General features: G+C 69.5%; 47 protein-coding genes. 27 read left to right on the top strand and 20 right to left on the bottom strand.

The features are described 5' to 3' along the window. Nucleotides 1–3 precede the first annotated feature (3 nt). Nucleotides 4–882 (bottom strand): GNAT family N-acetyltransferase, encoded by an 879-nt coding sequence (locus VGP60_RS05055; protein WP_327546668.1) that lies wholly within the window; start codon nt 880–882, stop codon nt 4–6. A gap of 240 nt (nt 883–1,122) precedes the next feature. Here VGP60_RS05055 and VGP60_RS05060 point away from each other — a divergent pair, with 240 nt between their 5' ends. Then, a complete protein-coding gene (locus VGP60_RS05060) occupies nt 1,123–3,777 on the top strand; it encodes an exo 1,3/1,4-beta-D-glucan glucohydrolase (RefSeq protein WP_327546669.1) in 2,655 nt (884 codons plus the stop codon). Between the two features lie 71 nt (nt 3,778–3,848). On the opposite strand, the gene VGP60_RS05065 is transcribed toward VGP60_RS05060, so the two are convergent. The 3 genes from VGP60_RS05065 to VGP60_RS05075 all read right to left on the bottom strand — a co-directional run bounded on the left by VGP60_RS05065 (nt 3,849) and on the right by VGP60_RS05075 (nt 8,472). Continuing rightward, nucleotides 3,849–4,913 (bottom strand): iron-siderophore ABC transporter substrate-binding protein, encoded by a 1,065-nt coding sequence (locus VGP60_RS05065; protein WP_327546670.1) that lies wholly within the window; start codon nt 4,911–4,913, stop codon nt 3,849–3,851. A 107-nt stretch (nt 4,914–5,020) separates the two neighbouring features. Beyond that, on the bottom strand, nt 5,021–6,790 hold the full coding sequence (locus VGP60_RS05070; protein WP_327546671.1) for an ABC transporter ATP-binding protein: 1,770 nt from the start codon (nt 6,788–6,790) through the stop codon (nt 5,021–5,023). Further along, a complete protein-coding gene (locus VGP60_RS05075; RefSeq protein WP_327546672.1) occupies nt 6,787–8,472 on the bottom strand; it encodes an ABC transporter ATP-binding protein in 1,686 nt (561 codons plus the stop codon). Before VGP60_RS05075 ends, VGP60_RS05070 begins: the two co-directional genes overlap by 4 nt. Nucleotides 8,473–8,575: 103 nt before the next feature. Here VGP60_RS05075 and VGP60_RS05080 point away from each other — a divergent pair, with 103 nt between their 5' ends. Beyond that, the gene (locus VGP60_RS05080; protein ID WP_414640291.1) at nt 8,576–9,619 is read left to right on the top strand and encodes a FecCD family ABC transporter permease; all 1,044 of its coding nucleotides are present in this window, start codon (nt 8,576–8,578) and stop codon (nt 9,617–9,619) included. Next, a complete protein-coding gene (locus VGP60_RS05085) occupies nt 9,616–10,662 on the top strand; it encodes a FecCD family ABC transporter permease (protein ID WP_327546674.1) in 1,047 nt (348 codons plus the stop codon). Before VGP60_RS05080 ends, VGP60_RS05085 begins: the two co-directional genes overlap by 4 nt. 13 nt (nt 10,663–10,675) lie before the next feature. Here the strand turns inward: VGP60_RS05085 and VGP60_RS05090 are convergent, their stop codons facing one another. Next, nucleotides 10,676–11,521: a DMT family transporter gene (locus VGP60_RS05090; protein ID WP_327546675.1), complete on the bottom strand. Its 846-nt coding sequence runs from the start codon at nt 11,519–11,521 to the stop codon at nt 10,676–10,678. Nucleotides 11,522–11,574: 53 nt separating this feature from the next. Between VGP60_RS05090 and VGP60_RS05095 the strand changes: the two genes are divergently transcribed. Both VGP60_RS05095 and VGP60_RS05100 read left to right on the top strand, forming a co-directional pair. Further along, entirely contained in the window at nt 11,575–12,099 is a 525-nt protein-coding gene (locus tag VGP60_RS05095; RefSeq protein WP_327546676.1) for a DinB family protein, read from the top strand. A gap of 90 nt (nt 12,100–12,189) precedes the next feature. After that, entirely contained in the window at nt 12,190–12,426 is a 237-nt protein-coding gene (locus tag VGP60_RS05100) for a CsbD family protein (RefSeq protein ID WP_327546677.1), read from the top strand. Nucleotides 12,427–12,556: 130 nt separating this feature from the next. Here the strand turns inward: VGP60_RS05100 and VGP60_RS05105 are convergent, their stop codons facing one another. Then, nucleotides 12,557–14,623: a hypothetical protein gene (locus VGP60_RS05105; protein WP_327546678.1), complete on the bottom strand. Its 2,067-nt coding sequence runs from the start codon at nt 14,621–14,623 to the stop codon at nt 12,557–12,559. Between the two features lie 80 nt (nt 14,624–14,703). Between VGP60_RS05105 and VGP60_RS05110 the strand changes: the two genes are divergently transcribed. Further along, the gene (locus tag VGP60_RS05110) at nt 14,704–15,414 is read left to right on the top strand and encodes an MBL fold metallo-hydrolase (RefSeq protein ID WP_327546679.1); all 711 of its coding nucleotides are present in this window, start codon (nt 14,704–14,706) and stop codon (nt 15,412–15,414) included. Between the two features lie 132 nt (nt 15,415–15,546). Here the strand turns inward: VGP60_RS05110 and VGP60_RS05115 are convergent, their stop codons facing one another. Then, the gene (locus VGP60_RS05115; RefSeq protein ID WP_327546680.1) at nt 15,547–16,110 is read right to left on the bottom strand and encodes a dihydrofolate reductase family protein; all 564 of its coding nucleotides are present in this window, start codon (nt 16,108–16,110) and stop codon (nt 15,547–15,549) included. Nucleotides 16,111–16,220: 110 nt separating this feature from the next. Next, nucleotides 16,221–17,141: an NADP-dependent oxidoreductase gene (locus VGP60_RS05120; RefSeq protein ID WP_327546681.1), complete on the bottom strand. Its 921-nt coding sequence runs from the start codon at nt 17,139–17,141 to the stop codon at nt 16,221–16,223. A 171-nt stretch (nt 17,142–17,312) separates the two neighbouring features. Here VGP60_RS05120 and VGP60_RS05125 point away from each other — a divergent pair, with 171 nt between their 5' ends. From VGP60_RS05125 to VGP60_RS05135, 3 genes are read left to right on the top strand one after another with little or no spacing between them, the layout of a single operon-like run. Beyond that, the gene (locus tag VGP60_RS05125; RefSeq protein WP_327546682.1) at nt 17,313–18,374 is read left to right on the top strand and encodes a hypothetical protein; all 1,062 of its coding nucleotides are present in this window, start codon (nt 17,313–17,315) and stop codon (nt 18,372–18,374) included. 2 nt (nt 18,375–18,376) lie between these two features. Then, a complete protein-coding gene (locus VGP60_RS05130; RefSeq protein WP_327546713.1) occupies nt 18,377–19,285 on the top strand; it encodes an ABC transporter ATP-binding protein in 909 nt (302 codons plus the stop codon). Next, nucleotides 19,282–20,109: an ABC transporter permease gene (locus tag VGP60_RS05135; protein WP_327546683.1), complete on the top strand. Its 828-nt coding sequence runs from the start codon at nt 19,282–19,284 to the stop codon at nt 20,107–20,109. The genes VGP60_RS05130 and VGP60_RS05135 overlap by 4 nt, the downstream gene beginning before the upstream one ends. Here the strand turns inward: VGP60_RS05135 and VGP60_RS05140 are convergent. Beyond that, nucleotides 20,106–20,900 (bottom strand): lipase, encoded by a 795-nt coding sequence (locus VGP60_RS05140; protein WP_327546684.1) that lies wholly within the window; start codon nt 20,898–20,900, stop codon nt 20,106–20,108. The two genes, VGP60_RS05135 and VGP60_RS05140, sit on opposite strands and share 4 nt — an antisense overlap. Before the next feature lie 30 nt (nt 20,901–20,930). Next, nucleotides 20,931–21,803, bottom strand: a complete 873-nt coding sequence (locus tag VGP60_RS05145) for a TetR/AcrR family transcriptional regulator (RefSeq protein WP_327546685.1) — start codon at nt 21,801–21,803, stop codon at nt 20,931–20,933. Between the two features lie 460 nt (nt 21,804–22,263). On the opposite strand from VGP60_RS05145, the gene VGP60_RS05150 reads away from it, so the two are divergent. The 4 genes from VGP60_RS05150 to VGP60_RS05165 are packed head-to-tail and all read left to right on the top strand — an operon-like array spanning nt 22,264 to nt 25,880. Beyond that, nucleotides 22,264–23,091 carry an ABC transporter permease gene (locus VGP60_RS05150; protein WP_414640290.1) on the top strand — a complete coding sequence of 276 codons (828 nt, stop codon included), beginning with the start codon at nt 22,264–22,266 and terminating at the stop codon, nt 23,089–23,091. Beyond that, complete coding sequence (locus VGP60_RS05155; RefSeq protein ID WP_327546686.1) at nt 23,076–23,780, top strand: ABC transporter ATP-binding protein; 705 nt, start codon at nt 23,076–23,078, stop codon at nt 23,778–23,780. The genes VGP60_RS05150 and VGP60_RS05155 overlap by 16 nt, the downstream gene beginning before the upstream one ends. After that, complete coding sequence (locus tag VGP60_RS05160; protein ID WP_327546687.1) at nt 23,767–24,780, top strand: ABC transporter substrate-binding protein; 1,014 nt, start codon at nt 23,767–23,769, stop codon at nt 24,778–24,780. The genes VGP60_RS05155 and VGP60_RS05160 overlap by 14 nt, the downstream gene beginning before the upstream one ends. Continuing rightward, on the top strand, nt 24,780–25,880 hold the full coding sequence (locus tag VGP60_RS05165; protein ID WP_327546688.1) for an LLM class flavin-dependent oxidoreductase: 1,101 nt from the start codon (nt 24,780–24,782) through the stop codon (nt 25,878–25,880). Before VGP60_RS05160 ends, VGP60_RS05165 begins: the two co-directional genes overlap by 1 nt. A gap of 11 nt (nt 25,881–25,891) precedes the next feature. Here the strand turns inward: VGP60_RS05165 and VGP60_RS05170 are convergent, their stop codons facing one another. From VGP60_RS05170 to VGP60_RS05180, 3 genes are all read right to left on the bottom strand, one after another. Beyond that, on the bottom strand, nt 25,892–27,625 hold the full coding sequence (locus VGP60_RS05170) for a glycosyl transferase (protein WP_327546689.1): 1,734 nt from the start codon (nt 27,623–27,625) through the stop codon (nt 25,892–25,894). 93 nt (nt 27,626–27,718) lie between these two features. Further along, on the bottom strand, nt 27,719–28,468 hold the full coding sequence (locus VGP60_RS05175; RefSeq protein ID WP_327546690.1) for an IclR family transcriptional regulator: 750 nt from the start codon (nt 28,466–28,468) through the stop codon (nt 27,719–27,721). Nucleotide 28,469: 1 nt separating this feature from the next. Further along, on the bottom strand, nt 28,470–29,063 hold the full coding sequence (locus VGP60_RS05180) for a TetR/AcrR family transcriptional regulator (RefSeq protein WP_327546691.1): 594 nt from the start codon (nt 29,061–29,063) through the stop codon (nt 28,470–28,472). A gap of 159 nt (nt 29,064–29,222) precedes the next feature. Here VGP60_RS05180 and VGP60_RS05185 point away from each other — a divergent pair, with 159 nt between their 5' ends. The 6 genes from VGP60_RS05185 (at nt 29,223) to VGP60_RS05210 (ending at nt 38,715) form a co-directional block, all read left to right on the top strand. After that, the gene (locus tag VGP60_RS05185; RefSeq protein WP_327546692.1) at nt 29,223–30,155 is read left to right on the top strand and encodes an oxygenase MpaB family protein; all 933 of its coding nucleotides are present in this window, start codon (nt 29,223–29,225) and stop codon (nt 30,153–30,155) included. Beyond that, nucleotides 30,152–31,177, top strand: coding sequence for an LLM class F420-dependent oxidoreductase (locus VGP60_RS05190; protein ID WP_327546693.1), 1,026 nt, complete (start codon nt 30,152–30,154; stop codon nt 31,175–31,177). Before VGP60_RS05185 ends, VGP60_RS05190 begins: the two co-directional genes overlap by 4 nt. 44 nt (nt 31,178–31,221) lie before the next feature. Then, nucleotides 31,222–34,311, top strand: a complete 3,090-nt coding sequence (locus VGP60_RS05195) for an ATP-binding protein (protein WP_327546694.1) — start codon at nt 31,222–31,224, stop codon at nt 34,309–34,311. A gap of 136 nt (nt 34,312–34,447) precedes the next feature. Further along, on the top strand, nt 34,448–35,875 hold the full coding sequence (locus VGP60_RS05200; RefSeq protein ID WP_327546695.1) for an FAD-binding oxidoreductase: 1,428 nt from the start codon (nt 34,448–34,450) through the stop codon (nt 35,873–35,875). A 117-nt stretch (nt 35,876–35,992) separates the two neighbouring features. Further along, the gene (locus tag VGP60_RS05205; protein ID WP_327546696.1) at nt 35,993–37,303 is read left to right on the top strand and encodes an MFS transporter; all 1,311 of its coding nucleotides are present in this window, start codon (nt 35,993–35,995) and stop codon (nt 37,301–37,303) included. Further along, complete coding sequence (locus VGP60_RS05210; RefSeq protein ID WP_327546697.1) at nt 37,300–38,715, top strand: pyridoxal phosphate-dependent decarboxylase family protein; 1,416 nt, start codon at nt 37,300–37,302, stop codon at nt 38,713–38,715. Before VGP60_RS05205 ends, VGP60_RS05210 begins: the two co-directional genes overlap by 4 nt. On the opposite strand, the gene VGP60_RS05215 is transcribed toward VGP60_RS05210, so the two are convergent. Continuing rightward, complete coding sequence (locus VGP60_RS05215; protein WP_327546698.1) at nt 38,703–39,398, bottom strand: lysophospholipid acyltransferase family protein; 696 nt, start codon at nt 39,396–39,398, stop codon at nt 38,703–38,705. The two genes, VGP60_RS05210 and VGP60_RS05215, sit on opposite strands and share 13 nt — an antisense overlap. 224 nt (nt 39,399–39,622) lie before the next feature. Here VGP60_RS05215 and VGP60_RS05220 point away from each other — a divergent pair, with 224 nt between their 5' ends. Beyond that, nucleotides 39,623–40,744: a PucR family transcriptional regulator gene (locus VGP60_RS05220; protein ID WP_327546699.1), complete on the top strand. Its 1,122-nt coding sequence runs from the start codon at nt 39,623–39,625 to the stop codon at nt 40,742–40,744. 26 nt (nt 40,745–40,770) lie between these two features. On the opposite strand, the gene VGP60_RS05225 is transcribed toward VGP60_RS05220, so the two are convergent. From VGP60_RS05225 to mrf, 5 genes are all read right to left on the bottom strand, one after another. Further along, the gene (locus VGP60_RS05225; protein ID WP_327546700.1) at nt 40,771–41,721 is read right to left on the bottom strand and encodes an alpha/beta hydrolase; all 951 of its coding nucleotides are present in this window, start codon (nt 41,719–41,721) and stop codon (nt 40,771–40,773) included. A 120-nt stretch (nt 41,722–41,841) separates the two neighbouring features. Beyond that, nucleotides 41,842–42,939 carry a GTP-binding protein gene (locus VGP60_RS05230; RefSeq protein ID WP_327546701.1) on the bottom strand — a complete coding sequence of 366 codons (1,098 nt, stop codon included), beginning with the start codon at nt 42,937–42,939 and terminating at the stop codon, nt 41,842–41,844. Continuing rightward, complete coding sequence (rpmF, locus tag VGP60_RS05235; protein WP_327546702.1) at nt 42,936–43,109, bottom strand: 50S ribosomal protein L32; 174 nt, start codon at nt 43,107–43,109, stop codon at nt 42,936–42,938. The genes VGP60_RS05230 and rpmF overlap by 4 nt, the downstream gene beginning before the upstream one ends. Further along, nucleotides 43,109–43,372 (bottom strand): type B 50S ribosomal protein L31, encoded by a 264-nt coding sequence (locus VGP60_RS05240; protein WP_327546703.1) that lies wholly within the window; start codon nt 43,370–43,372, stop codon nt 43,109–43,111. Before VGP60_RS05240 ends, rpmF begins: the two co-directional genes overlap by 1 nt. Next, on the bottom strand, nt 43,369–44,622 hold the full coding sequence (gene mrf, locus VGP60_RS05245; RefSeq protein WP_414640292.1) for a ribosome hibernation factor-recruiting GTPase MRF: 1,254 nt from the start codon (nt 44,620–44,622) through the stop codon (nt 43,369–43,371). The genes VGP60_RS05240 and mrf overlap by 4 nt, the downstream gene beginning before the upstream one ends. A gap of 88 nt (nt 44,623–44,710) precedes the next feature. On the opposite strand from mrf, the gene rpmB reads away from it, so the two are divergent. The 6 genes from rpmB (at nt 44,711) to cobA (ending at nt 47,378) form a co-directional block, all read left to right on the top strand. Beyond that, entirely contained in the window at nt 44,711–44,947 is a 237-nt protein-coding gene (rpmB, locus tag VGP60_RS05250; protein ID WP_327546705.1) for a 50S ribosomal protein L28, read from the top strand. Beyond that, entirely contained in the window at nt 44,947–45,114 is a 168-nt protein-coding gene (rpmG, locus tag VGP60_RS05255) for a 50S ribosomal protein L33 (protein WP_327546706.1), read from the top strand. The genes rpmB and rpmG overlap by 1 nt, the downstream gene beginning before the upstream one ends. Continuing rightward, nucleotides 45,114–45,419 carry a 30S ribosomal protein S14 gene (gene rpsN, locus VGP60_RS05260; protein WP_327546707.1) on the top strand — a complete coding sequence of 102 codons (306 nt, stop codon included), beginning with the start codon at nt 45,114–45,116 and terminating at the stop codon, nt 45,417–45,419. Before rpmG ends, rpsN begins: the two co-directional genes overlap by 1 nt. Before the next feature lie 5 nt (nt 45,420–45,424). Continuing rightward, the gene (gene rpsR, locus VGP60_RS05265) at nt 45,425–45,664 is read left to right on the top strand and encodes a 30S ribosomal protein S18 (protein WP_327546708.1); all 240 of its coding nucleotides are present in this window, start codon (nt 45,425–45,427) and stop codon (nt 45,662–45,664) included. A 76-nt stretch (nt 45,665–45,740) separates the two neighbouring features. Next, nucleotides 45,741–46,136 (top strand): ankyrin repeat domain-containing protein, encoded by a 396-nt coding sequence (locus tag VGP60_RS05270; RefSeq protein ID WP_327546709.1) that lies wholly within the window; start codon nt 45,741–45,743, stop codon nt 46,134–46,136. Nucleotides 46,137–46,163: 27 nt separating this feature from the next. Next, complete coding sequence (gene cobA / locus VGP60_RS05275) at nt 46,164–47,378, top strand: uroporphyrinogen-III C-methyltransferase (RefSeq protein WP_327546710.1); 1,215 nt, start codon at nt 46,164–46,166, stop codon at nt 47,376–47,378. On the opposite strand, the gene VGP60_RS05280 is transcribed toward cobA, so the two are convergent. Next, nucleotides 47,375–48,265, bottom strand: a complete 891-nt coding sequence (locus VGP60_RS05280; RefSeq protein ID WP_327546711.1) for an alpha/beta fold hydrolase — start codon at nt 48,263–48,265, stop codon at nt 47,375–47,377. The genes cobA and VGP60_RS05280 overlap by 4 nt on opposite strands. Nucleotides 48,266–48,406: 141 nt before the next feature. Between VGP60_RS05280 and VGP60_RS05285 the strand changes: the two genes are divergently transcribed. Then, the coding region (locus VGP60_RS05285) for a recombinase family protein (RefSeq protein ID WP_327546712.1) at nt 48,407–48,957 on the top strand (551 nt) is incomplete at its 3' end.

Below are 48,957 nucleotides of genomic sequence, written 5' to 3' on the forward strand. Positions count from 1 at the left end.
GATCTACATCACGATCCGCGCGTCCCGGTAAAGGTCGCGGACCTCAGGGAGTTGCCGGAAGCCGGCTGAGTTGTAGGTGGCGACCGCGCCGACATTGGCGCTCGGGGTGCAGACGATCGCACACGACGAGCCCAGCTCCCGGAGCGCGGCCGCCGCGGCGAGGGTGATCGCCTTGCCGTGGCCGTCACGCCGATGGTCCCGGTGCACGCCCATCGGCTCGAGCAGCCCGGGCCTTCCCGGACCGGCCGACCACACCGTCACCGCCGCCACCGCGGTGCCCCGGTCGTCATACGCGACGAGGCACCGGGCGTCGGCGTAGGGCACTCCGGCCGCCATGGCGTGCCAGCGCTCGCCGGTGAACGTCGACCTGTCGAACGATGCCCGCAGTACCGCGCTCTGCACGTGCGCCTGCTCCGGCCCAATCACCTCGATCCGCGAGCCCGGGTCCTTCACCGGCTCCGTGAGATCGCGGCGCAACGGCGTCCACGGCTCGTCGTTGTGCCAGCCGTCCTCGGCCAGCAGATCGTGGATCAGCGCGTCCTGCGGTGCCTCGACGTACACCTTTCCGGCTGGCAGTACGCCGCGCTCCGGCTCGGTCACGTCTTCGACCAGTCGCCGCGTGAGCTCCTCGTCCCGCCGCACGCCCGGCGCGATCGTCAGCCGCAGCAGCTCGGGTTCGTCCAGCAGCCCGACGGCGAGAATCCGCCCGTCCCGGCTCCACGTCCGGACGGCCGCGGCCGTCGCCTCCGCCCCGAACCGCCAGAACCAGCCCAGGTCTCCCGGATGCAGCTGCATCGGCGCCTCGTCGTACTGCCACTCCCGCAGCGCGCCCACGGCCTCGCCCAGTCCATCGACACCCGGCTTGCCCACCACGACCGTCATGCCCCGATCACACACCACCGCACGGGCGGCCCGCACCCGGTTTTCGGTGGTGCCATTTGACGACTGGGTGATCAGTTGTCCAGACCACCCTTATTTCACGGTGAGAATTAACTAACAAGATTTCCAGAGAGCGCTCCCCCGAAACTCTTGACGCGGTCCCCTTTGCCCGGTCAGGATCGGCTGGCACGGCCTGAAAAAAGGTACGCGCCATCGCCGCCGCCCCTGGAGATCGGACTGTTCATGGCCAGAAGATCGTTAGCTTGGTCCCGCGCTCGACGAAGTACGGTCGTCGCTTTGACGAGCCTGACCCTGCTGGCGGGGGCCGCGCAGGCGGCGCCGAGCACGGCCGGGCAGCACGGCCCGCGTCCGCCTGAGGTCGGCAAGCCGTCGATGGACCACGGCTGTGCGCGGATCGAGAAGAGCCTGCCGACGCTGTCGGACTTCCCCAAGGTCAAGAGCAACATGGAGCAGAACCCGCGTGACGAGCGCCGGGTCGCCGAGCTCCTGTCGAAGATGACGCTGGCCGAGAAGGTCGGGCAGATGACGCAGCCCGAAATCGCCGCGATCACCCCTGACGAGGTCAAGCAGTACTCCATCGGCTCGGTGCTCAACGGTGGCGGCTCGTGGCCGGGCAAGGACAAGCACGCGACCCCGCAGGCGTGGCTCGCCGCCGCGGACTCGTACTGGCAGGCGTCGGTCGAGACCCGCACGAAGATCCCGGTCATCTGGGGCATCGACGCGGTCCACGGCAACAACAACGTCTACGGCGCGACGGTCTTCCCGCACAACATCGGTCTCGGTGCCGCGCAGGACCCCTGCCTGATCCGCGACATCGGTGAGGCCACCGCCGAGCAGATCCGCGCCACCGGCCAGGACTGGGCGTTCGCGCCGACGCTGGCCGTGGTGCAGGACGACCGCTGGGGCCGCACCTACGAAGGCTTCTCCGAGGACCCGCGCATCACCCGCGCCTACGGCTACGAAGCCGTCCGCGGCCTGCAGGGCAACAGTTCCCGCCGCATCGACGAGGACGGCGTGATCGCCACCGCCAAGCACTTCATCGGAGACGGCGGCACGATCAAGGGTCAGGACCAGGGTGTCAACCCGTCGTCCAAGGCCGACATGATCAACATCCACGGCCAGGGCTACTACGGCGCGCTCGCGGCCGGCGCCCAGACGGTGATGGCGTCGTTCAACAGCTGGACGAACACAGACCTCGGTATCAACGAGGGCAAGATGCACGGCAGCAAGGAAGCCCTCGACACCATCCTGAAGAACAAGATGGGCTTCGACGGCGTCGTCGTCTCCGACTGGAACGGCATCGGCCAGGTCCCCGGCTGCACCAACGCCAGCTGCGCGCAGGCGATCAACGCCGGGCTCGACGTCATCATGGTGCCAAACGACTGGAAGGCGTTCATCACCAACACGGTCGCGCAGGTCGAAGGCGGCCAGATCGCGATGTCCCGGATCGACGACGCGGTGACCCGCATCCTGCGCGTCAAGGTGCGCGCCGGGATCTTCGAGGCGCCCAAGCCGTCGCTGCGCGAGCACGCCGGTTCGACCAAGGCACTGGAGGCCCGCAAGCTCGCCCGTGAGGCCGTGCGCGAGTCGCAGGTGCTGCTGAAGAACAACAACAAGCTGCTGCCGCTTTCATCGCGGGCCAAGGTCCTCGTGGTCGGCAAGAGCGCGGACAGCCTGGAGAACCAGACCGGCGGCTGGACCCTGTCGTGGCAGGGCACCGGGAACACCAACGCCGACTTCCCGAACGGCACGTCGATCCTGGGCGGCCTCAAGGAACAGCTCGGCGACGCCAACGTCACCTTCAGCGCGACCGGTGACGTCGACCCGAAGGGCTTCGACGCCGTCATCGCCGTGATCGGGGAGACCCCGTACGCCGAGGGCGTCGGCGACCTCACCCGCCGCACGCTCGAAGCGGCCAAGCTGTACCCGCAGGACCTCGCCGTGCTCGACAAGGTCAGCGGCAAGGGCACCCCGGTCGCCACCGTCTACGTCGGCGGCCGTCCGCTCTACGCCAACAAGGAGCTCAACCGCTCCGACGCGTTCGTCGCCGCGTGGCTGCCCGGCACCGAGGGCGGCGGCGTCGCCGACCTCCTCGTCCGCGGCCGCGACAACAACGGCGGCTACACCGGCAAGCTGCCGTACTCGTGGCCCAAGAGCGCCTGCCAGACCCCGCTGAACCCGGGTACCGAAGGCTACGACCCGCTGTTCAAGCTCGGTTACGGCCTGCGCAACGGCCAGACCGGTTCCGTCGGCGTGCTCGACGAGACCTCACCCGAGTTCGGCTGCTCGCCGTCCGGCGGCGGCGGCAACGCGACCGAGGACCTGGAGATCTTCAACCGCACGGATGTCGCGCCGTACAAGAGCTACATCGGTTCGCCCGAGAACTGGGGCGGCACCGAGATCGGGCCCGACGGCACGGCGTCGCACGCCGAGCTGAACGTGGTCCAGGCCGACGTCAACGTCCAGCAGGACGGGCTGAAGGCGACCTGGACCGGTACCGGCCCAGGGCAGCTGTACATGCAGAACTCGACTGGTCCGAGCGACCTGCGCGGGTACCTGAACGCCGAGGGCGCGCTCGTCTTCGACGTGATCGTGAACGCGGCCCCGGTCAACAGGACGGTGCTGAGCGTCCACTGCGTCTACCCGTGCTTCTCCGAGGTCAACGCCACCAAGTTGTTCACCGACCTGCCGATCGGGGTGAAGTCCACGGTCAAGATCCCGATCTCGTGCTTCGCGACCGGGATGGACTTCGAGAACGTCAACACGCCGTTCCTGGTCTACACCGACGCGGCCTTCTCGGCCTCTTTCGCGAACGTGAAGTGGTCGCCGCAAGCGGGTAAGGACCCCGATGCGAAGGCCTGTTCGGACCTGACGTAAGGTGGTCCACAACAAGCCGGGCCCGGGAGCATCACGCTCCCGGGCCCGGCTTCTTTTGTCGTGGGTACTGCTTACTCGGCGGGCTTGACCTCGGTGGCCGGGTTGCCGTCGACGGCGGCCGCGAGCTGCGGCACGAGACGGTCCAGCACGTACGGCAGGCTCAGGACCGAAACGAAGGTCAGCGCGCGGCCGTAGGTGGTCGGGTCCTCGATCTCGACCTCACGCTTTTCCTTCGACACGGCGAGGTTCGTGTACAGCTTGTCCTTCGACAGCGTGTCGCGGCCGGAGGCGAGGGTGTCGAAGATCCAGACGAGCGCGTTGACGTTCAGCACGTCGGTCCGCTCCGCGCTGATGTTCGCGCCGAACTTGTCGCCGATGATCGTGTCGAGGTCGGCCGGCATCTTGAAACCGAGCGAGGTGAGGATCCGGTTACGCGGGTCCTCGCTGCCGAAGACGAAGTAGCCCTCGGACAGCGTCGTCATCAGTGCGGTCTTGCCGGCGAACTCGGGGTGTTCCTGGGCCGCCTTGGAGAACCTGTCGTCGACGTCCTTGACGAGCTTCTCGGCTTCGGCCTTCTTGCCCAGCGCGATGCCGATCTTCTTCGTGGACTCCTGCCACGGGATGCCGTAGTCGCTGTACTCCTTGGGCTGCGCGAGCGTCGGCGCGATCTTCGACAGCGTCGTGTACTGCTCTTCGGTGAGCGCAGAGTAGAGCGCGATGATCAGATCCGGCTTCAGCGCGGCGATCTTCTCGAACTGCGGGCCGTCGGTGCCGGTGAGCACCTCCGGCAGCTTCGCGGAGCCGACCTTGGACGAGGCCCACGGCCCGATCGCGCCGGGGTATTCCCCGTTCCACTCGGTGGTGGCGACCGGGACGACACCCAGTGCCAGCACGGCGTCCTGCTCGGTGAGCCCGGCGGTGACCACGCGCTGCGGGGCGGCGTTGATCGTGGTGGCGCCGTACTTGTGGTCGATCGTGGAGGGGAAGGCGCCGGGCTCGGTCGCGGCGGCGGGTCCGGCCGGGGCGTTCGACGCGGGCGTCTCACTGCCGCAGGCGACGAGCCCACCGGTGAGGAGCAGAGCCGCGGCGGCGACGCCGGCGACTCGTGCTGTGCGGAACAGGGAACGGGCCATCATGGGTCCTCTTACTGTCGAAACGTCGGCGGGGACCACCGAGCGGGGTAGGTTTGCCTAACCTAATTCGGGCACTCGGGTGAACGCAACATCTTCGGCTGCGTCGGAGATCACTTTGCGTGAGATCTGGTGTCCGACCAGGCGGCCCAAAGCTCCGCATAACGCCCGCCCACCGCGATGAGCTCGTCATGTGTGCCGGTTTCGAGGACCCTGCCGCCGTCCATAACGATTACGCGATCGGCGGCCGCGGCCTGGGTCAGCCGGTGCGCGACGACCAGTCCCGTCCGTCCCGAGAGCGCCGCGGCGGCGGACGCTTCGAGTACCCGGGCGCCCGCGCTGCCCGCTTCGGCGGTGGCCTCGTCGAGGATGGCGATCGGCGGGTCGGAGAGAACCAGCCGGACGAGCGCGAGCTGCTGGGACTGCGTCACCGTCAGCCGGTGGCCGCCCTCGCCGACCACGGTGTCCAGTCCGTCGGGAAGGGCCTCGGCCCAAGCCAGCGCGCCGATGGCCGACAGCGCCGCACACAGCTCTTCCGTAGTGGCGTCAGGCTTCGCGAGCCGGAGGTCGTCGGCCAGCGGACCGGCGAAGACGTGGACCTCCTGGCTGATCAACGCCACCGCGCGCCGGGTGGCGGACGGTCCGAGCTCACCGAGTTCGACCCCACCGACGGTGATCGAGCCACCTGACGGCGTGTGGATCCCGGCGATCAGCTTGGCCAGCGTGGTTTTCCCGGCACCGCTGGCACCGACCAGCGCGACCCGTTCGCCGGGCGCTAGTTCGAGATCGACGTCGCTCAGTACCGGATGTCCCGCCACATAAGCGTGTTGGATCCCGGACGCCTTGACAGAGGAGTCCACCAGCGACACCGGGCGCTGTGGTTCGGCGGCTTCGGGAAGGTCGGAGACGCCGATGATCCGGGCGAGACTCGCGGTGGCCGTCTGCGCGTCGTCGACGAGCGCCAGCGCGGTGTTGATCGGCCCGAACAGGCCGTGGAAGTACAGCGCGGCCGTGGCGGCGACACCGATGGTCACCGATCCGTTGCCCACCAGGAAGTACCCGGCGACCAGGATCGCCGACAGGCCAACGAACTCCGCGCCGTTGAGCCGCGCGAAGAACCGGGTCATCAGCCGGACCCCGCGCAGGGCGAGGGTCACCGCGGCACCCGAGCGTTCGGTGACGCGCTCGACGTGGGCGCCGGCGAGGCGGAACGCGCGCACTGTCCGCGCGCCGCCGATGGTGTCGAGAAGCTGTTGCTGCTGCGCGCCGACAGCGACGCGTTGCGCGGCGTACAGCGGGACGGCGTGGCGGATGTACCACCGGACGGTGTGGATCTGGATCGGCGCGGCGAGCAGCGCGGCCAGCATGAACCGCCAGTCGAGCACGGCCAGCGCGCCCACGGTCAGCACGATCGTCAGCACCGAGCGGCCGAGTTCGGGGAGCGCTTCCCGCACAGAGGTCCCGATGACCGTGACGTCGTTGGTCACGCGCGAGGTCAGGTCGCCGGAACCGGCGCGCTCCACCTGGTCCAGTGGCAGGTGCAGCGCTCGCCGGACGAACCGCTCACGCAGGGTCGCCAGCATGCTCTCACCGAGCCGGGCGACCAGCGACACGCCGATCGACGCCGAAACCCCTTGCACGACGGCGACAAGCGCGAGCGCGACGACCGGCGTGGTGATCGAGGCGGGAGGTTCGCCGCCGGCGACGAGATCCACGATGTGGCCGAGCAGGGGAGCGGTCAGCAGTCCGGTCGCGGTGGCGCCGACCAGCACGGTGAACGCGCCGATGGCGTGGAACTTGTTGCGCCGCAGCAGTTCGCCGATGACCGCGCGGACCCGCTTGCCGGTCGCGGTGGGGAGCAGTTCGCGCTGGGAGTCGGTCATGACAGCACCGCCGCCCGGTAGTTTTCGTCCCCGTGGACGAGGTCTTCGTGTCGTCCGGCCGCGGTGAGGGTGCCGCCGTCGAGCACGAGCACGCGGTCGGTGACGGCGAGCAGCGCGGGGCTGGTGGTGACCAGGATGGTCGTCCGCCCGCGCCGGAACTCGGCGATCGCGGCGGCGATCCGGGCTTCGGTGACGGTGTCGACCGCCGTCGTCGGGTCGTGCACGACGAGCACGGGCGCCTGAAGGGCGAGCGCCCTCGCGAGCGCGACCCGTTGCCGCTGCCCGCCGGACAGCGACTTCCCGCGTTCGGCGAGCACGGTGTGGGCACCGTCGGGCAACGCGCTCGCGACCTCGTCGGCCGCGGCGACGGCCATCGCCCGGTCCACAGTGGACGTTCCAGCCGCTCCGACGTTCTCCAGCAGCGTTCCCTCGAACAGATCGGCGTCGTGCGCGGCGACGAGGATCGCGCGCCGAACCCCGTCGAGATCCACAGTGGACAGTTCGACGTCGTCCAGGTGCACCGAACCCGAAGCGGGATCGACGTCCCGGCCCAGGCACGCGAGCAGGTCGTTCGCGACCGCCGGATCGACGGCCACCACCCCGAGCAACTCCCCGGCGCCGACGTCGAGATCGAGGTCACGCAGGCTGTTGTGGGTGACACCGGTGAGCCGGAGGCGGCCCTCGACGGCGTCGGGCAGCCTGCCGGAGCCGGATTCGACACCCGGGGGAGAGGCCAGCACCGACGCCACGCGCGCGGCGGAAGCGCGGCCCTGGGCCAGTTCGCCGTTGACCCAGGCGAAGATCTCGAACGGCGTCAGCAGGAACTGCGCCAGCCCGACCGCCGCGACGAGGTCACCGACGCTGATGTCGCCCGACGCGGCGAGCCTGCCGCCCACCAGCGCGACGATCGCGATGAAGATGCCGGTCAGGGCGAGGAGTGTGCCGTTGTGCCAGGCCTGCGCGCGGGCCGCCTTGAGCGTGGCGCGCAACGAGTCCTGGCTGGTCCGCCGGTAGCGGTCGACCGCGGCCGACTCGGCGCCGATGCCCTTGAGCACCCGAAGTCCGGCGACGAGGTCGGTGGCGATCCCGGACGCGTGCGCGGCGCGTTCCTGTTCCTCTTCACTGCGGCGCTCCAGCGGCTTGCCGATCAGATGCGCGAGGTAGAGCAGCGGCGGCGTGCCCAGCAGGACGAGCAGGCCGAGCGGGATCGACATGGCCAGCAGCGCGATCGCGGCGACCAGCAACCCGGCGATCCCCGCGATCCCGAACGGCAGCACGGCGTTGACCACCCCGACGCGCTTCGCGTCCGCGGTCCCGATGTTCGTCAACGCCCCGGCGAGCCTGCCGGACTCGGCGCCGCCCCGGGCGTCGAGGACCCGTTCGCTTAACTGGATGCGAAGGTTGTGTGCGGCGCGTTCGGCCGCGCCTTCCGCGAGCCGGGCGCCGAACCGGTAGCTGTAGGAGAGCCCCGCGAAGACGGCGGCGAGCACCACGAGCCACTTGAGGAGCTCGGGGGCGGAGTTCCCGGCGACGGCCTTGTCAATCACCAGGCCGATCACCACCGGTACCAACGCCTCGCCGACCTGGTGTCCCGCGGCGAGCACCGACGCGCCCGTGATCGGCCGCCACTGGCTCGCGATCGATCGCTTCAGGACGTCGGGTCCCGTTGGTACAGCCGTCACCGGCGCCTCCCGTCAGTCCCTCGCCGGCGACCGGCGATGGTAGGTAAGGCTACTCTAAGAAAAATCTCGCGTCGGCAGTCAGGAGGACTCTGTGACGGTGACCATGGAGCCGGTGTCCAGACCCGAGGTGGACCGTCCGCCCCGGGCCAGGGCACAGACGCTCCGGTTCGCGGGCGTCTTGGTCGCGCTCGCCCTTCTCGCGTTCGTCTGCCTGCTCAGCCTGTGGGTCGGCTCGAAGAGCATCCCGTTCTCGTCGACGTGGTCGGTGCTGTGGCACGACGACGGCTCGACCGAAGCGGTGATCATCCACGACCTCCGCGTCCCGCGCACGATCCTTGGCGTCCTCGTCGGCGCGGCGCTCGGCCTGTCGGGCGCGGTCATGCAGGCGCTGACCCGCAACCCACTCGCCGACCCCGGCATCCTCGGGGTGAACATGGGCGCGGCGGCCGCGGTGGTCGTCGGCATCGCGTTCGCCGGCGTCACCGGTGTCCTCGGGTACGTGTGGTTCGCGTTCTTCGGCGCCGCGGCGGCCGCGGTCATCGTCTACGGGCTCGGCTCCACCGGCCGCGGCGGCGCGACCCCGGACAGGCTGATCATGGCCGGGGCCGCGATCACCGCGGTGCTCCAGGCGTTCATCTCCGCGATCCTGTTGCTCAAGCCGCATGTCTTCGACCAGTTCCGCTTCTGGAACGTCGGTTCGCTCGCCGGGCGGCGGATGGACATCGTGGTCATCCTGGCGCCCTTCATCATGGTCGGCATCCTGCTGTCGCTGTCGCTGGCGCGTTCGCTGAACGTGCTGGCGCTGGGGGAGCAGACCGGGCGCGCGCTCGGTGCCCACGTCGGCCGGACCCGTGTCCTCGGCGCGCTCGCGGTGACGCTCCTGTGCGGCGCGGCCACCGCCGCGGCCGGGCCGATCGCCTTCGTCGGGCTCGCCGTGCCGCGGATCGCCCGGATCATCGTCGGACCGGACCAGCGCTGGGTGCTGCCGTATTCGATGATCCTCGCCCCGGTGCTGCTAGTCGCTTCCGACATCCTCGGCCGCGTGCTCAACCAGCCCGCCGAACTGCAGGTCGGGATCGTGACCGCGTTCCTCGGTGCCCCGGTGTTCATCGCGTTCTGCCGCCGACGGAAGCTGGCCCGGCTGTGACTGTGAAAACCGTGAAAGCGCTGCGCAGCCCTGGCGGCTCTGTCTCGCTGCGCTACGAATCCCGGCCGCTGATCGTCGGCATCGTCATGGCCGTGATCGTCTTCGCACTCAGTGTCGTGAGCATGACCACCGGCGACTTCCCGCTGTCCTTCGGCGACGTCGTCAAGACGCTGTTCGGTTTCGGCGACACCGGGACCGAATTCATCGTCACCACGCTGCGGCTGCCGCGGCTGCTGACGGCGTTGCTCGTCGGCGCGGCGCTCGCCGTGAGCGGTGCCGTACTGCAGAGCCTGTCCGGGAACCCGTTGGGCAGCCCGGACTTCATCGGATTCACCGAGGGCTCGGCGACCGGCGCGCTGCTGGTGATCATCGTCGGCAACGGCAGCATGACGCAGATCGCCGGCGGTGCGCTGGCGGGCGGGCTCATCACCGCCGTGGTCGTCTACCTGCTCGCGTTCCAGCGCGGGGTGCAGGGGTTCCGGCTGATCCTGATCGGCATCGGGGTGAGCGCGATGCTCATCGCGGTGAACTCGTACCTGGTCACGCGGGCGTCGCTGCAGGACGCGATCGCCTCGCAGGCCTGGCTCGTCGGCGGGCTCAACGGACGCGGCTGGGAACACGTCGTCCCGGTCGCGATCGCGGTCGGAGTCCTTGTGCCGCTGGGGTTCTACTACAGTCGCAGGCTTTCGATGCTGCAGATGGGCGACGACTCGGCCAAGGGCCTCGGGGTGCCCGTCGAGCGCAGCCGGCTCGTGCTGATCACGGTGAGCGTCGGGCTTTCCGCGTTCGCGACCGCGGCCGCCGGGCCGATCGCGTTCATCGCGCTCGCCGCGCCGCACCTTGCCCGGCGGCTCAGCCACTCGGGCGGCGCGGGCCTGGCGAACGCGGCGCTCATGGGTGCGCTGCTACTCGTCGCCAGCGACCTCGCGACACAGCGGCTCTTCTCGTCCACGGCGCTCCCGGTGGGCGTGATGACCGGCGCGGTCGGCGGGCTCTACCTGATGTGGCTGCTGGCGCACGAATGGCGCCGCGGCCGGGTTTGAGCCACGGCAGCGTTCACGCAGCCGGTTCGGGTTCGGCGGGCGCAGGCTCGCCGAACCTGGCCAGCGCCAGCGCCGCGGCGACGGCCAGGGCGAACCCGGCGATCGCGACGAGCGCGAAACCGGGTTTCGTCCGGTCGCCGAGCGCGATCACGCCGACCAGCGACGGCAGCACGGTCTCGCCGATGACCATCATCGCGGTGGCCGTGGTGACGCTGCCGCGTTGCAAAGCCGAGGCGTAGAATAACATCGCCAGCGCTCCGGCCGCCGCGACAGAGTAGAACGCCGGATCGGTGAGCAACGCCAGCGGCGCGAAGTCGGAGATGACGCGGCCGGCCACGGCGACCACCCCGAAGCTCAGCCCGGCGACCAGTCCGAGCGCCGGGGTCCGGACGCGCGCGGAAGCCTTGCCCGCCATCATCCCGGCCACGCCGAGCAGTACCATCACCCCGACGAGGGCGAACTTGAAGCCCAGCGACACGGGATCGGACCCCTCGCCCTCCGCCGACGCACCCAGCAGCGCGAGGCCGACGCAAACCACCGCGATGGCCGTCCATTCGCGACGGCCGAGCTTCACGCCCAGGGCCATCGCGGCGATCGCGGTCACGGCCAGGCTCGCCGCCAGCGCCGACTGCACCACGAACAGCGGCAGCACTCGCAGGGCCGCCAATTGGGCCACGAACCCCAGCGTGTCGAGCCCGAGCCCGACGAGGAATTTCCACTGCTTGAGCACGCGGACCAGCAGTCGCGGATCGATCCCGTCGGAGTCGACGGCGGTCGCCTGCGCGGCCATCGCCTGCATGACCGACGCGACGCCGTACGCGCACGCCGCGGCTAGTGCGCAAAGCAGTCCCCACCACATGCGCTCAACAGTAGGTCTCCCTCGATCTTCGCGCTCTGGGTAAGGTCTGTGACATGTCGAACACGCGTTCGGAAACCGTCGGGCGAGCGTGGCCGGAAACGGCCGCCGAGGACGAACTGCGGCTGCAGTGGGAGTTCCTCGGCTTCCTGAGGGCAACGGCGGTGAACAAGGTCGCCGGGCTGTCCCGCGAGCTCGCCGTCGCCGCGCCGATGCCCGCCTCGCCCGGGATGAGCATGCTCGGGGTCCTCAAGCATCTGACCGCGGCCGAGCGGTGGTGGATTTCCATCGAAGGTGGCGGCAAGGACCTGCCGTCGCTGTGGGCGGGCAGTCCGGACCCGAGCTGGACTGTGTCCGATGAGGACAGTCCGGCGTCGGTGGTCGACGCGTACCGCGCGGAGTGGTCGCGCTCGGAGGAGGCGCTGGCCGGGATGAGCCCGTCGGACCGGTCGCGGCGCGCTTCGGGGGAGCAGGTCTTCACCGTCCGCTGGATCTTGATCCACTTGATCCAGGAAACCGCCCGGCACGTCGGGCATCTCGACTTCCTGCGTGAGCTGGCGGACGGCGAAGTCGGCGAGTGAGCCAGGTTTGCGCCGGATACCTTGGGGTAGTCGGAGGGTGCGGGCGTCAGTGAAGTCCCGCACCGCATTCGATGGGTGGAGGTACGTCTCATGACGGACAGCAGCAGCGGACCGGCCGAAGGTGCCAAGGGCGTCGCGGAAGGCGTCAAGGGCAAGGTCAAGGAAGCCGCCGGAACCGTCGCGGGCGACGATTCCCTGCAGCGGGAAGGCAAGGCACAGCAGGACAAGGGCGAGTCCCAGCGCGAGGTCGCCGAGAAGGAGGCCGCCGCCGAAAAGGCGCGTGCCGAGGCCAAGGCGAACGAGGCCAGGGAACGCGCCGAGCAGTAGGCCTTATTTCCCTTCGGGTTCGGACTCCGGAGGCGGCGCCTGGGGGCGCGGCCCGAACACGTCGGGCAACGGGACGGCGTGCTGGACCGGCATCGACCATCGCGGGGATTCTGTTTTCTCAGAAGGGGAATCAGACATCGGTGGCGAGCCTGCCGATCTGGTCGAAGTCCTCGAGGCGGCGGAGCCGGGCGCTCCGCCGACGCCACAGCGAACGATCCAGTTTGGACAGTACCGCGACGTCGGTGCTGTCCAAACTGCGTGAAGCGGGGAATTCGTCGGGGTGCAGTTCGCGGCAGAGCACGGCCTTGCGTTCGTCGTCGAACACGGCCAGTACCTTGAGCCTGGTCCGCGCGGCGAACACGACCTCTTGCGGGAGACCGTTTTCGGCCAGCCCGTCGGTGGCGCGGCCCGAGCGTGACCAGATCAGCAGGTCCATCGTCGCCGGCGGCACCGTCAGGTTCTCGGCCGCGGTGGCGCTGAGGAAACCGGGTTCGGTCACGATGTCCCCTTCGGTGTACCGGGCGCTGAGATCGGTGAGGGTGCCTTGGCGGAAAACGACTCCGCGGTGCACGGGCAGCTGCCGCAGTCCGGAAGTCAAGCAGGCGAGATAGGCCACGGGGACCGGCGTGGCGGCCCGCAGCGCCGAATTCACCGCCAGGGCCCCGAATTCGCCTCCGCCCAGATACAGCGAGACAGCGATCAGGTCGGCTTTGACGACCGCATACCCGCGCAGATCGGCGGACGTCGTGAACGCCTCGCCCGCCAATCGCTGGAATTGGATCTGCTCGACGCGGGTGCTGCGGTGCCGGGCGGGCGGCACCGGATACCCGGATTCGGGCACCGGCGTAAGCACTGGTTCGGTTTCCCGTTCGGCCGGATCTTCTTCGGTGTCGGCGAATTCGACCCCGGCGATCACGTCGAAGAGCGCCTGCTTCTCGTCCGCGGTGATCTGCCCGACGGCGAGCACCCGCAGCCGGGCACGCGCGTCGGGGCCGAGCCCGGCGAGCAGCTTGGCCAGGGTGCCCGCCGCCCAAGGCGGCAGTGTGGCGCCGGGGAACCCCACGGTGACGGTCAGCTTGCTCGGATCGTTCGGGCGGGCGGCCGCCGAATGCGGCCCGCCGACCGAGGCGGCCGGGACCAAAGCGAAACCGGACGGGACGACCTCGGCGACCGGGTCGGCCGGGGTCGGCAGCGCCGCGCTCGGGAGCCGGTGGACCGTGATGCCGGCGTTGATCCAGCCCGCGGGCGGCGCCTGGCTTTCGAGCACCGTCGTGGTCCCGTCGGGGGCGTAGCGCAGGGTCGTCGCCGGATGGCGCAGCAGCTGCCGGCCCCGGGCGTCGTGCGCGATGACGTGGACGCGACCGTCGTGGCCGTAGAGCGGCAAGCCGGTCGACACCCGCACCTCGCGGTTCAGCTGCCGGGCCAGTTCGGCCGACCATTCCGCCGTCGCGACCTCGGTCGTGTGCGGCACGAGCTCGAGCGCGGTGGCGAACATCGGCGGGAACATCGCGATGAGCGCGGCCACCTCAGCCGGGCTGACCGCGCCTTCGCCGGGCCTGCCCAGCACCAGCCGAGGCCGCTCGGGATGCACGGCGACGGCGTACGCGACGTCGAGCGGCGAAGTCGGCGCGGCATCCTCAGCCAGGATGATCAGCCCGGCCGGGATCGGCTCCACGGTGAGTTTGTGGACGGTCGTGACCGGTTCGGGCGGCAGCTGGGCCTCCCAGTCCGGCTGGGGATGCCGGGCGCCCCAAGGCCTGCTGGTGTCACCCCGCCGGAAACGGCGCCACAGGTCGCCGGTCGCCCCGCCCGCGAACAGCACCCCGCCGGGCACCAGCGACAGCGCACCCTGCGGGGCCAGCACCTCGACGCCGAATTCCTCCGCGAGCCGTTGCGGCAGCGGCCGGATCGTGGCGTCCAGGCGCCCGAGCCCCGACATCGCCAGCCACAGCCGGTGATCGGGCCGCGGCGGCCCGGCCATGGCACCGAACGCCTGATGCGCGGCCTGGTTGACCGCCTGGGACAGATCCCGGCTCGTCAGCGCGCCGACCGAGGTCAGCACCACGGTGTGCCCCGGCAGCGACGGGATCGCCGAGAACATGCTGTATTCCTGCGTGTCGTGATCACCGTGCAGCCGGATCATCAGGTTGGCGCCGCGGCGTTCGATGAACAGTGCCGGCGGGTCAGCTGCTGGCATCAGCCCACTTTCTTCCGGCATGCGTGCTGACGCACAGAGTAGAGGCGGGTGGGTCCGGGGGTGTTCCGTAGGGTGGGCGCATGTCTGATCGGTTGTACTTCCGGCAGTTGCTCTCCGGCCGCGACTTCGCGGTGGGTGATCCCGTCGCCACGCAGATGGTCAACTTCGCCTATCTGATCGGGGACCGCGAGACCCGCGAAGCCGTCATCGTCGACCCCGCGTACGCCGTGGGTGACCTGCTCGACGTGCTGGCCGAGGACGACATGCGGCTCTCGGGCGTCCTGGTGACCCACCACCACCCGGACCACGTCGGCGGCGAGATGATGGGTTTCGCGCTGCCCGGCCTCGCCGACCTGCTCGCGCGCGAATCGGTTCCGGTGCACGTCAACAACTCCGAGTCCGAATGGGTCAGCCGCACGACCGGCGTCGCGGCGACCGATCTTCGCGGTCACGACCACGACGACGTCGTCGAGGTCGGCTCGATCCCGATCCGCCTGCTGCACACGCCCGGGCACACCCCGGGCAGCCAGTGCTTCCTCGTCGACGGCAGGCTCGTCTCCGGGGACACGCTGTTCCTCGAAGGCTGTGGCCGCACCGATTTCCCCGGTGGTGACGCCGAAGCGATCTACCAGAGCCTGCAGTGGCTCGCGGACCTGCCGGGCAACCCCGTGGTCTACCCGGGTCACCAGTACTCCGCGGAGTCGTCGGCGCCGCTCGACGACGTCCGCCAGGGCAACTTCGTGTTCCGGCCCAAGTCCTTGGCCGAGTGGCACCGGATGTTCAGCGGCTAAGGCGTGTCTCCTAAATGCGTGTCCAGGTGATACACGCTGACAGGACGACGGCGGCTCGGTAGGTGATGGCGAGTTTGTCGTATCATGGCGTGATTTCGCGGATGAGTTCTGACCCGCGCAGCGGAATCGCGCTCAATGCCTCTCGTACCTGGTCAGGACCATCCCACCGGGAAACACCCGCGTCTCCACCAGGTTCAGGTTCACCCAGCTGTCAAGCGTGGTGAAGAACGGCGTGCCGCCGCCCACCAGGACCGGATGGGTGATGATCTCGTACTCATCGACCAGCCCAGCCCGCATGGCCGCCCCGGCCAGCGTTGCACCACCGACCCTCATCGGCCCGCCGTCCTCGGCCTTGAGCCGGGTGATCTCGGCGATCGCGTCGCCAGTCACTATGCGGGTGTTCCAGTCGACCTTGTCGATCGTCGTGGAGGAGAACAGCACCTTCGGCGTGTCCCGCCAGTTCCGCGCGAACTCGATCTCCGCCGGAGTGGCGCCCGGCTGCTGATCACCTGTCGGCCAGTGGGAACTCATCGTCTCCCACAGCCTGTGCCCGTACAGGAACAGGTCGATCGCCTGCTCCTGCTCGAGCCACCACTGGAACAGTTCGTCACTCGACCCGCCCCAGGCAAGGTCGCCGCCGGCCGCGGCGATGTAGCCGTCCAGGCTCAGGTTCATACCGTAGATCAGTTTCCGCATGGCGCCATCCTTCCGTCAGTCGGTCTGAGGCGTATAGACAGGCGCGACGCAGAGTCCTGCTGGGGCCAGAACTTCCCAGAACAAATTTTAGGAGACACGCCTTAGAGGTTTCAGGGCTTGAGGACGATCTTCCCGCGGGTGTGGCGCTTCTCCAGCTCGCGGTAGGCGTCCCGCACGTCGTCCAGGGGATAGGTCCGCGCGATCGGCACTTCGAGGACGCCCTTGGCGATCAGCGCGGCGAGTTCGGAGAGCACTTCCGCGCTCGCCGCGTCCGCGTTGGCCTCCGCCTTGACGCCGTACTTCGTCGCCGCGTCGAAGTCGATGACGGTGTTGATCCGGTCCGCGTGCACGCCAAGGTGGAGCGCCAGCTCGACGTACCCGCCGCCGAAGGTGTCGATGAACGCGTCGATCCGGCCGTCGGAGGCCACCTGGATGCGGTCGAGCGCGCCTTCGCCGTAGGACACCGGGACAACGCCGTGCTCGACCAGCCACGCGTGGTTCGCTTGCCCGGCAAGGCCGATCACCGTCGCCCCGGCGTTCTTCGCGAGCTGCGCGGCCAATGAACCGACCCCGCCCGCCGCGCCGGAAACGACCACGACGTCACCTTCGCTGAGCGACACCGCGCGGACGGCCGCGTACGCCGTCGTCCCCGCGACGAACAGCGATCCCGCTTCGTCCCAGGAGACGTCGGTGGGCATCAGCACCAGGTCTTCGATGTCGACGAGGACGTACTCCGCCTGGCTCGCGCGTTTATGGGTGAAGCCGAAAACCTCGTCGCCGAGCTCGAACTCGCCAGCGTCCACCCCGAGCTCCTCGATAATGCCGGCGAGGTCGCTGCCCTGGCCGGATGGGAACGTCGCGGGCCACTTGTCGGCCGCCAGGCCTTGCCGGATGTACGCCTCGCCGGGGTTGATCCCGGCGGCCTTCACCCGCACCAGAGCCTGCCCTCGTCCCGGAGCCGGACGGTCGACCTCGACCACTCGCAAAACGTCGATGTCGCCGTATTCGTCGAACCTCACCGCTCTTGGCACCGGCACCCCTCCTTGATCAACCGTTGCTCAAGGCAACGATCCCGCGGCCCGGTTTATGCCGCCCGTACGGGTACCCGGCGTACAAAGGGCGGAGAACACGACGAGAACGGGTGGTGCGCGTTGTCGGTGGTGCGGCGCGAAAAGCGTGGCAGATGGGCGTTGGTCGCGGTCGTGACCACGCTGCTCATCGCCGTGCCTTCGGTCGTTTCCGCCGCGCTCCCGCGAGGCGAACGGGCCGATCCTGGCCGGCTGCGCGCGCTCATCGCGGCGTCGGATCGCCAGCCGTACAGCGGCTACGCGGAGAGCAACGGGCAGCTCGGGCTGCCCGATCTGCCCAATCTCGCCGACGTCACATCGTTGCTGAACGGCACGACCCGGATCCGCGCCTGGTACGCCTCACCCGCGTTGTCGCGCGTCGACGTGCTGACCACCGGCAGCGAGCACAGCGTCTATCACGGTCCCGAAGGCGACTTCACCTGGGATTACGCCGCGAACATGCTCACCCAGCTCATCGGTGAGCCCCCGGTCCGGTTGCCGCGCGCCGGAGATCTCCTGCCACCGGAACTCGCGCGCCGGATCCTGGCGGCCGCGCCGGGCGACCCGGTCAGCGCGCTGGAACCCCGCCGGATCGCCGGAATCGCGTCGCCGGGAATCCGGCTCACCCCGGCCGATCCGGACACCACCCTCGGCCAGGTCGACATCTGGGCCGACCCGGCGAGCGGGCTGCCGGTCCGCGTCGAAGTGACCGCGCGGGGACAGGCCGCGCCGATCCTCGTCACCGCGTTCCAGGAGGTCGACCTGCGAAGGCCCGACCTGCCCGCGACGGCACCGGAGCGGGCGCCGAGCACCGGCTACAACGTCGTCAGCGCTCCCGATGTCGCCGACGCACTCGGCGCGATCGGGCAGGTGAAACTGCCCGCGCAGCTCGCCGGACGGCAGCTGCGGCCCGGTGACCTCGGCGGGATCTACGGCACCGGGCTGGGCTCGTTCTTCGCCCTCGCGCTGCCGCGCAACCTCGGCGGCGCGGCGACCGACGCCGCGGGCAAGGCGGGTGCCGCGACCATCCAGCTGCCCGGCGGCACGGCCGTCGCGCAGTCCATCCCCCCGCTCACCCTGATGATCGTCCGCTCGACGGTGTCCCGCCGCTGGTACCTGCTCGCCGGACTCGTGCGTCCGGTGCTGCTGGAGACCGCCGCGCGGGAACTGTCGACCCTGCCGAGGAGCGGCCGTTGATCGTGACCCGCGCGCTGACCAAACGTTTCGGCCGCACGCTGGCCGTGGACTCGGTGGATCTCAAGGTGTCCGAAGGTGACCGCTACGGCTTCCTGGGCCCGAACGGCTCCGGCAAGACCACCCTCGTCCGGATGCTGCTGGGGCTCGTCTACGCGACGAGCGGGGAGATCGAGCTGCTCGGCCGGCCGGTGCCGAAACGGGTCGCCGAGGTGCTGCCGGAGGTAGGCGCGCTCGTCGAAGGGCCCGCCGCCTATGCGCATCTCTCCGGCCGCCGGAACATGATGCTGCTGGACGCGGCGGGCAAGGGCGGCTCGATGCGCACCCGCAAGCGCCGCGTCGACGACGCCCTCGAACAGGTGGGCCTCGCGAGCATCGACAACCGGCCGGTCAAGGCGTACTCGCTCGGCATGCGCCAGCGGCTGGGTATCGCGAGCGCCCTGCTGCGCAAACCCCGGCTGCTCATCCTCGACGAACCCACCAACGGGCTGGATCCCCGCGGTATCAAGGAAATCCGCGAACTGCTCAGCACCTTGAACGAAGGCGGGACCACGGTGTTCCTGTCCAGCCACCTGCTGGCCGAGGTCGAACAGCTCTGCACCCGCATCGGCGTGGTCGACCGGGGCCGCCTGGTGCTGGAGGACCACGTGAGCGGCATGCGCGCCCCGACCGGCCGGATCCTGGTCGACACGCCCGATCCCGCGGCCGCGGCGGCGCTGCTGGACGGTCAGCTCGAAGGCCGAGACGGCGAGCGGTTGTTCGTCCGGCACGCCGATCCCGCCGGGCTCAACGCGTTGCTCGTCCAAGGCGGTGTCCGGGTCGCGGCGATCAATCCGGAACGCCGGTCGCTGGAACAGGTCGTGCTCGACGTGACCGGCTCGGGTTCCGACCGGTTCGACGGGCGTGCGTCGTGATCGCCGTCGAACTGCGCAAGCTCGCGCTGCGCCCGCGGATCTGGGTGAGCCTCTTCCTGCTGTGCCTGCTGCCCGCGATCGTCGGGGTTTTCCTTGCCACGGCGGATTTCGCGCCACCGCCAGGCCAGGGCGGCGCGTTCCTGTCCGCGGTACTGAGCAACGGTTCTCTCTACCCGGCCGCCGCGCTGGCGTTGGTGCTGCCCATTTTCCTGCCGCTTTCGGTCGCCGTCACCGCCGGCGACTCGATCGCCGGTGAGGCGTCGAGCGGCATGCTGCGGTACCTGCTGGTGCGCCCGGTCGGCCGGACACGGTTGCTGGCGGCGAAATTCGTGGCGCTCGCCGTGTACATCCTCGTGGCCGTGCTGCTGGTGGTGTTCACGTCGCTGGCGCTGGGTTTGTGGCTGTTCGGCGGGGGCGCCGAGGCCGTCGGCGGGCCGGGTGGCGTGACGTCGCTGTCGGGGCCCGCGCTGAGCACGACCGGACTGGGCCTGCGGCTGCTCGGCGCGATCAGCTACATCATGATCTCGATGCTCGGGTTCGGCGCCATCGGCGTTTTCCTGTCCACGGTGAGCGATTCCGCGCTCGGCGCGGCGCTGGGCGCGCTCGCCGTCCTGATCACGAGCTCGGTCCTGGAGACGCTCGACGCGGCCGCGGTCGTGAAGCCCTATCTGCCCACGCATTACTGGCTTTCGTGGATCGACTTCTTCCGCGACCCGGTGTTCTGGCGCAACATCGACAGCGGCCTGCTGCTGCAAGCCGGGTACATCGTGGTGTTCTTCGGTGCGGCGTGGGCGAACTTCGCGACCAAGGACGTCACGAGCTAAGGACAGCGGGTCGGCGCGGCCAGTGGCGCTGAGCCGAGTGCCCGCAGGACCAGTCCCGTGACCGCGGGATCCGTCGGCAGGTCACCGTGCCCGATCCGCGAGCTCGTGCAGATCTGCTGCAGTGAAACGTTCACCGCACCCGCGAGCCTGGCGGAATCCGGCGGGGTAACGGTCTCGTCGTTCTCGGTCCACACCGAAAGCCAGGGCAACGCCGGCGGCAGCGGCTCGCTTTCGAACGACCGCAGCAGCGCGCTTCCCGGCGTCAGCTGCTGGCACGCCACCGGGCACGCGCCGGGAACCAGCGCGCCGCCGACCCCGGCGATCCGCGCGCCGTGCAGCGGGGCACCCAGCGTGATCACCCGGCGTGCCTGGTGGTCACCGCCTTCGCGGGCGACCCAGAGCCGCGCGACGACCCCGCCCGCGGAGTAGCCGATCACGTCGACCGAGGGCGCACCGCGTCCGTACGCCGCGTCGACGGCGTCGGTGAGGACTTCGACCTGGCCGAGCAGATCACCGGTCCCGTCGCCGGTCAGCGTGAGGACCTCGGCCTCGCGCCCGGCGTCGCGGATGTGTTCGGCCAGCGTCAGCAGCCCGCCCCGGCTGCCGCCGTACCCGGGCACCAGCAGTACCGGTCCGAGGCGCTCCTGCGCCGGTACACCTTCTTGGGGAGCGCCTGTCCGGGTCGCGGCGACAGCGGTCAGGGTGCCCGCGGCGGCGAGCAGCACCGCGACCACGGCCAGCAAAAGCCGTCGCCGTGGGCTGAGACCCCGCAACCAGGCTGGACCGCGCACCCCTCCATGATGCACGCGCACCCGGTCAAGTCAGGGTGTGCGATCGCTCCCGGGCGCTTCGACGATGTTCCGTTCGATGAACTCGTGCAGCACATCGCGCATGATCTCCACGGAGCTGCCCGGCCTGCCGGTGACGACCTGGATGCCGAGCCCGTCGATCAGGGCGGTGAGCTGGGCCGCGGCCTGATCGGCGTCCTGCGCCCGGAAGACGTGCTGCTCCTGCCCGGTGCGCAGCGTCATCGCGATGGTGCGGTACCAGCGGTCGTAGGAATCCCAGTACAGCGAGCGCAGGCCCGGGTTGAGCGCGCTTTCGTTCCACACCTGCAGCCACACCGACCATTCCGCGCGCATCGGCCCGTCGCTCGGGAGCTGGAGCTCGACGAGCCGCAGGAGCCGCTCGCGGGCGTCGTCGATCGAGTGGAGCTCGGCGACCTGCCGGTCGAAGGCGAGTTTCACGTTGTGGCGCAACGCTTCGTTGAGCACCTTGGTCTTGGTGGGGAAGTAGTAGTGGATGGTGGCGGTACTGGTGCCGCACGCCTTCGCGATGTCGGCGATCCGCACGCGGTGGTAGCCGTGCTCGGCGATCAGCTGCCACGCCGTTTCGAGGATCCGGCGCCGCGGCTCGGACGGCTCGGCCGGATTCGCGGCGGGCCGGGTGGCAGGCGACGGCACCGCGGCGACCGTCGCCGCGTCGTCGCTGCCGTTGAGCAGCCAGTTGACCGTGACGCCGCAGTATTCGGCGACCCGGACCAGTTCGTGGGGTGAAAACCGGCGGGTGCCGCTCAGCGCCTTGGACAACTTGGTTTCGTCGAGACCGATGGCGCCGGCGAACTCCCGCTGCGCCCCCGGCATGGCCCGGATCAGCTCGCGGACCCGTTGCCGCAGCTCGTCGGTCCCGTCCATGCCAGAAGACGGTAATCACGAGTTGCGATTATCGCAACGCTCGTTGGGGTTGTACGCCGTCTGAGCGTCCTCGATGACCGGTGTCGCATTCATGGGGCAACCCGGCATCTCCAGTAAGGTCGAGGTTACCTTCTTGGAAACTGCCCACGAGATGTCGACATCTCGTGATCTCTCAGGAACAAAGAGATCGCCATCTGTCGACAGATGGCGAAAGCCGTGTGGGCGACCGGGCGGTGGAATGACCGTACATTTGCTTGTGTGCCAAGGGGATCCCGCCGAGCCGTCCACATTCCGGGAGTCGTTGACACGGTCGGCGCGGGACTTGAAGACTCTCCGACCATGAACCGTGGCACCCTGCTGGTCTGCCGTCTGCACGTCGACCTCCGGCGCCAGGCGAGCGCGATCTGTCCCGACGCCTGAGCCGTGCCCCGCTGGTTTTCCCCGTGCCCCAGGAGAAACCGTGTCCTTCTCCACCACAAGCCTGCTCGACCACGCCCCTACGACCACCGATCCGACGCCGCCGCCACGAACGCGGCGGAGGCGTCTTCCCGACCTCCGCAGATGGATCAGCCCTGTCGCGCTGCTCGTGCTGTGGCAGGTTTCCAGTGCCACCGGACTCCTCCCGCCCGACAAACTCAGTTCACCGTGGACAGTCCTGCAATCCGGGGTCGAAGTCGCGCGCACCGGCGAGCTCGGTGCCGCGTTCACCGTGTCGCTCGGCCGGGTGGCCGTCGGATTCCTGGTGGGTGCCACGATCGCGGTCGCCCTCGGGATCGCGGCCGGCCTGTCGAAATGGGGCGAGGTCCTCATCGACCCGCCCGTGCAGATGTTGCGGACACTGCCGTTCCTGGGCCTGATCCCGCTGTTCATCCTCTGGTTCGGCATCGGCGAGGAACCGAAGATCGCACTGGTCGCGCTGGGCGTGGCGTTCCCGTTGTACCTCAATGTCCATTCCGGCATCAGGAATTCCGACGATCAGCTCATCGAGGCGACCACCGCGCTCGGCTACACCAGGGCTGAACGGCTGTGGCACGTCATCCTTCCCGGCGCGATTCCCCAGACACTGGTCGGACTCCGGCTTTCGCTCGGCACGGCGTGGCTCGCCTTGATCGTCGGCGAGACGGTCAACGCCGACGCGGGGCTCGGGTACCTCATCACGAACGCGCGGGAGTTCCTCCGGACTGACGTGGTCGTGGTCGGGCTGGTGGTTTACGCGGCACTGGGCCTCGCGACGGACTTCCTGGTGCGGCTGCTGGAAAGGCGGGCCCTGCGATGGCGGGCACGGTAGAGATCCATGGCCTGACGAAACGGTTCGGCGATCGCACGGTACTGGAGAACCTGGACCTCTCCATCGAACCCGGCGAGTTCGTGGCGTTGCTCGGCCGCAGCGGTTCCGGGAAGTCGACGCTGCTGCGCGTACTGGCCGGGCTCGACAGCGAGATCGACGGCGAAGCGGTCGTCCGCGGGACGGTTTCGGTCGCGTTCCAGCAGCCGCGTCTGCTGCCGTGGCGCAAGGTGTGGCGCAACGTCGTGCTCGGGCTCGGCAAGCAGTCCGACGATCGCCGGCTGGCGCTGCGCGCGCTCGAAGAGGTCAGGCTCGTCGACCACGCCGACGACTGGCCGCGCACGCTTTCCGGCGGTGAGGCGCAACGGCTTTCGCTCGCCAGGGCGCTCGTCCGCGAGCCCGACCTGCTGCTGCTCGACGAGCCGTTCGGCGCGCTGGACGCGTTGACCAGGATCGCGATGCAGCGCCTCGTCGAGGACCTCTGGCAGCGGCATCGGCCCAGCGTGCTGCTCGTGACGCACGACGTCGACGAAGCCTTGCTGCTCGCCGACCGGGTTCTCGTGCTGGACGAGGGCCGCATTGTCTCCGTGCACGCGCTCGGCCATCCCCGGCCGAGACGGCTCGCCGATCACATGGACGTCCGCACGAAGGTGCTGGCCGATTTGGGAGTGACCGAAGATGCGCTTGCGTAGCTGGACGATCGCCGCCGCCGCGTTGCTGGCGGCGGCCGGGCTCTCGGCCTGTGGAGGCGGTGAGCCCGCGCCGTCCGCCGTCCCGGCGCCGGTCAGCCGGGCCGACCTCGCCAAGGTGACCCTGAAGGTCGGCGACCAGAAGGGCGGCTCGAAGTCCTTGCTCACGGCCGCGAACCTGCTGGGCGACGTGCCGTACAAGATCGAGTGGGCCACCTTCACCTCCGGTCCGCCGCTGCTGGAGGCCGCGTCCGCGGGCGCGATCGACATCGGCGGCGTCGGCAACACACCGCCGATCTTCGCGGCCGCGGCGAAGGCGAAGATCTCCGTGGTCAGCGGGGCGAAAGGCAACGTCACGAGTGACACGCTGCTGGTCCCCGGTGATTCCCCGCTGAAGGACGTGAGCGAACTGCGCGGCAAGTCGGTCGCGGTCGCGAAGGGAAGTTCGGCGCACGGCCAGATCCTGCTGGCCCTGCGGAAAGCCGGACTGTCCACAAAGGATGTCAAGCTGACGTTCCTGCAGCCGTCCGAGGCCTACGCCGCGTTCAACCAGCACCAGGTCGACGCCTGGGCGGTCTGGGACCCGTACACCTCGCAGGCGCAGCTCGAGTCGAAGGCCAGGGTGCTCACCGACGGCACGGGCACGTCCAACGGCTACACCTTCCAGGTCGCCGGCGCGAACGCGCTGGGGGACGCGGGCAAGAACTCCGCCATCCGCGACTATGTGGTCCGGATCGCGCAGGCGCAGAAATGGGCCGACACGCATCGCCCGGAATGGGCCCGGGCGTGGGCCAAGGAAACCGGGCTCTCCGCGGAGGTCGCCCAGGCCACCGTCGACCGCGGGGGAGACCTGCCGGTGGCGCTCGACGATCCACTGGTCGCGTCGGAGCAGCAGCTCGCGGACGCTTTCACCGAGGACAAGACCTTGCCGGGCAAGGTCGACTTCGCCACCTTCGTGGACCGGCGTTTCGGTCCCGACCTCGACGCCGCCAGGAGTAAATGATGAGCGTGAAACTGCACTGGTTCCTCCCGACCTCCGGCGACGGCCGCACGATCGTCGAACGCTTCCACGCCAACAAGTCCCAGGGCCCGACGGCGCAGCGCGACCCGGACATCGACTACCTCGCGCAGGTCGCGCAGGCCGCCGAGCGCATGGGTTTCGAAGGCGTGCTGACCCCGACGGGCACCTGGTGTGAGGACTCCTGGCTGACCACGGCCGCGTTGATCCGCGAGACGAAGACGCTGAAGTTCCTGGTCGCCTTCCGCCCGGGCACGATCTCGCCGACGCTGGCCGCGCAGATGGCGGGCACCTACCAGCGCATCTCCGGCGGCCGCCTGCTGCTGAACATCGTCACCGGCGGCGACGCCGTGGAGCAGCGCCGGTTCGGCGACTGGCACGACCACGACGAGCGTTACGCCCGCACCGATGAGTTCCTGTCGATCCTGCGCGGGGTGTGGTCCGGTAAGCCGTTCGACTTCGAGGGGGAGCACCTGCGGGTCGCCGGGGCGACCACCCTGGCCTCGCCGACACCGACCCCGGAGGTCTACTTCGGCGGCTCGTCACCGGCCGCGTTGCCGGTGGCCGCCCGGCACGCCGACGTCTACCTGACCTGGGGCGAGCCGCCGGCGCAGGTCGCGGAGAAGATCGGCAAGGTGCGCGAGCTGGCGGAGGAGCAGGGCCGGAAGGTCCGGTTCGGCGTCCGGCTGCACACGATCTCGCGGGACTCGTCGGCCGAAGCGTGGGCGGAGGCGCAGAAGCTGCTCGACGCGCTGAGCCCCGACCAGGTCGAGAAGGCCCAGAAGCAGCTGGCGGCCAGCGAGTCGATCGGGCAGCAGCGCATGGTCGCCCTGCACGGAGGCGCGCTGGATGCCGGGGTGCGGGGCCTGGAGATCCACCCGAACCTGTGGGCCGGGGTCGGCCTGGTCCGCGGCGGCGCGGGAACGGCTCTGGTCGGCAACCACGCCGAGGTCGCCGATCTCATCGAGGAGTACCACTCGCTCGGCGTCGACGAGTTCGTGCTCTCCGGGTATCCGCACCTGGAAGAGGCGTACTGGTTCGGCGAGGGCGTCCGGCCCGAGCTTTCCCGGCGCGGGTTGCTTTAAGGACTGTTGCTTCAAGGACTGTCGAGCAGGCCGTTCGGTGGCAGCGGCGGATACGTCACGAGCACCCCGCCCGGGACGGGCATGACCGACAGCGGCCTCAACACCCCTCGCTGGGTGAGGAAGAACCGGGTGCTGCGGTCGGGGTCGCCGGTGATCACCGCTTGCCGCCGGGGCTGGTCCGCCGCGTCTTCGCCCGGTACCTCCGGCAGCGCGCCGACCTGGATCTGCCCGATCATGGCGAGCGCGGCCAACGTCGTGAGCAGGCGCGGGTCGACGCGTCCCCACCGCAGCAGCCCGGCGGTGTCGCCCTCCGCGATCACGCGGGACGAATCCGCGAGCACGGTGCCCACGCGGCTGCGGGAGAGCTGTTCGCCTTGGGGCGCCGGGAGTTCCCCGGCGGTGAGCCGCGCGATCTGGACCTCGTCGAAGATCGCGACCGGCCTCGCCAGCAACATCGCGGAGCGAGGGGAGACGGTGACCATCCACTCGGCGGCCGGGCAGCTCGTCTCGCAGTTCGACACGAGGTCCAGCGAGCCCGTCGGCCACCCCGCCGCCGCGAGCTCCGCCCAGCCCGCGTCATCGGTGAGCACACGGGACCCGGAGGCGTTGTCCAGCAACCACTTCCGCGCCTGGGCCAGTGCCGACGGTGTTCGCTCGCCGGCTTCGAGTTTCACGAACCCGCTCACCCAGCTCGCCATGGTTCCCGCGACGAGGATCGCGATGGCGAACAGCGGGCGGAGGCGGCGGCGTCGTGTCGAACGGCGATGGCTCGGCCGGGGGCGGGTGTCCGGTACCGCGGACAGGGATCCGGCCACGAGTAAGGCGATGATCGGCAAGAGCATCGCGAGCACGCCGGGTCTGGGCGTGCCCTGCCACAGCAGCGCCAGAGCCAGCAGCGCGACACTCAATGCCCAGGGTCTCAGCCGGTGCACGAAAACACTCACCGCGACCGCGAACGCGCCGATGGCCACCAGCGCGGGATCGAGCGTGAGCCAGCCGCCGATGCCCGGCTGTGCGGTGTCCGGCAGGCCCGGCCGGAGAAGCCCGGCGGCGGGCCCGAACGCGAGACCCAGCCCGGCTTCGAACACCAATGCCGTGAGCACCACCCGTTTCCCTTCGCGGCGCCGCAGCATCAGCCAGGCCGCGGCGGGTACGAAAGCGAGTGCCAGCGGGGAAGTCAGCACGGCGAAGAGCAGGTACAACGCGGCGAGCAGGTCATGGGCGAGCGGTGGTTCGCGGTGCGGGGAACAGATCACCACCAGCGCGGCGAGTATCCACGGCACGGCGAGGTTCTCGATGACGACAAGACGATGCAGGCCGATGGCGAGCGGGGAGACGGCGAGGACGACCACGGCTGTCGCCGCCGCCCAGCGTGGCATTTCGAGCCTGCGGAGGAGTACCCACAGCAGGGCGGTGCTCAGGATTCCAGCCACCACAACGGCTTCACGGACCCCGGCGATCTGCTCCTGCCGGTCGAACGCCCTGGTGAGGAAGGTATACCCGGCGAGCTGCGCCTCGCCGAAGGGACTTCTCCCGCTGGTTTCGTTGCCAGGGAACGATTCCAGGCGGCTGAGCGCGAAGACCCTGGCGACCGGCGACGCTTCGAGGTCGTAGTCCGGCCTTGCCGCGTTGAAGAACCCGAGTCGCACCCCGCTCGCCAAGACGAGAAGAGCGAGCAGGGTATGGGGGAACAGCAAGCGCGACCGGCGAACGGAAAGCGCAATCCCCCAACTGGGCTGGGTCATTGCGGAAAGCGTAGTGCTCGGCCGGTCTTTCGTCGGGTGAACGGCGAGTAGTCACCGGTACGGCTCATAAACGGTGAGTTACTGTGCCCGGGTTTACTGCAGGGTCCGGGAAAGCGTCAACGCCGCCGTCCGCACCGCCGGTGCCACCCGTTCCGTGCGCATTCTGTCGGCCCAGCCGGAAATGGAGATCGCCGCGAGCGCCCGGCCGCCCGCGTCGAGCAGCGGGCTCGCCGCGCACACCACGCCGACGGCGGATTCCTCGCGTTCGTAAGCGATTCCCTCGCCGCGGACCTTCGTCAAATGCTTGCGCAGCAGGCCGGGCGCGGTGATCGTCCGGGGGCTGACCCGGGCCAGACCGGCGGCGATCACCTTTTCGACTTCGGATTCCGGGATATAGGCCAGAATTGCTTTTCCGACGCCGGTGGCGTGCGCGGGAAACCGCCCGCCGATACGCGAAGGAAGTGTCGGCGCGTCAGGTCCGCGTAGAATGTCCAGGTAGACGACTTCCGTACCTTCGAGTACGGCCAAATGCACGGTGTTGCGGGTCGCTTCGCGAAGATCGGCGAGATAGGGACGGGCGGCGTCGACCAAGCCGCGTTGGCGAATTGCCAGTTGGCCGATTTCGAAGAGTTTCAGCCCGAGCCGGACGCTGGTGCCTTCGCGTTCGAGCAGCCCGGTGGTCACCAGATGGCCCACCAGCCGGTGCACGGTCGACTTCGCGAGTTCGGTGCGCCGCGCGAGCTCGGAGATGCCCAGTACGTCGTCCCCGGGTTCGAACGCGGTCAGCAACGCCGTGAGCCGGATCGCGGTCAGGCCGTCTTCGTTCCGCTCAGCGGCACACATGTCAGGAGTCTGCGCCGAGGACCAGCCGGACGCAATGGGAAACCAGCCGATCGCGCGAAACCTTCAGCGAGCCGTTCAGGTAGGCGATGAACACGTTGCCCAGCGCGCCGACCAGTCCGATCGCGACCATCTGCCGCTCCAGGTCGTCACCGCTGGAGAGCTGACCGCGGACGAGTTCGGCGAACGAGGGTAGTAGTTCCACGCCGCGCTGGCTCAACGCCGGGTCGGTCATCGGGGCGAGCAGCAGGACCCGGCCCTTGCGCGGGTCGTCGACCATCAACTCGACGAACGAGGTGACCGCCGCTTCGGCCAGCGCTTCCGGATCGGAGGTTTCCCGGACGGCTTCGGCCAGCGCGCGGTGGGCCAGTGCGCCGACGTGCTCGTACACCGCGAGGACGAGATTTTCGCGATCGCTGAAGCTTTCGTAGAAGTAGCGCTCGGTGAGTTTCGCGTGGCGGCAGACCGCGCGGACGCTGACCGCCGCGGTGCCTTCGGTGCCGAGCAGGTCGAGTCCGGTTTCGAGCAGTCGCGCGCGCCTGGTGGCCTTGCGGTCGTCCAGCGTGGTGCCCGCCCAGGTCCGGCTCGGGGTCGTCATGCACTTACCTACTCGTCGGTTGACTACGGGTGTTGTCAACCATACGCTGACAACGCTCGTAGTCAGTTCATCTCTGGTGCAAGGATCGACACAGTCAGTTCATCTTTGGTTCAGGGATCGACACAGTCAGTTGCCCGCCGCACCGAGGAGTACCGGGAAATGACCCAGCACGAAGAACCCGTCCCGCTCGGCCCGGATTCGCTGACCTGGAAGTACTTCGGCGACTGGCGTGGCCTGCTCATCGGGCTGTGGGCCGGGTCGATGCAGAACATGCATCCCGAGCTCGGCGCGGGCGTCGACGAGCATTCGCAGTTCTTCCGGGAACGCTGGCAGCGGCTGTTCCGGTCGCTGTACCCGATCGGCGGGGTGGTCTACGACGGCCCGAAGGCGCACCAGACCGCGCTGCAGGTCCGCGGCTACCACGACAACATCAAGGGCGTCGACTCCCGTGGCCGCCGTTATCACGCGCTCAACCCCGACACGTACTACTGGGCGCACTCGACGTTCTTCATGAGCACGATCCTCATCGCCGACAACTTCATGGGCGGGATCTCCGAAGCCGGGAAGCGACAGCTGTTCACCGAGCACGTGCAGTGGTACCGGATGTACGAGATGAGCATGCGGCCGGTACCGGAGACCTGGGAGGACTTCCAGGTCTACTGGAAGCACATGTGCGCCGAAGTCCTCGAAGACAACAAGGCGACCCGGGATGTCCTGGAGATCAGTGACATCGCCAAACCGCCGTTCCTGCCGTGGCTGCCGGACTTCGTGTGGAACCGGCTGCGGATCCTGATCGCCAAGAACTTCGTCTGGGTGACCGTCGGGATGTACGACCAGGAGATCCGCGACCTGCTCGGGTACCGCTGGACGGAACGCGACGCTCGACGCCACCACCGGTTCGGGCGCATGATCCATCACATGTTCAAACTCGTCCCGCACGACCGCCGCTACCACCCGCGTGCCCGCGCGGGCTGGCGGCGCGTGCGCGGCGAGTCGACCCCGCTCGTCGAGACCCCGGCGCGGAACCTGCCGCCGGCGGCCGAGCGGGGCAACCCCAGTCACTACTCGCCGCCGCTTGAGGAGATCACATGAAACTGGGCTTCCACCTCGGCTACTGGTCGTCCGGGCCGCCCGCGGGCGCGCTCGAAGCCGTCCTCCAGGCGGAGAAGCTCGGTTTCGACTCCGTGTGGACGGCGGAGGGCTACGGCTCCGACGCGTTCACCCCGCTGGCCTGGTGGGGCGCCTCGACGAGCCGGTTGACGCTCGGCACCAACATCGTGCAGATGGCGGCGCGCACGCCGACGGCGACCGCGATGAGCGCGATGACGCTGGACCACCTGTCCGGCGGCCGGTTCGTGCTCGGGCTCGGCGCGTCCGGGCCGCAGGTCGTCGAAGGCTGGTACGGGCAGCCGTACCCGCGCCCGCTCGCCAGGACCCGGGAGTACGTCGAGATCGTGCGCAAGGTCGTCGCGCGCGAAGAACCCGTCACGGTCGACGGCGACTTCTTCCAGTTGCCGCTCAAGGGCGGGACCGGGCTGGGGAAGTCGTTGAAGTCCACGGTCCACCCGCTGCGCAAGGAGATCCCGATCTACCTCGCCGCCGAGGGCCCGAAGAACGTGGCGCTGTCGGCGGAGATCTGCGACGGCTGGCTGCCGCTGTTCTTCTCGCCCAAGAGCGACGACTTCTACCGCAAGGCGCTGGAAGAGGGCTTCGCGCGGCCGGGTGCGCGGCACACCCTCGCGGACTTCGAGGTGGCGGCGTCGGTGCCGGTGATCGTGCACGACGACGTCGAGACCGCGGCGAACTTCATCAAGCCCTCGCTCGCGCTGTACATCGGCGGGATGGGCGCGAAGACCGTCAACTTCCACCACGACGTCTTCGCGCGGCTGGGCTACGAGGACGTCGCCGACAAGGTGCAGGAGCTCTACCTCGCGGGCCGCAAACCCGAGGCGATCGCCGCCATCCCGACGAGTCTCGTCGAGGACACCGCGCTGATCGGCCCGGCGGCGAAGATCCGTGAAGAACTGGCCGCGTGGGAGAAAACCGTGGTCACGACCCTGCTGGTGCAGGGCAGTGCGGCAAGTTTGGGTGCGGTCGCCGACGCCCTGTTATGACGGTCACCTGGGGCTAACCTGACTGCCCAGGAGGCCACGACGAGATGCTGCACGTCTCACTCTTGGGAGAGCAGGCAATCACCGACGAGGCGACCGGCGTCGTTCTGACCAGGTCGCCTCGTACGGTAGCGCTCGTCGGCTTCCTGGTCACCCACGCCGGACTGCCCCAGACCCGGCAGCGCATCGCGAACCTGTTCTGGCCCGACTCGACGGACGCCCAAGCGCTGACCAACCTGCGCCGCGAACTGCACCACCTGCGGCACGCGTTGGGAGACGGGACTGCCCTCGTCGTGACCTCCAAGGATCTGTGCTGGCGTGACACCGAGACGAGCCGTGTCGACGTACGTACTTTCGACATCGAGCGCAAGGCCGCCCTGGCGGCAGCGGAGGCCGAGGACGGTGACGGGGTTCTCGTACACGCCACCACGGCCATCGCCCAGTACCGGGGCGAACTCCTGCCCGGCATGTACGACGACTGGCTGCTCGACGCCAGGTCGGAGCTCGAACGCCAGTGCGTGGACCTGTGCGATCTGGTCTGCGCGACGCGAGCTCGAAGGGGCGACCTGACCGGGGCGATGGACGCCGCTCGGCGCAGGATCCAGCTGAGACCGCTGGAGGAGGCCGGCTACCGCACCCTGATGAAGCTGCAGGCCGGCCTTGGCGACCGAGCCAGTGCGGTGAGCACCTACCACCACTGCGCGTCCCTCCTGGAGCGTGAGCTCGGCGTCGGTCCGGACCAGGCGACGCGGAAAGTGGTCCGGCGTCTGCTCGCTCACCAGCACCCTGCGGCGGCGCACCGGCCGGGGATCGAGCCTGCCTCCGGTCGTTCCGGGTTCGCCGAGGCAGCGCTTATCGGCCGATCTCGAGAGCTCGGGGTGCTCCACGACCTGTGGCGGACCGCCGCGGCCGGCCGCCCGAGCCTGGTGCTGGTCCGCGGCGGCGCCGGCGTCGGAAAGAGCAGGCTCCTGATCGAGGTCGCCGAGGTGGCACGGTTGCAGGGCGCGGTGGTGGCGAGCACCCAGTGCTTCGGCACCTTGGGGCGGCTGGCTCTGGCGCCGGTGGCGGACTGGCTGCGAAACCCGGCGGTCCAGGCGGCGGCGGCGACGCTCGATCCGGTCTGGCGCGCCGAAGTCGACAGGTTGGTGCCGTCCGGCAAGGGGCGAGGAGAACCCGGAGCCGGCTCACGGGCCATGATCGACGCCTGGCAGCGCCACCGCTTCTTCGAGGGACTGGCGCGAGCGCTGATCGGCGTCGGCCGTCCGATGCTGCTGGTCTTGGACAACATGCAGTGGTGCGATCAGGAAACACTGGCATTCCTCACGTTCTGCCTCGGGCTGGCCACCGGCGCTCCGGTCATGGTGGCCGGGACACTGCGCGACGAGAACCCCGATGGAGGGGGCGAACTCGCGGAATGGACCGTCAGAATGCGAGCCACGGGCCTGCTCACGGAGCTCTCCGTGAGCCCGTTGGACGTCTCCGACACCGCACGTCTCGCCGAGGAGATTTCCGGGCGGCCCTTTCTCGAGGACGACAGGAACCTGCTGCAGGCGACGACGGGAGGTTTCCCGTTGTACGTCGTTGAGGCACTGCGCGCCACTGTCGATCTCGGCAACTCTCCGCTGCCGGTCGGCGATCTCGCGGCCGTCCTGCGTAACCGTCTCGCGCAGGCGACCTCGGCAGCCCGGGAGGTGGCCGGCCTCGCGGCGGCGGTAGGGAGGAATTTCACGCTCGATCTGCTCACCGAGGCGAGTGACCTGGAAGCCGACACCGTAGTGCAGGCTGTCGACGAGCTGTGGCGGCACAGGATCATCCATGAGTTCCGAGACGGCTACGAGTTCTCCCACGACCTGCTGCGCGAAACGGCGTACACGCAGGTCAGCCCGCCGAAGCGGTGGCTGCTGCACCGGCGTCTCGCCCAAGGTCTCGAGCTGCTCCACGCCGACGACACGGACATGGTCTCGGCTCAGCTCGCGGAGCAGTACGCCCTCGGCGGGCGGCCGGAGCGAGCGGTGGCCTACTACCGGCGTGCGGCCGACGTCGCGTCGGGAACGTTCGCCCATGCCGAGGCGATTCGCCTGCACAAGGAGGCGCTGTCGATCGTCCGCAAGCGGCCTGCCGGGAGGGACTTCTCTCAGCAGGAGCTCGCAATCCTCGAAGCGATGGCGGCACCGCTCAACGCCCAGTACGGCTACGCGTCTCCCGAGCTGCAGCACGCACTCGAGCGCGCGATCGACCTCGCGGAAACACTCGGCCGCAAGGACTCGATGCTCTCCGGCCTCGTGGGGCTTTGGGCGTCACGGTTCGTCCAAGGAAACCCCGCCGATGCCCATAAGGCGGCTTCCCGGGTGCTGACCTTGGTCGACCCTGACTCAGAGCTGTGCGGTTCGGCTCATTTCGCCTTCGGTGGGTCGTCGATCAGCCTCGGGAGACCGGCGGAGGCACTGCGCCACTTCGAGCTCGCGGCCAAGCTGACCGGAGGCGCCCATTTGTGGACCGTCGGCACCCGGCCCGACGTGCACGGCAGCGCCTGGGCAGCGCACGCGCACTGGCTTCTCGGCCACGACGACGCCGCCCTGTCGAGCTGCCGCGCCGCGATCAAGCTGGCCAGGGCGGTCGACCACCCGTACAGCCTGGCCGTCGCGCTGGCCTACGCGGGTATCACCTACCAGATGCGCCATGACCTGTCCGAGCTGCGGGACACCGTCGGCGAGCTGCGCGAGCTGTGCGATCGGTACGACTTCGCCTACTACCGCGAGTGGGGTCTCGTCCTCGGCGGCTGGTCCCGCGCCGACGACCAGGGGATCGACCTCGCCCGGCGCGGTATCGACAACCTCAAGGCGGAAGGCTCGTTCGCCCGGATGCCCTATTGGCTGTCGCTGCTCGCCGAGCTGTCGGCACGAAACAACCGGCCCGGCGCCGCACGCGCGACCCTCGACGCCGCTCTCGTCGCCGGGCAGGCCCGCGACGACCTGTGGTGGCTGCCCGAGGTGATGCGGATGCGCGCCGCGTACGACGATCAGGAGGCCGCTGTTTCGCGACTGCGCTCAGCCGCCCAGCTGGCTTTCGCCCACGGCAGTGCGGCGCTGCTCCGGCGCTGCGAACGTGATCTCGCCGAGCTGGCACCGGCACTTTAGGGGCCGGTTCCCCGGTGCCGGGCGTTCTCCCGATCCCTGACCGGAGCGTGCGTACGAACGCTGAGCGAACGCCGGGTTCCTACCTTTGGTGGTGCGCGTGCTCGAAGGCCGGGCTCCGCGGGAGAAGGGGAACCGCATGACCACCACACCGACCACCTCAGCCGGCGTCGCCACCACGCCCTACGAAGACCTCGCCGCGGCACTTCGCGGTGAGCTGATCACCCCGGTGGATACCGGGTACGACGAGGCGCGCGCCGTTTACAACGCCATGATCGACAAGCGGCCCGCGGCCATCGCCCGTTGCCGGGACGCCGCCGACGTCGTGGTCTGTGTCCGGTTCGCCCGTGCGCACGGCATCGAGATCGCCGTGCGCGGTGGTGGTCACAACGCCGGCGGCCTCGGGGTATGGGACGACGCACTGGTCATCGACCTTTCGTTGCTGCGCAGCACCACGGTCGACCCCACGAACCACACCGTCCGCGCCGACGCGGGATGCACCTGGGGCGACGTCGACCACGCGACCGTCGGGTTCGGCATGGCGACTCCCTCCGGGATCGTCTCGACCACCGGCGTTGGCGGCCTGGCGCTCGGTGGTGGCATCGGCTACCTCTCGCGGCGCTTCGGTCTCACCGCCGACAATCTTCTCGCCGCCGATGTGGTGCTCGCCGACGGCAGGTTCGTGACGGCCAGCGAAAGTTCCCACAGCGATCTGTTCTGGGCCTTGCGCGGCGGCGGCGGGAACTTCGGCGTCGTCACGTCGTTCACCTTCCGCAGCCACGACATCGGTGAAGGCGGCACGATCATCGGTGGTCCCGTGCTGTACGACCTCGCGGACACCGCCGAGGTGATGCGCTGGTACCGCGAGTTGCTGCCGTCGCTGCCGGAGGAGCTGAGCGGCTGGTTCGGGCTGATCACCATCCCGTCCGGGCCACCGTTCCCCGAAGAGCTCTGGGGCCGGAAGGCGTGCGGCATCGTCTGGTGCTACACCGGATCGCACGCCCGCGCCGACGAGGTGCTCGAGCCGATCAAGGCCTACGGCTCGCCGTTGCTGGTCGGCCTGCAGGAGATGCCGTTCAACATCCTGCAGAGCGCTTTCGACGGCCTCTACCCGGCCGGGCTGCAATGGTACTGGCGGGCGGACTTCTTCCACGAGATCGCGGACGCCGCGATCGACGTCCACCGCCAGTACGGCGAGCGGCTGCCGACCGGCCTCTCCTCCATGCACCTCTATCCCATCGACGGTGCCACGAGCCGCGTGCCCGGCGACGCGACCGCCTTCGCCTACCGGGACGGCGGCTGGGCAGGGGTCATCGTGGGGGTCGACCCGGATCCGGCCAACGCCGGTGCCATCTCGCGGTGGGCCAAGGACTACTGGCAGGAGCTGCATCCGACCTCGGCCGGCGGCGCCTACATCAACTTCATGATGGATGAGGGGCAGGACCGGGTCAAGGCGTCCTACCGAGGCAACTACGAACGGCTCGCTCAGGTCAAGGACCGCTACGACCCGGGCAACATTTTCCACATCAACCAGAACATCCGGCCCGCGAACGGGAGTGATCAGTAGGCGCGCGGTCTCGGTTCGGTTAACGGGAGCGGACGTCCGCGCGTCGTGATCAGCCCGGTACACCTCCCCGGCAGCGGCGATGGCACTATCTCCCCACCCGCCGCACCGAGGAGGACCATGTCCGCGCTTCCCGCCGGAACGAGAATCACCTATTCCTTCGGCTCGTTCGTCACCGGAGCGTTCGGCACGGTCCCCGGTCTTCTGCTACTGCCCTACCTGACCGACACGATGGCCGTACCCGCGGCCGCCGCCGGGCTGATCGTGCTCGTCCCGAAGGCGTGGGACGTCATCTTCAACCCGATCGCCGGCCGGCTTTCCGACGCCAGCCTGGCGAAGCGGGGGAGCAGGCTCAGGTTCCTGCTGCTCGGCGGGATCGCCATCGCGGTCATGTTCGCCGCGCTGTTCGCCCATCCCGGATTCGGCGTCGTCGGACTCGACGCCGCCTATGTGGTGGTGACGTTCTTCTTGTGCGCTACGGCGTACGCGTTCTTCCAGGTGCCGTTCAACGCCTTGCCCGCCGAGCTCACCGACTCACCGGACGAGCGCACGAAGCTGACCAGCTGGCGGATCGGGTTCCTGGCGCTCGCGATCCTCATCGGCGGTGGCGGCGCCCCGGCGATCACCAACGCGATCGGCGGGGTCAGCGGGTACCGCGTGATGGGGATCGTGATCGGCCTGCTGATCCTCGGCGGGACACTGGTCGTCTTCTTCGGACTGCGCGGCGCGCCCGTCGGCGCGTTGCGGCCCAACGCGGTCGGCGTGCGCGAGCTGTTCACGACCATGCGCGGGTGGAAGCCGTTCCGCTGGTTGCTCGGCGTGTACTTCGTGCAGGCGCTCGGTGTCGGCACCGTGCTGGCCGGGATCAGCTATCTCGCGCGCTACATCCTCGGTGACGCCGACTACCAGACCATCCTGTTCGCCGCCTTCGTCGGTCCCGCGCTGGTGATGATGCCGATCTGGCCGATCGTCGGACGGCGCTGGGGCAAGCTGGCCGGGTTCCGTGCCGCGAGCCTGGCCTTCGGTGTCGCGTTGTTCGGCATGCTCGGCTCACAGGTCTTCCCGCTGCCGGTCTCGTTCGCGTTCGTGGCGCTCGCGGGGGTCGGCTACGCCGGTATTTCGGTGTTCCCGCTGGCGATCCTGCCCGACCTCATCAGCGCGGAGGAAGAGCGCACCGGCGAGACACGCGCCGGAGTCACCGCGGGTGTCTGGACCGCGGGGGAGACCCTCGGGCTCGCGCTCGGCCCCGGCCTGTTCGGCATCGTGCTGTCGATCGGCGGCTACGTCTCCAGCGCGGACCCCGACGTGGCGCTGCCGCAGCCCGGAAGCGCGGTCACCGCGATCCTGATCGGCTGTACGGTCATCCCCGCGGTGCTGATCCTGCTCGGCATCCCGTTGCTGCGTAAGTCGGTGCTGGAGGTCAAGGTATGACGTCGGCGGAGGACATCCTCGCCGAGCTGCGTTCACTACGGGCCGCCGATCTGCCGACCCACGGCGGCCGCACCCTGGCGTATGTCTACGACAGCGGGCTCGCCGGTGTCGACGAGCTCGCCGCGTCCGCCCACGCGCTCGCGTCGTCGGCGAACGGCCTTGACCCGACGGCGTTCCCGAGTCTGCTGCGGATGGAGAACGACCTCGTCGCGGCCGCCGCGGACTTGCTCGGCGGGTCGGCGCAGACCGTCGGTTCGGTGACTTCCGGCGGCACCGAGTCGTGCATGCTGTCCGTGCTCGCCGCCCGTGACGCGCGGCCGGAGATCACCTCGCCGAACGTCGTGTTGCCGGCGACAGTCCACGCTGCGTTCCACAAGGCGGCCCATTTCTTCGGTGTGCGACCGATTTCGGTACCGGTGGACCCTGCGACGTTCCGCGCGGACCCGGCCGCGATGGCCGCCGCGATCGACGAGTCCACTGTGCTCGTCGTGGCGAGCGCGCCTTCGTACGCGCATGGCGTCGTCGACCCGATTCCCGAGATCGCGGCCGCCGCGGCCGCGCGCGGGGTCCGGATGCATGTCGACGCCTGTATCGGCGGCTGGGTGCTGCCGTACTTCGCCAAGCTCGGGGCCGACGTACCGCCGTTCGACTTCGGCGTCGAGGGCGTGACGAGCGTGTCCGTCGATCTGCACAAGTACGCCTACTGCCCGAAAGGCGTGTCGGTCCTGCTGCACGCGAGCGCGGAACTCCGCCGCTCGCAGTATTTCGCCAGCGCGGACTGGCCCGGCTACACGATGCTCAACACGACGTTGCAGAGCACGCGTTCCGGTGGCCCGCTCGCCGCCGGGTGGGCGGTGCTCAAGCACATCGGTGAGGACGGCTACCTCAAGCTCGCGAGCGATACCCGGGACGCGGTAAGGGAAATCCGCGTGGGCATCGAGGCGATCGACGGGCTGCGGATCCTCGGCGACCCCGATTCGACCCTGCTCGCGATGACGTCCACCGGTGACTTCGACCTGTTCACCGTCGCCGACGAAATGCGTGAGCGCGGCTGGTACACCCAGCCGCAGTTCGCGCACCAGTCCTCGCCGATGAACCTGCACCTGACGATCACGGCCGCGAACCGGGGCAACGAAAAGGAATTCCTGGCCGACCTGACCGCGTCCGTCGACGTCGCGCGTGCCGCCGGTCCGGTCGTCGTCGACCCGGAGGTGGCCGCGTTCGTCGCCGCGCTGAACCCCGGCGAACTCACCGGCGAGCAGTTCGCCGGACTGCTCGCCGCGGCAGGGATGGGCGGGGACACCGGCCTTCCGACGCGGATGGCCGAGATCAACGCCCTGCTCGCCGAAGCGCCCGCCCCGCTGCGGGAACGGCTGCTGCTGGAATTCCTCGGCGCGCTCTACACGCGGTAGAAGTCCTTGGGCGCCGGCTCTTCCCGGAGTTCGGCGAGCAGCCCGCGTATCTCTACCATGGCGAGATCGGTGACCTCACGCAGCAGCTGCGGGGTCACCGGCTTGCCGCGGTAGGCCGAGAGGTCGAGCGGCTCGCCGACCAGGAACGTCACCGTCTTGCGCGGGAACGGCCGGAACGTCTTGTGGTAGTGATCGAGGATCTCCCGCGTGCCCCAGCGGGCCATCGGGACCACCGCGACGTCGGTGGCGAGCGCGATCCGGGCGATCCCGGTGCGGCCGCTCATCGGCCAGCCGGCGGGATCCTTGGTGATCGTGCCCTCGGGGTAGATCACCACCGTGCCACCGGCCTCCAGCGCGGCGACGGCCTCGCGCATGCTGTCCCCGGCCTTCGCCGTCCCGCGGTAGACCGGGACCTGGCCGATCCCGCGCAGCACGGTACCGACGAAGAACACCTTGAACAGCCCGGCCTTCACCAGGAACTGCGGCGTGCGGCGATTGCGCTTGACGAACACCGCGTCCATCGGTCCGTCGAGATGTGAGACGTGGTTGGCCACCAGGAGGATCCCGCCCGACTTCGGCAGGTTGTCGGCTCCGCGGGCCTTGCGGCGGGCCAGCAGGAACGTGGTCGGGTACAGGATCGCGATCCCGACCGCAGTCCAGAAACCCCGTGGTTGGTGCGACACATTTCCCCTTGTCTTCGGCTCCGGCAACGCCGATCACCCTAGCCCGTGCCCGGGTTTACCCGACCGGGTGAGAAGCAGGTGTGACCCGAGTCTGTCGCCGGGCCGGTGGTGCGGTGGGGTCGTGAGTGGCAACAAGTGTTCTAACACTCGTTGCCACTCACGACCCGTGACCAGCGGAAACGTCCAGCAAGCCCCCGTCGCCCACGCCGGGCTAGGCTGGAGCCATGAAGGGTCTCCTTCTGCGGCTCTCCGCCGTCGATGCCGACGCGGAGGCCGCAGTGCGCGTCATTGCCTACTTCGATGAGCTCGTCGCGCACCGGGCGAGCCTGCCGGACCTCGTCCGTGCGGCGGCTTCGCTCGCGGAATGCGTTGCGGGGCTGGAACGCGACGGGGAACAGGCGCTGCGCTACCGGCCTGATGGCGCGAGGGCGCAGGGGGCGGCCTCGGTGTCGGCCGCCGTGGACCTGGGCCGCGATCCGGCGGGCCGGGCGTGGCTGGAGCGCCTGACCGGGCCCGGCCCGCTCGACGACCTCGTGCTGGAGCGGTTCGCGATCGCGACACGGCTCCTCGGTCATCAAGGCCTGGTGACCCCGGCCCCGCATCTGGCCGATCCCGCGCTGGTCGAGCTGGTGCTGGGGGAGCAGGCCTCGGCCGAAGACCGCGCGCGGGCGCTGGTCCTGCTCGGGCTGGACGTGGGCAAACCGCTGCGCGTGGTGGCGGTCGGGACCGAGGACGGCCGCGACCCGGGCGCCGCCGCTGTCGGCCTGGTGGCGCGGGGCGGTAGCACGCCCGGTGCACGCGTGGCCGTGGTCGGTGGTGTCGCGGCGGTGCTGCTGCAGCCGAGGGAGGGCGCCGGCGCGGTGGCCGGGTCCCTGCGGGCCGCGCTGGACGAGCGCGCCAGGGAACGCAGTTCGGCAGGCTCGGTGCGGGTCGGCGTCGGGGACGCGGTCGACGGCCTCGACGCGCGACGGTCCTGGCTGCAGGCCCGGCTGGCCGAACGGTTCGCGGTGCCCGGCGCCGAGGCGGTGGTCGTGCACCGCGACCTCGGCTCCCTCACCCTGCTCGCTGAGGTCCCAGTTGAGCGGTTGCGCGCTCAGGACGACGTACGCGCTCTCGACGCACTGGCGGCCACGCCGACCGGCGCGGCCGACGTGGCGACGCTGGAAGCGTTCTGCCGCACGGGTTCGCTGCGCCAGGCGGCGGTCGCGCTGCATCGGCACCACAGTTCGGTGGCCACCCGGCTGGCCCATGTCGAAGACGCGCTGGGCTGGCGGCTCGACGAGCCGGGCGACCGGTTCCGCGCCCGGCTCGCCCTGCTCGCCCGCCGCCTAGCTGCCCGGTCTTGACGACCGCGACCCCGGGTCGCGTGCCTTCAGTCGAGCTCCACGCCCAGCGCGCGGGCGAGGACGGCCAGCCGCTCGGCGGCCTCCCGTTTGCTCACCGTCGCGTGCTCCACGATGGCGGAACCGTGGAACGTGCCGGGGAACAGGTGCAGCTCGACGGTCACTCCGGCGGCCAGCAGGGCGTGGGCGTAGGCGATGCCCTCGTCGCGCAGCGGGTCGAACTCCATCGCCGAGATGTAGGCGGGCGGCAGATTCGTGAGGTCGGTTGCCCTGGCCGGGGCGGCGTAGACCGGGACGCCTTCGGTGCCGCGGACGCCTTCGCCGAGATAGCAGTCCCAGCTGTACTCCGCCTTCGGGCGATTCCACAGTGGAGTGTCGACGAACGCCCGCATGCTGGGCGTGTCCAGCCGGTCGTCGAGCTCGGGAATGCCGAGGTACTGGAACGCGATCGCCGGGCCGCCGCGGTCGCGGGCCAGCAGCGCGAGCCCGGCGCACAGGCCACCGCCCGCGCTCCCACCGTGGATCACGATACGGGCGGGGTCGACACCCAGTTCGGACGCGTGCTTCGCTGTCCAGACCAGGGCAGCGAAGCAGTCTTCCAGTCCCGCCGGGAACGGTGCCTCGGGCGCGAGCCGGTAGTCCACCGCGACCACGACGACACCGAGTTCGCGGGCGAGGCGGAGGTAGCCAGGGTGGCCCATTTCGAGGTCGCCGGCGATGAACCCGCCGCCGTGCACGTCGAACACCGCGGCGGGCGCGGCGATCCGGTCCGGGACGTAGATCCGCACCCGGACGTCCGGCGCGCCGTCCGGGCCCGGTACGAGTTCTTCGCGCACCGTGATCCCGGTGGTGTCGGGCTCGCCGAGCATCGTCGCGCCCAGTTCGCGTATCTGCCGGCGCGCGGCGGGCAGGTCCGAGAAGTCGGTCTGGGGGAGCATCGAAATGGCGGCGGCGATCTCGGGGTCGAAGGCGTACGTCATCGGATTCCTCCAGGGAGTCGGTGTGCTGGTGCCCATTCTCCGTTGACGGCCGTGGGGTATCACCCGCCACGCGTCGCCCGATCGAGTCCCGTCGCCCGCCAACCGCGCGGCCACGTCGACCTAGTGGATGTGGACGTCCTCCCACGCGGGGAACGGGTCCACGCCGACCGGTTCCGCCGCGCTCAGCAGGCATTCGGTGAGCGCGGTGCGCAACGCCGTCCGGTCGAGTTCGGTACCGATGAACACCAGTTCCTGCGCGGCCCGCCCGGCGACTCCCTGCGGTTCGAACCGCGCGACCGACCCGGCCTGTGACCACAACCCGGTGACGTCCGGCCGTGAGGCGAGTACGAAGAAACCCTTCGACCGCAGCACAGTGCCGAACTCGCCCGAGTCCATCCGGGAACTCACGAAGTCCCAGATCCGCCCGGGGTGGAACGCCTTGTCGGCACGGAAGACGAGACTGGAGATGCCGTACTCCTCGGTCTCCGGCACGTGATCGCCGTTGAGTTCGGCTACCCAGCCCGGCGCTTCCTGCGCGCGTTCGACGTCGTAGCGGCCGGTGCCGAGCAGTTGGTCGAGCGGGACCTGGCTGTGGCTCGAGGTGATCACCTCGGCCGCCGGGTTCAGCCGTCGCAGGACGGCGGTGAGCCGGTCGAGTTCCTTGGCGGACACCAGATCCGCCTTGTTCAGCAGCAGCACGTCCGCGAACTCGATCTGGTCGATCAGCAGGTCGCTGATCGTGCGTTCGTCCGCTTCGTACTGATCGAGCCGCCGCTCGGCGAGTGAGTCGCCCGCCGCGAGCTCGCGCCCGAAGTTCAGCGCGTCGACCACGGTCACCATGGTGTCCAGCCGGGCGGCGTCGAGCAGCGCCACACCGTCTTCGCGGGCGAATGAGAACGTCGCCGCGACCGGCATCGGCTCGGAGATCCCGCTCGACTCGATGAGCAGGTAGTCGAACCGGCCGTCCCGGCACAGCTTGGCGACCTCTTCGAGCAGGTCGTCGCGCAGGGTGCAGCAGATGCACCCGTTGGTCATCTCCACGAGCCGCTCGTCGGTGTGCGTGACGAGCGCGGCGTCGATGTTGACCTCGCTCATGTCGTTGACGATCACCGCGACCCGCAGCCCGTCGCGGTTGGCGAGGATGTGGTTCAGCAGCGTCGTCTTGCCCGCGCCGAGGAAGCCCGACAGGACGGTGACCGGGACGGCCGGAGCGCTCACTTCTCTGACCGCTGACCGTGCTCATCGAAGAAGTGGTTGATGAGCTTCCGGGGAACCCGCATGATCTTGCCGTCGACCTTGATGGGCACCAGGTCCGGCACGGCGGCCTTCCACTGGGAGCGCCGCGATCGGGTGTTGCTGCGCGACATCTTGCGCTTCGGGACCGCCATTACTTCGAGCCTCCCGCGTCGCGCCTGCCGTAGCGACGGTGGAACTTCTCGACCTGGCCCGCGGTGTCGAGCACCCGCTGGTTGCCGGTCCAGAACGGGTGTGACCACGAGCTGACGTCGACCTGCACGAGCGGGTAGGTGTTGCCGTCCTCCCACTCGATGGTGCGCTCCGAGGTGACCGTGGAGCGGGTCAAGAAGGCGTCCCCGGTCGAGGAGTCCTTGAAGACCACCGGGTGGTAATCGGGGTGGATACCGGGTTTCACTGGTTTTCTTCCTTTCCTTTTGACGCGTTCGCGTCATGCTTGCTTGGGTCCACTTCGGTGTCCTCGCACGGTTCTTCGTGCCATTCACCGAAGGGATCCGAATAGGTGAGCCAGACTTCTTTGCCCGCGGCCAGTTCGCCGTCGGTGAGCAGCGCGCCGCGCAGGGCCGCGTCGACCTCTTCCGGCGTCGCCTGATCGGTGACGACGACGATTTCCTGAGCCCGGTCCCCGAAAACCGGGTCCCAGCGCAGCGACGCCATCGTCCGGCGTTCCGGCGAGACGTCCTCCCAGGCCGGGCCGTCGGGCGCGTCGAGCCATGGCCCGGCGTGCCCGATACCGAGGCCACCGCCCGCGGACTCGATCCACAGCGCGACGTCCGGCTGGCTCGCGACCCACGCCCGGCCCCGCGTCCGGACGACTCCGTCGAGGAGCACGTCGATGGCGTCGTGGAGGCGTTCGGGGTGGAACGGGCGCTGCGCGGTGAAGACCAGCACGGCGACCCCGCAGTCGGCCCGCAGCGGCGGCTGGCCGCGCAGCAGCGGGCCGTGCATGTCGGTGACCTCGCCGCGCCGGGCGTCTTCCGGGACGGCGGCGAGCAGGGCGGCGGCGTCCACAGTGGACATCTCCACGCGGGGGAGCGAGGGCGCGACCCGGTCGAGGATCGCGGCGCCCTTCGCGCCGATCCACGCGTCGCCGGGTGTGCCGGTGAGCACGAGCACGTCGGAGAACTCGGCCTGGGAGATCGCGACATGGGCGACCGTGCGATCGTCTTCGGGACTGGCTCGGATACCGCGCTCCGCAAGGGTTTCGTCCCCGGTGGTGTCGGCGAGCCAGGTGGTGCGGTCGAGCACGGCGAACGTGCCCCGCAGGTCGACGTCCTCGCGGACGGGAGTCTCCCCGACGAGAACGTGGTCGATCGCCCAGCTGACCGGTTCGGGCTCCATCGCTTCGTCGAGCCGGAGGACGATCCGGGTCACCTGCGGCATCCGGGCGAGCTTCCGCAGCAGCGGCAAGAGGTCTTCGCGCAGCGTGCACGAAACGCAGCCGTGCGCGAGCTCCAGCACGGTGAGCTGATCACGGCTGCCGAGCTGGACGCGGCGCCGCACGATGCCTTCGGTGATCTGGCGGAGATCGTGGTGCACGACGGCGGTGCCGGGCTCGCCCGCTCGGAGTAGATCGGCGAGTTCGCCGTTCGGTACCGGGGCGAGGCCGCTGATGAGGAAGAGCGGCACGCGCGGCTTGGCGGGCACTGAGTCGGTCACTGAGGCTCCAGGTGTCGCGGACGGGATAGGTGTACAGTAGATGAAAACGACAACCAGTATCAACTTGGGAGGGCGCTTGTCCGCCGTGTGTCAGGTCACCGGGGCCAAACCCGGGTACGGCAAGCAGGTCTCGCACTCGCATCGGCGCACGTCGCGGCGCTGGGAGCCGAACCTGCAGATCCACCGCTACTACGTGCCCAGTGAGGGCCGGTGGGTCCGCCTGCGCCTCTCGGTCAAGGGCATGAAGACGATCGACAAACGCGGTATCGACGCTGTCGTCGCCGAACTGCGGAGCAAGGGAGTGAAGCTGTAGTGGCCAAGAGCAACGACGTCCGGCCGATCATCAAGCTGCGGTCCACCGCCGGGACGGGCTACACCTACGTGACGAAGAAGAACCGGCGTAACGACCCGGATCGCCTGGTGCTGCGCAAGTACGACCCGGTCGCGCGCAAGCACGTCGAGTTCAAGGAAGACCGCTGATGGCGAAGAAGTCGAAGATCGCGAAGAACGAGCAGCGTCGCGTGGTCGTCGCCCGGCACGCCGAGCGGCGCCTGGAGCTCAAGGCCACGGTGGCTTCCCCGAAGTCGTCGGCCGACGAGAAGGCCGCGGCCGTGTCCGCGCTCCAGGCGTTGCCGCGCGACGCCAGCCCGACCCGGCTGCGTAATCGCGACGTCGCTGATGGCCGCCCGCGTGGCTACCTCCGGAAGTTCGGGCTTTCGCGCGTCCGCATGCGGCAGATGGCGCACAACGGCGAACTGCCCGGCGTCCGGAAGTCGAGTTGGTGAGGGATATGGCAAAGCAGCTCCGGGACCGGCCAGGGAAGAAGAAGCGCAACCTGCTCAACGCCGAGGGCGTGACCGAAGTGGACTGGAAGGACGTGAACCTGCTGCGCAAGTTCATCTCCGACCGCGGCAAGATCCGCGCCCGACGCGTTACGGGATTGACCCCGCAGCAACAGAAACAGGTCGCCACCGCGATCAAGAACGCCCGCGAGATGGCTCTTCTGCCGTACGCGAGCAACGGGCGTTAGCCGGAGAGGGCCGTTCCCCGCTCGGACCGCGGGGAACGGCCCTTCCCTGTGACTGCGTCCATGACAAAATGGGGCCATGACCGAGACTCCTGACATCGATCCCGAACTGCTCGAGCTGTGGGCCAAGGTCTTCGCGTTCGCTCGCGCGGGGGAGACGGCGAGCCTCGTCGCGTACGTCGACGCGGGCATTCCGGCGAACCTCACCAACGACAAGGGCGACACCCTCGTCATGCTCGCCGCCTACCACGGCCACGCGGAGACGGTCGCCGAGCTGCTCAAGCGCGGTGCCGAGCCGAACCGGCTCAACGACCGCGGCCAGAGCCCGCTGGCCGGAGCGGTGTTCAAGAGCGAGCCCGCGGTCATCAAAGCGCTGCTCGACGGCGGTGCGGACCCCAAAGCCGGGCAGCCGTCCGCGATCGACACCGCGCGCATGTTCGACAACACCGAAGTGCTGGCCCTGCTCGAGCGCTGAGCGCACCCGGAAGGCATGCTTGTCGCCATGCCTGATGATCCCCACTACCTCTCCGGCCTCGACCTTTCGGGCCGGCGCGTCGTCATGGTCGGTGGCGGTTCCGTCGCCCAGCGCAGGCTCCCGCGCCTGGTCGGCGCGGGCGCGCTGGTCGAGGTCATCTCACCCGAGACCACCCCGTCGGTGAGCGGCATGGCCGACGCCGGCGAGATCGTCTGGCACCAGCGCCGCTACACCGACGGCGACCTCGCCGACGCCTGGTACGCCCTGGCCTGCACCGACGACGCCGAAGTCAACGCCGCCGTGTGCGCCGAAGGGGAGCGGAGCCGGGTCTTCTGCGTCCGGGCCGATTCCGGCGCCGACGGCAGTGCGGTCACCCCCGCTTCGGGACGCCACGGCGGTCTGCTGGTCGGCGTGCTTTCCGGCGGCGAGCCGCTGCGGTCGGCCGCGGTCCGCGACAGCATCCTCGACGGCCTGCGCGCCGGCGCGATCGACGAAGGCCGTGTCCCTCAAACCGGCGAACTTCCCGGCGTGGCGCTGGTCGGCGGCGGCCCCGGCGACCCGGAGCTCATCACCGTCCGCGGCCGCAGGCTGCTGGCCAGGGCCGACGTCGTGGTCGTCGACCGGCTCGGCCCGCGCGAACTGCTGGACGAACTGCGGCCCGACGTCGAGATCGTCGACGCCGCCAAGATCCCCTACGGCCGCGCCGCGAGCCAGGACGTGATCAACAGCACGCTCATCGAGCACGCCAAGGCGGGAAAGTTCGTCGTGCGCCTCAAGGGCGGCGACCCGTACCTGTTCGGGCGGGGGTTCGAAGAAGTCCTCGCGTGCGCCGAAGCCGGGGTGCCGGTGACGATGGTCCCGGGCATCACGAGCGCGTTCGCGGTCCCGGCCATCGCCGACGTCCCGGTGACGCACCGCGGCGTGGCGCACGAGGTCATCGTCGTTTCGGGCCATGTGCCACCAGGGCACGAGAAGTCGTTGACCGATTGGGACGCGCTCGGGCGGCTCAAGGGCACGATCGTGCTGATGATGGGCGTCGAACGGCTGCCGCAGTTCGCCGACGCGCTGCTGGCCGGTGGGCGCCCGTCGGGCACGCCGGTCGCGATCATCGAGGACGGCACGATGCGGACCCAGCGGGTGCTGAAGTCCACCTTGGACGCCGTGGCGGCCGAGGCCAAGGCCGCCGGGGTCCGCCCGCCCGCCATCATCGTCATCGGCCCGGTGGCGGGGCTTGCTCCCTAGGTCTCGTCGTACGAACGGTCCAGGAACTCCGCGATGGCGTCGGTGAGTCGCTTCGGGTCGACGCGGAGCTCCACCGGGCTGCGCGCCTGCAGGAACTCGGCGTTCGGCATGTCGAGCGCGAGCGTGTCCGCGTCACCGAACGGGTGAATCGGATCGCCCTGGTGCCCGATGACGAGAGTCGGCGTGGTGATTTGCCGACGGGTCGACTTGGGCGGCGCGATCCGGCCGAACAGCACGCCGTGCAGCAGGGCCGCCATCGCCGCCGGCTGCTGTTCGAGGGTGTCGGTGACGACGTCGACCCACTGGTTGCCGTGCGGCACCAGCCGCGCCGCGAGCGCGACCGTCTGCACCGAGAGCGGCACGAACCGCGCGGCCAGCAGCAGCGGCGCGAAGGTCAGCAAGCCGGCGACGATCGCGTTGTCCAGCACCGGCATCTCGACGACCATCCCGAGCACCCGCTCCGGGGCCGCCACCGCGACTTCGAGCGAGACGTTGGCGCCCAGCGAGGTGCCGCCGATGACCGCTTTGTCGACTTCGAGATGATCCAGCAGTGCGACGGTCTGCTCGGCGAACGCGGGCATCGAGTAGCGCCACGACTCCGTCGGGCGGTCCGACTCGCCGTGCCCGAGCAGGTCGAGCGTGACGACCCGGTAGCCGCCTCTCGCGAGCTTGCGCGCCAGCGGGGCGTGCATGCGGCGGGTCAGCATGATCCCGTGGGTCAGCACCACAACGTTCGGGCCGCTGCCGAACTCGGTGTAGGCGAACCGGTGATCTTCGAAGGTGAACGATCCGGACAATTCGAACGGGCGTGACGCCTTCGCCGCTTTCCGTCCCGGCTCGCTCGGTGGGAGGTCGTGCAGTGCGGTCGCCGTGCTGGCCGGGCTCATGCTCCCCACCGTCCTTCCGATTCGTGCTACTCCCAGGTAACCATCTCGTGCCCACGTTGGCACGACGTCAACCGGATGAGTCAAGATGACTGTCATGACTGGTGCCTTGCTGGTATACCTATAAATGGTAGGCTAGCACGCATGGCCTCCACCGGTGAAACCCTCGTCGTCGCGCGAGATCTCGTGCGCGTCAGCCGTGACCGCTCCGGCCGCGAGAAATCGCCGGATGACCAGCATGCGGACCACGAGCGCTCGGCCGTGCGGATGGGCTGGGACCTGCGTGGACCCTCGTACCGGGATATCGGCTCGGCGTCCGAATTCGCCACCAAGGCTCGAGTCAACTTCGAGCGGCTGATCGACGACCTCGAGCGCGACAAGTTCGGTGCGTCGGTGCTGATGATGTGGGAGAACTCTCGCGGGTCCCGCCGTGAAAGCGAGTGGCTTCGGCTGATCGAGCTGGCTGTGGAACGCAAGGTCAAGTTTTGGATCGATGTCCGCGGCCGACTTATGGACCCCGCCGACCCGCACGACCGGCGAGACCTCGTGCACGCCGCGGCCGACGCAGCGTTCGAATCGGGGCTGCTCTCCAATCGGATCCTGCGCGGTACGGCGGCGGCTGCACTGGAGGGGTTGCCTCACGGGCGTATCCCGTACGGCTACAAGCGGCGGTATGACGAGCGCACCCGGAAGTT

This window comes from Amycolatopsis sp. (assembly GCF_036008905.1).
Taxonomy (GTDB): Bacteria; Actinomycetota; Actinomycetes; order Mycobacteriales; family Pseudonocardiaceae; genus Amycolatopsis.

Coding starts and splice junctions, on each gene's coding strand:
- VGP60_RS05060 (WP_327546669.1), top strand. CDS start 1,123: ATGGCCAGAAGATCGTTAGCTTGGTCCCGCGCTCGACGAAGTACGGTC.
- rpsN (WP_327546707.1), top strand. CDS start 45,114: ATGGCGAAGAAGTCGAAGATCGCGAAGAACGAGCAGCGTCGCGTGGTC.
- rpsR (WP_327546708.1), top strand. CDS start 45,425: ATGGCAAAGCAGCTCCGGGACCGGCCAGGGAAGAAGAAGCGCAACCTG.
- VGP60_RS05270 (WP_327546709.1), top strand. CDS start 45,741: ATGACCGAGACTCCTGACATCGATCCCGAACTGCTCGAGCTGTGGGCC.
- VGP60_RS05115 (WP_327546680.1), bottom strand. CDS start 16,110: ATGCGGAAACTGATCTACGGTATGAACCTGAGCCTGGACGGCTACATC.
- VGP60_RS05155 (WP_327546686.1), top strand. CDS start 23,076: ATGGCGGGCACGGTAGAGATCCATGGCCTGACGAAACGGTTCGGCGAT.
- VGP60_RS05070 (WP_327546671.1), bottom strand. CDS start 6,790: ATGACCGACTCCCAGCGCGAACTGCTCCCCACCGCGACCGGCAAGCGG.
- VGP60_RS05220 (WP_327546699.1), top strand. CDS start 39,623: ATGAAGGGTCTCCTTCTGCGGCTCTCCGCCGTCGATGCCGACGCGGAG.
- VGP60_RS05065 (WP_327546670.1), bottom strand. CDS start 4,913: ATGATGGCCCGTTCCCTGTTCCGCACAGCACGAGTCGCCGGCGTCGCC.
- VGP60_RS05225 (WP_327546700.1), bottom strand. CDS start 41,721: ATGACGTACGCCTTCGACCCCGAGATCGCCGCCGCCATTTCGATGCTC.
- rpmF (WP_327546702.1), bottom strand. CDS start 43,109: ATGGCGGTCCCGAAGCGCAAGATGTCGCGCAGCAACACCCGATCGCGG.
- VGP60_RS05205 (WP_327546696.1), top strand. CDS start 35,993: ATGTCCGCGCTTCCCGCCGGAACGAGAATCACCTATTCCTTCGGCTCG.
- VGP60_RS05145 (WP_327546685.1), bottom strand. CDS start 21,803: ATGGACGGGACCGACGAGCTGCGGCAACGGGTCCGCGAGCTGATCCGG.
- VGP60_RS05180 (WP_327546691.1), bottom strand. CDS start 29,063: ATGACGACCCCGAGCCGGACCTGGGCGGGCACCACGCTGGACGACCGC.
- VGP60_RS05160 (WP_327546687.1), top strand. CDS start 23,767: ATGCGCTTGCGTAGCTGGACGATCGCCGCCGCCGCGTTGCTGGCGGCG.
- VGP60_RS05170 (WP_327546689.1), bottom strand. CDS start 27,625: ATGACCCAGCCCAGTTGGGGGATTGCGCTTTCCGTTCGCCGGTCGCGC.
- VGP60_RS05210 (WP_327546697.1), top strand. CDS start 37,300: ATGACGTCGGCGGAGGACATCCTCGCCGAGCTGCGTTCACTACGGGCC.
- VGP60_RS05165 (WP_327546688.1), top strand. CDS start 24,780: ATGAGCGTGAAACTGCACTGGTTCCTCCCGACCTCCGGCGACGGCCGC.
- VGP60_RS05095 (WP_327546676.1), top strand. CDS start 11,575: ATGTCGAACACGCGTTCGGAAACCGTCGGGCGAGCGTGGCCGGAAACG.
- VGP60_RS05090 (WP_327546675.1), bottom strand. CDS start 11,521: ATGTGGTGGGGACTGCTTTGCGCACTAGCCGCGGCGTGCGCGTACGGC.
- VGP60_RS05190 (WP_327546693.1), top strand. CDS start 30,152: ATGAAACTGGGCTTCCACCTCGGCTACTGGTCGTCCGGGCCGCCCGCG.
- VGP60_RS05195 (WP_327546694.1), top strand. CDS start 31,222: ATGCTGCACGTCTCACTCTTGGGAGAGCAGGCAATCACCGACGAGGCG.
- VGP60_RS05105 (WP_327546678.1), bottom strand. CDS start 14,623: ATGCCAGCAGCTGACCCGCCGGCACTGTTCATCGAACGCCGCGGCGCC.
- VGP60_RS05280 (WP_327546711.1), bottom strand. CDS start 48,265: ATGAGCCCGGCCAGCACGGCGACCGCACTGCACGACCTCCCACCGAGC.
- VGP60_RS05080 (WP_414640291.1), top strand. CDS start 8,576: ATGGAGCCGGTGTCCAGACCCGAGGTGGACCGTCCGCCCCGGGCCAGG.
- VGP60_RS05185 (WP_327546692.1), top strand. CDS start 29,223: ATGACCCAGCACGAAGAACCCGTCCCGCTCGGCCCGGATTCGCTGACC.
- VGP60_RS05110 (WP_327546679.1), top strand. CDS start 14,704: ATGTCTGATCGGTTGTACTTCCGGCAGTTGCTCTCCGGCCGCGACTTC.
- VGP60_RS05200 (WP_327546695.1), top strand. CDS start 34,448: ATGACCACCACACCGACCACCTCAGCCGGCGTCGCCACCACGCCCTAC.
- VGP60_RS05100 (WP_327546677.1), top strand. CDS start 12,190: ATGACGGACAGCAGCAGCGGACCGGCCGAAGGTGCCAAGGGCGTCGCG.
- VGP60_RS05055 (WP_327546668.1), bottom strand. CDS start 882: ATGACGGTCGTGGTGGGCAAGCCGGGTGTCGATGGACTGGGCGAGGCC.
- cobA (WP_327546710.1), top strand. CDS start 46,164: ATGCCTGATGATCCCCACTACCTCTCCGGCCTCGACCTTTCGGGCCGG.
- VGP60_RS05175 (WP_327546690.1), bottom strand. CDS start 28,468: ATGTGTGCCGCTGAGCGGAACGAAGACGGCCTGACCGCGATCCGGCTC.